Source organism: Actinomycetota bacterium, from assembly GCA_019347575.1.
Taxonomy (GTDB): Bacteria; Actinomycetota; Nitriliruptoria; order Nitriliruptorales; family Nitriliruptoraceae; genus JAHWKY01.
The window spans coordinates 1-56,999 of sequence record JAHWKY010000015.1 but is presented as its reverse complement, the minus strand read 5'-3'; the positions used below and the strand labels follow the sequence as shown (position 1 = coordinate 56,999).

At 71.0% G+C, this 56,999-nt stretch carries 58 protein-coding genes and 2 tRNA genes (1 of these 60 running past the window's edge); 31 read left to right on the top strand and 29 right to left on the bottom strand.

Translation table 11 applies throughout. From position 1 onward, the window contains the following. Positions 1-1,034 carry the 5' portion of a TIGR03767 family metallophosphoesterase gene (locus tag KY469_11925; protein ID MBW3663798.1) on the bottom strand. Its footprint begins 916 nt before the window's first position, so the window shows 1,034 of its 1,950 coding nt (coding positions 1-1,034); its start codon is at positions 1,032-1,034; its stop codon lies off the left edge, out of view. 147 nt (positions 1,035-1,181) lie between these two features. Between KY469_11925 and KY469_11920 the strand changes: the two genes are divergently transcribed. Then, a tRNA-Cys gene (locus KY469_11920) sits at positions 1,182-1,252 on the top strand. 76 nt (positions 1,253-1,328) lie between these two features. On the opposite strand, the gene KY469_11915 is transcribed toward KY469_11920, so the two are convergent. Together KY469_11915 and KY469_11910 are read right to left on the bottom strand one after the other, a co-directional pair. Then, complete coding sequence (locus KY469_11915) at positions 1,329-1,700, bottom strand: hypothetical protein (GenBank protein MBW3663797.1); 372 nt, start codon at positions 1,698-1,700, stop codon at positions 1,329-1,331. A 191-nt stretch (positions 1,701-1,891) separates the two neighbouring features. Continuing rightward, positions 1,892-3,013: a citrate synthase gene (locus KY469_11910; GenBank protein MBW3663796.1), complete on the bottom strand. Its 1,122-nt coding sequence runs from the start codon at positions 3,011-3,013 to the stop codon at positions 1,892-1,894. Between the two features lie 156 nt (positions 3,014-3,169). Between KY469_11910 and KY469_11905 the strand changes: the two genes are divergently transcribed. Together KY469_11905 and KY469_11900 are read left to right on the top strand one after the other, a co-directional pair. Then, positions 3,170-3,243, top strand: a tRNA-Val gene (locus tag KY469_11905). Positions 3,244-3,583: 340 nt separating this feature from the next. Next, positions 3,584-4,501 (top strand): M23 family metallopeptidase, encoded by a 918-nt coding sequence (locus KY469_11900; GenBank protein ID MBW3663795.1) that lies wholly within the window; start codon positions 3,584-3,586, stop codon positions 4,499-4,501. 7 nt (positions 4,502-4,508) lie between these two features. On the opposite strand, the gene KY469_11895 is transcribed toward KY469_11900, so the two are convergent. The 4 genes from KY469_11895 to KY469_11880 are packed head-to-tail and all read right to left on the bottom strand — an operon-like array spanning position 4,509 to position 7,238. Then, positions 4,509-4,904, bottom strand: a complete 396-nt coding sequence (locus KY469_11895; protein ID MBW3663794.1) for a hypothetical protein — start codon at positions 4,902-4,904, stop codon at positions 4,509-4,511. Positions 4,905-4,923: 19 nt separating this feature from the next. Next, a complete protein-coding gene (locus KY469_11890) occupies positions 4,924-5,964 on the bottom strand; it encodes a DUF916 domain-containing protein (GenBank protein ID MBW3663793.1) in 1,041 nt (346 codons plus the stop codon). Continuing rightward, positions 5,930-6,937, bottom strand: coding sequence for a hypothetical protein (locus KY469_11885; GenBank protein ID MBW3663792.1), 1,008 nt, complete (start codon positions 6,935-6,937; stop codon positions 5,930-5,932). Before KY469_11885 ends, KY469_11890 begins: the two co-directional genes overlap by 35 nt. Next, positions 6,930-7,238 carry a hypothetical protein gene (locus KY469_11880; GenBank protein MBW3663791.1) on the bottom strand — a complete coding sequence of 103 codons (309 nt, stop codon included), beginning with the start codon at positions 7,236-7,238 and terminating at the stop codon, positions 6,930-6,932. Before KY469_11880 ends, KY469_11885 begins: the two co-directional genes overlap by 8 nt. 199 nt (positions 7,239-7,437) lie before the next feature. Here KY469_11880 and KY469_11875 point away from each other — a divergent pair, with 199 nt between their 5' ends. Further along, positions 7,438-7,629, top strand: a complete 192-nt coding sequence (locus KY469_11875) for a hypothetical protein (GenBank protein ID MBW3663790.1) — start codon at positions 7,438-7,440, stop codon at positions 7,627-7,629. Here KY469_11875 and KY469_11870 read toward each other — a convergent pair. The 4 genes from KY469_11870 to KY469_11855 form a co-directional block, all read right to left on the bottom strand. Continuing rightward, a complete protein-coding gene (locus KY469_11870; protein MBW3663789.1) occupies positions 7,603-9,024 on the bottom strand; it encodes a hypothetical protein in 1,422 nt (473 codons plus the stop codon). The two genes, KY469_11875 and KY469_11870, sit on opposite strands and share 27 nt — an antisense overlap. Beyond that, the gene (locus KY469_11865; GenBank protein ID MBW3663788.1) at positions 9,021-10,577 is read right to left on the bottom strand and encodes an iron ABC transporter permease; all 1,557 of its coding nucleotides are present in this window, start codon (positions 10,575-10,577) and stop codon (positions 9,021-9,023) included. Before KY469_11865 ends, KY469_11870 begins: the two co-directional genes overlap by 4 nt. Before the next feature lie 70 nt (positions 10,578-10,647). Continuing rightward, a complete protein-coding gene (locus KY469_11860; protein MBW3663787.1) occupies positions 10,648-11,655 on the bottom strand; it encodes an iron ABC transporter substrate-binding protein in 1,008 nt (335 codons plus the stop codon). Position 11,656: 1 nt separating this feature from the next. After that, a complete protein-coding gene (locus KY469_11855; GenBank protein MBW3663786.1) occupies positions 11,657-12,562 on the bottom strand; it encodes an NAD(P)-dependent oxidoreductase in 906 nt (301 codons plus the stop codon). A 118-nt stretch (positions 12,563-12,680) separates the two neighbouring features. Between KY469_11855 and KY469_11850 the strand changes: the two genes are divergently transcribed. Further along, positions 12,681-14,363: a flippase-like domain-containing protein gene (locus KY469_11850; protein ID MBW3663785.1), complete on the top strand. Its 1,683-nt coding sequence runs from the start codon at positions 12,681-12,683 to the stop codon at positions 14,361-14,363. Here the strand turns inward: KY469_11850 and KY469_11845 are convergent. Then, entirely contained in the window at positions 14,345-15,721 is a 1,377-nt protein-coding gene (locus tag KY469_11845) for an FAD-dependent oxidoreductase (protein ID MBW3663784.1), read from the bottom strand. The two genes, KY469_11850 and KY469_11845, sit on opposite strands and share 19 nt — an antisense overlap. A gap of 14 nt (positions 15,722-15,735) precedes the next feature. Then, positions 15,736-16,845, bottom strand: coding sequence for an ABC transporter ATP-binding protein (locus KY469_11840; GenBank protein MBW3663783.1), 1,110 nt, complete (start codon positions 16,843-16,845; stop codon positions 15,736-15,738). Positions 16,846-16,927: 82 nt separating this feature from the next. On the opposite strand from KY469_11840, the gene KY469_11835 reads away from it, so the two are divergent. The 7 genes from KY469_11835 (at position 16,928) to KY469_11805 (ending at position 21,354) form a co-directional block, all read left to right on the top strand. Beyond that, positions 16,928-17,614: a metal-dependent transcriptional regulator gene (locus tag KY469_11835; protein MBW3663782.1), complete on the top strand. Its 687-nt coding sequence runs from the start codon at positions 16,928-16,930 to the stop codon at positions 17,612-17,614. Then, positions 17,611-18,156 carry a PGPGW domain-containing protein gene (locus KY469_11830; GenBank protein ID MBW3663781.1) on the top strand — a complete coding sequence of 182 codons (546 nt, stop codon included), beginning with the start codon at positions 17,611-17,613 and terminating at the stop codon, positions 18,154-18,156. Before KY469_11835 ends, KY469_11830 begins: the two co-directional genes overlap by 4 nt. A gap of 57 nt (positions 18,157-18,213) precedes the next feature. After that, on the top strand, positions 18,214-18,552 hold the full coding sequence (locus tag KY469_11825; GenBank protein ID MBW3663780.1) for a co-chaperone GroES: 339 nt from the start codon (positions 18,214-18,216) through the stop codon (positions 18,550-18,552). A gap of 46 nt (positions 18,553-18,598) precedes the next feature. Next, positions 18,599-18,841 (top strand): hypothetical protein, encoded by a 243-nt coding sequence (locus KY469_11820; GenBank protein ID MBW3663779.1) that lies wholly within the window; start codon positions 18,599-18,601, stop codon positions 18,839-18,841. Positions 18,842-18,844: 3 nt separating this feature from the next. Continuing rightward, positions 18,845-19,243 carry a type II toxin-antitoxin system VapC family toxin gene (locus KY469_11815; GenBank protein MBW3663778.1) on the top strand — a complete coding sequence of 133 codons (399 nt, stop codon included), beginning with the start codon at positions 18,845-18,847 and terminating at the stop codon, positions 19,241-19,243. A gap of 193 nt (positions 19,244-19,436) precedes the next feature. Further along, the gene (locus tag KY469_11810; protein ID MBW3663777.1) at positions 19,437-20,264 is read left to right on the top strand and encodes a 2-oxo acid dehydrogenase subunit E2; all 828 of its coding nucleotides are present in this window, start codon (positions 19,437-19,439) and stop codon (positions 20,262-20,264) included. Between the two features lie 37 nt (positions 20,265-20,301). After that, positions 20,302-21,354, top strand: coding sequence for an aminotransferase class I/II-fold pyridoxal phosphate-dependent enzyme (locus KY469_11805; protein ID MBW3663776.1), 1,053 nt, complete (start codon positions 20,302-20,304; stop codon positions 21,352-21,354). A 64-nt stretch (positions 21,355-21,418) separates the two neighbouring features. On the opposite strand, the gene KY469_11800 is transcribed toward KY469_11805, so the two are convergent. Continuing rightward, positions 21,419-22,408, bottom strand: coding sequence for an SDR family oxidoreductase (locus KY469_11800; GenBank protein ID MBW3663775.1), 990 nt, complete (start codon positions 22,406-22,408; stop codon positions 21,419-21,421). On the opposite strand from KY469_11800, the gene KY469_11795 reads away from it, so the two are divergent. Both KY469_11795 and KY469_11790 read left to right on the top strand, forming a co-directional pair. Continuing rightward, the gene (locus KY469_11795) at positions 22,371-23,120 is read left to right on the top strand and encodes an alpha/beta hydrolase (GenBank protein ID MBW3663774.1); all 750 of its coding nucleotides are present in this window, start codon (positions 22,371-22,373) and stop codon (positions 23,118-23,120) included. The genes KY469_11800 and KY469_11795 overlap by 38 nt on opposite strands. Positions 23,121-23,132: 12 nt before the next feature. Then, positions 23,133-24,137 (top strand): 2OG-Fe(II) oxygenase, encoded by a 1,005-nt coding sequence (locus KY469_11790; GenBank protein MBW3663773.1) that lies wholly within the window; start codon positions 23,133-23,135, stop codon positions 24,135-24,137. A gap of 13 nt (positions 24,138-24,150) precedes the next feature. Here KY469_11790 and KY469_11785 read toward each other — a convergent pair whose 3' ends face one another. Both KY469_11785 and KY469_11780 read right to left on the bottom strand, forming a co-directional pair. Beyond that, on the bottom strand, positions 24,151-25,056 hold the full coding sequence (locus tag KY469_11785) for a hydroxymethylglutaryl-CoA lyase (protein ID MBW3663772.1): 906 nt from the start codon (positions 25,054-25,056) through the stop codon (positions 24,151-24,153). After that, positions 25,053-27,041 (bottom strand): ATP-grasp domain-containing protein, encoded by a 1,989-nt coding sequence (locus KY469_11780; GenBank protein MBW3663771.1) that lies wholly within the window; start codon positions 27,039-27,041, stop codon positions 25,053-25,055. Before KY469_11780 ends, KY469_11785 begins: the two co-directional genes overlap by 4 nt. An 86-nt stretch (positions 27,042-27,127) precedes the next feature. On the opposite strand from KY469_11780, the gene KY469_11775 reads away from it, so the two are divergent. Then, complete coding sequence (locus tag KY469_11775; GenBank protein MBW3663770.1) at positions 27,128-28,030, top strand: mechanosensitive ion channel family protein; 903 nt, start codon at positions 27,128-27,130, stop codon at positions 28,028-28,030. A gap of 54 nt (positions 28,031-28,084) precedes the next feature. On the opposite strand, the gene KY469_11770 is transcribed toward KY469_11775, so the two are convergent. Next, positions 28,085-28,885 carry an enoyl-CoA hydratase/isomerase family protein gene (locus KY469_11770; GenBank protein MBW3663769.1) on the bottom strand — a complete coding sequence of 267 codons (801 nt, stop codon included), beginning with the start codon at positions 28,883-28,885 and terminating at the stop codon, positions 28,085-28,087. A gap of 96 nt (positions 28,886-28,981) precedes the next feature. On the opposite strand from KY469_11770, the gene KY469_11765 reads away from it, so the two are divergent. Beyond that, on the top strand, positions 28,982-29,281 hold the full coding sequence (locus tag KY469_11765) for a hypothetical protein (GenBank protein ID MBW3663768.1): 300 nt from the start codon (positions 28,982-28,984) through the stop codon (positions 29,279-29,281). 75 nt (positions 29,282-29,356) lie between these two features. Here KY469_11765 and KY469_11760 read toward each other — a convergent pair whose 3' ends face one another. Next, positions 29,357-29,782, bottom strand: coding sequence for a hypothetical protein (locus KY469_11760; protein MBW3663767.1), 426 nt, complete (start codon positions 29,780-29,782; stop codon positions 29,357-29,359). After that, the gene (locus tag KY469_11755) at positions 29,779-30,579 is read right to left on the bottom strand and encodes a hypothetical protein (GenBank protein MBW3663766.1); all 801 of its coding nucleotides are present in this window, start codon (positions 30,577-30,579) and stop codon (positions 29,779-29,781) included. The genes KY469_11760 and KY469_11755 overlap by 4 nt, the downstream gene beginning before the upstream one ends. Positions 30,580-30,665: 86 nt before the next feature. On the opposite strand from KY469_11755, the gene KY469_11750 reads away from it, so the two are divergent. Next, positions 30,666-32,030: a right-handed parallel beta-helix repeat-containing protein gene (locus KY469_11750; GenBank protein MBW3663765.1), complete on the top strand. Its 1,365-nt coding sequence runs from the start codon at positions 30,666-30,668 to the stop codon at positions 32,028-32,030. Between the two features lie 99 nt (positions 32,031-32,129). On the opposite strand, the gene KY469_11745 is transcribed toward KY469_11750, so the two are convergent. The 3 genes from KY469_11745 to KY469_11735 form a co-directional block, all read right to left on the bottom strand. Beyond that, on the bottom strand, positions 32,130-33,752 hold the full coding sequence (locus tag KY469_11745) for a methylcrotonoyl-CoA carboxylase (GenBank protein MBW3663764.1): 1,623 nt from the start codon (positions 33,750-33,752) through the stop codon (positions 32,130-32,132). Between the two features lie 35 nt (positions 33,753-33,787). Continuing rightward, positions 33,788-37,120, bottom strand: a complete 3,333-nt coding sequence (locus KY469_11740; GenBank protein ID MBW3663763.1) for a LuxR C-terminal-related transcriptional regulator — start codon at positions 37,118-37,120, stop codon at positions 33,788-33,790. 81 nt (positions 37,121-37,201) lie between these two features. Continuing rightward, positions 37,202-37,633 (bottom strand): cyclic nucleotide-binding domain-containing protein, encoded by a 432-nt coding sequence (locus tag KY469_11735; protein ID MBW3663762.1) that lies wholly within the window; start codon positions 37,631-37,633, stop codon positions 37,202-37,204. A 189-nt stretch (positions 37,634-37,822) separates the two neighbouring features. Here KY469_11735 and KY469_11730 point away from each other — a divergent pair, with 189 nt between their 5' ends. Then, the gene (locus tag KY469_11730) at positions 37,823-39,679 is read left to right on the top strand and encodes a right-handed parallel beta-helix repeat-containing protein (protein MBW3663761.1); all 1,857 of its coding nucleotides are present in this window, start codon (positions 37,823-37,825) and stop codon (positions 39,677-39,679) included. A 1-nt stretch (position 39,680) separates the two neighbouring features. Here the strand turns inward: KY469_11730 and KY469_11725 are convergent, their stop codons facing one another. The 4 genes from KY469_11725 to KY469_11710 all read right to left on the bottom strand — a co-directional run bounded on the left by KY469_11725 (position 39,681) and on the right by KY469_11710 (position 42,216). Next, positions 39,681-40,319: a hypothetical protein gene (locus tag KY469_11725; protein MBW3663760.1), complete on the bottom strand. Its 639-nt coding sequence runs from the start codon at positions 40,317-40,319 to the stop codon at positions 39,681-39,683. Beyond that, on the bottom strand, positions 40,319-40,777 hold the full coding sequence (locus tag KY469_11720) for a GatB/YqeY domain-containing protein (GenBank protein ID MBW3663759.1): 459 nt from the start codon (positions 40,775-40,777) through the stop codon (positions 40,319-40,321). The genes KY469_11725 and KY469_11720 overlap by 1 nt, the downstream gene beginning before the upstream one ends. A 99-nt stretch (positions 40,778-40,876) precedes the next feature. Further along, complete coding sequence (locus tag KY469_11715) at positions 40,877-41,473, bottom strand: hypothetical protein (protein MBW3663758.1); 597 nt, start codon at positions 41,471-41,473, stop codon at positions 40,877-40,879. Between the two features lie 353 nt (positions 41,474-41,826). Beyond that, a complete protein-coding gene (locus KY469_11710) occupies positions 41,827-42,216 on the bottom strand; it encodes a hypothetical protein (GenBank protein MBW3663757.1) in 390 nt (129 codons plus the stop codon). Between the two features lie 167 nt (positions 42,217-42,383). Here KY469_11710 and KY469_11705 point away from each other — a divergent pair, with 167 nt between their 5' ends. Beyond that, complete coding sequence (locus KY469_11705; GenBank protein ID MBW3663756.1) at positions 42,384-43,481, top strand: saccharopine dehydrogenase NADP-binding domain-containing protein; 1,098 nt, start codon at positions 42,384-42,386, stop codon at positions 43,479-43,481. Between the two features lie 90 nt (positions 43,482-43,571). On the opposite strand, the gene KY469_11700 is transcribed toward KY469_11705, so the two are convergent. Next, on the bottom strand, positions 43,572-44,411 hold the full coding sequence (locus KY469_11700; protein ID MBW3663755.1) for a hypothetical protein: 840 nt from the start codon (positions 44,409-44,411) through the stop codon (positions 43,572-43,574). A 77-nt stretch (positions 44,412-44,488) separates the two neighbouring features. Here KY469_11700 and KY469_11695 point away from each other — a divergent pair, with 77 nt between their 5' ends. The 3 genes from KY469_11695 to KY469_11685 all read left to right on the top strand — a co-directional run bounded on the left by KY469_11695 (position 44,489) and on the right by KY469_11685 (position 47,993). After that, positions 44,489-45,055: a hypothetical protein gene (locus KY469_11695; protein ID MBW3663754.1), complete on the top strand. Its 567-nt coding sequence runs from the start codon at positions 44,489-44,491 to the stop codon at positions 45,053-45,055. Positions 45,056-45,138: 83 nt separating this feature from the next. After that, positions 45,139-47,325, top strand: coding sequence for an AAA family ATPase (locus tag KY469_11690; protein ID MBW3663753.1), 2,187 nt, complete (start codon positions 45,139-45,141; stop codon positions 47,323-47,325). Beyond that, the gene (locus tag KY469_11685) at positions 47,322-47,993 is read left to right on the top strand and encodes a class I SAM-dependent methyltransferase (GenBank protein ID MBW3663752.1); all 672 of its coding nucleotides are present in this window, start codon (positions 47,322-47,324) and stop codon (positions 47,991-47,993) included. Before KY469_11690 ends, KY469_11685 begins: the two co-directional genes overlap by 4 nt. On the opposite strand, the gene KY469_11680 is transcribed toward KY469_11685, so the two are convergent. Further along, positions 47,994-48,818 carry an SDR family oxidoreductase gene (locus tag KY469_11680; protein MBW3663751.1) on the bottom strand — a complete coding sequence of 275 codons (825 nt, stop codon included), beginning with the start codon at positions 48,816-48,818 and terminating at the stop codon, positions 47,994-47,996. Positions 48,819-48,972: 154 nt separating this feature from the next. On the opposite strand from KY469_11680, the gene KY469_11675 reads away from it, so the two are divergent. Together KY469_11675 and KY469_11670 are read left to right on the top strand one after the other, a co-directional pair. Continuing rightward, complete coding sequence (locus KY469_11675; protein ID MBW3663750.1) at positions 48,973-49,437, top strand: hypothetical protein; 465 nt, start codon at positions 48,973-48,975, stop codon at positions 49,435-49,437. Positions 49,438-49,606: 169 nt separating this feature from the next. Next, the gene (locus KY469_11670) at positions 49,607-50,287 is read left to right on the top strand and encodes a dienelactone hydrolase family protein (GenBank protein ID MBW3663749.1); all 681 of its coding nucleotides are present in this window, start codon (positions 49,607-49,609) and stop codon (positions 50,285-50,287) included. A 138-nt stretch (positions 50,288-50,425) separates the two neighbouring features. Here KY469_11670 and KY469_11665 read toward each other — a convergent pair whose 3' ends face one another. Then, complete coding sequence (locus KY469_11665; GenBank protein MBW3663748.1) at positions 50,426-50,581, bottom strand: hypothetical protein; 156 nt, start codon at positions 50,579-50,581, stop codon at positions 50,426-50,428. 222 nt (positions 50,582-50,803) lie between these two features. Here KY469_11665 and KY469_11660 point away from each other — a divergent pair, with 222 nt between their 5' ends. The 7 genes from KY469_11660 to sufB all read left to right on the top strand — a co-directional run. After that, a complete protein-coding gene (locus tag KY469_11660) occupies positions 50,804-51,049 on the top strand; it encodes a hypothetical protein (GenBank protein ID MBW3663747.1) in 246 nt (81 codons plus the stop codon). Positions 51,050-51,136: 87 nt separating this feature from the next. Continuing rightward, positions 51,137-52,585 (top strand): circularly permuted type 2 ATP-grasp protein, encoded by a 1,449-nt coding sequence (locus KY469_11655; protein ID MBW3663746.1) that lies wholly within the window; start codon positions 51,137-51,139, stop codon positions 52,583-52,585. An 11-nt stretch (positions 52,586-52,596) separates the two neighbouring features. Then, entirely contained in the window at positions 52,597-53,559 is a 963-nt protein-coding gene (locus KY469_11650) for an alpha-E domain-containing protein (protein ID MBW3663745.1), read from the top strand. Positions 53,560-53,567: 8 nt separating this feature from the next. Continuing rightward, a complete protein-coding gene (locus tag KY469_11645; protein ID MBW3663744.1) occupies positions 53,568-54,449 on the top strand; it encodes a transglutaminase family protein in 882 nt (293 codons plus the stop codon). Between the two features lie 49 nt (positions 54,450-54,498). Beyond that, positions 54,499-54,864, top strand: coding sequence for a response regulator (locus KY469_11640; GenBank protein MBW3663743.1), 366 nt, complete (start codon positions 54,499-54,501; stop codon positions 54,862-54,864). A 360-nt stretch (positions 54,865-55,224) separates the two neighbouring features. Next, positions 55,225-55,959, top strand: a complete 735-nt coding sequence (locus KY469_11635; protein ID MBW3663742.1) for a helix-turn-helix domain-containing protein — start codon at positions 55,225-55,227, stop codon at positions 55,957-55,959. Between the two features lie 26 nt (positions 55,960-55,985). After that, the coding region (sufB, locus tag KY469_11630; GenBank protein MBW3663741.1) for a Fe-S cluster assembly protein SufB at positions 55,986-56,999 on the top strand (1,014 nt) is incomplete at its 3' end.

Below are 56,999 nucleotides of genomic sequence, written 5' to 3'. Positions count from 1 at the left end.
ATGAACGCCCGCTCGGAGTCCGCGGCGACGGGGCGGACGACACCCGAGGCCAGCGCGTGCGTCACGACGCCGGGATCCTGGTTCTGCAAGCCGCGCCAGAAGTCGCCCGGCGCCCCGCCCGGCGCCAGCACCTTGAGCGGCCCGATCGCGATCGACTCGAACAGCGGGTTGGGCTCGACGTTGCCCTGCACGAGCGCGTCGTGGTTGCCGTACGCCGTGTACCAGGGCATCGGCAGGCCGACCGCCTGGATCGGGTTGCGGATCGCGTCGATGGCGCCGGGGAAGTCGGGGAAGCCGTAGACGTCCTTGTACACGTCGCCCCGCGGGTCGTCGATCGGCTCGGGGTGGTAGTAGTGGGGGTCGTAGAACTCCGGCTCGGCGAAGGTCTGCACGGACTCGACGACGTCGGCCGAGCCGCTGTTGGGCGTGAACTCGCCACCATCGTGCAGGGTCATGTACCAGCGCAGTTCGTTGGTCTGGATGTTGTCGAGGTTGTCGCCGGTCGCGATGGCGAACGACACCTGGCGCCCCGTCACCGGACCCCGAACGACGTCACCCGCGCGGCGGATCAGTGCCTCGACGACGTGGGGGACGAACGCCTCCTGTGGTCGCTGGGCGGCGCTCACCGGGTTGAAGTCGGTGGGCTGATCCGCGGTCCGGTCGAAGAACTCCACGCGAGCCGGGCTCTGGCAGTCGACGAGCTGGTAGTCGGTGAGGTGCAGGAACGCGGCCAACGCGACGCGTCGGTCCTCACGCCCCGACCTCGCCTCGGCGAGCTCGGTCCGCACCTCGATCGGCCACCCGGGCCCGAAGGTCAGCGGGAAGTAGGGGCCGTCGCCGCCCACGGTGGTGATGGTGCGCTCGAGCGTCGTACCGGATGGGTCGAAGACCATCCCGCGTGTCTGCGCCCACGCCTCCCGCCCCGCACGCCCCGTCAGTGGCACGGCCCACGCGGCCGCGGACAACGTCGCCGCGCGGGCGATGAACTCGCGCCGGGTCAGCGGACGACGTGGACGTTTCCGAGGTGAGGTCACGGGGCGGTCTCCGACGCTTCGCGGTTGCCGCACCGTAACCGCCGACGCCGTGCTCGGCCGGTTGCGCGCTGACCGTCGACGTGTAGCGGGATGCGAGGTCGTGGAAGCGAGGCCCCATGCCCGACTCGCTACCCTCGCCCCGGCCTCGGCGGGGTAGCCAAGTGGTAAGGCAGGGGCCTGCAAAGCCCTTATCACGGGTTCGATTCCCGTCCCCGCCTCTCACCCGCGTCGGTACGTGCGACGCCCCGCCTGTCTCCAGGCGGGGCGTCGGGTCTGGCCGTCGCGACCGCGGGATCACCCGGTCGTGCTGGTGTCCTGAGGAGCGGTCGTGTCGCTGGTGTCGCTGGTGTCGCTGGTGTCGCTGGTGTCGGTGGTGTCGGTGGTGTCACCGGTGTCCTGGGTCGTGTCGCCCTCGATGACGGTGTCACCTTCGTCGCTGCCCGGTTCGATGATCGTGTCACCACCGTCATCGGGATCGACCTGCTCCTCGATGTTCACGTCGGTGTCCCCAGGAACGACGTCGGTGTCGCCGTCGCCGTTGAAGAACAACATCCAGCCGAGGAGCACGATCACGAGGAGCGCCACCAACACGGCGATGATCGCGCCCATGCCCGGACCGCCTCGGTCCACGTAGACCTCGCGTTCGGTGTGCTGGGGATGAGCCATGGTCGGGTCTCCTGTCTTCCGCCGGCCGGGTCGCGCTTCGACCCGAACTTCGTCAATGACGGTACGGCGAGCTAGGCGCCTGGTACGGGCGCACGTCCCGACGAAGGGCGGGGAACCACGGACCGTGACCGGACGAACGACCACCCCTACGCCCGGCGGTTGCCTCGCCGGCGAAGCGTGAGCGTCCCGCCTCAGCCGCGCTGGGGGAGCGGCATCCAGTTCTGCTGACGTTCGCCGATGTACTCGGAGGTGGGACGGATCAGGCGGTTGTTGCCCTGCTGCTCGAGCACGTGAGCGGTCCAGCCGGCAGCCCGGGAGGCGGCGAACAGCGGCGTGAACAGGTCCCGCGGGATCCCCATCGCCGTGTAGAGCGGCGCCGAGTAGAAATCGACGTTGATGTACAGACCCTTGCGATCGAACACGACCTCCTGGACCCGCTTGGCCTTGAGGAACAGCTCCTCTCTTCCTGCGGTCGTGGCGAGCTTCTCGGCCCAGTCCCGCAGGTGCGGTCCGCGGGGATCCTCGGTCTTGTAGACCCGGTGACCGAAGCCCATGATGCGCTCCTTGCGAGAGAGCTTGTCGTCGATGACCTGCTCGACCGCGTCGACCGAGTCGATCGAGTCGAGTAGCTCGGCGACCTTCTCGTTGGCGCCCCCGTGCAGGGGGCCGCGCAGGGTCCCGATGGCGGACACGATGGCGGAGTAGATGTCCGACAGCGTCGCCGCCGTGATCCGTGCCGCGAACGTGGAGGCGTTGAGGGTGTGCTCGGCGTGCAGGACCAGCGCGCAGTCCATGGCCGCCACGGCGTCCTCGTCGGGCTGTGTGCCGAGCAGGCCGTGGAGGAGGTTGCTCGCCACGCTCGCGCTGGGATCCGGCGTGATGGGCTCGTCGCCGCTGCGCATGCGGTGGAAGGCCCCGATGAGGCTCGGGATCTTGGCGATGATGCGGTAGGCGTGGTCGCGAGAGGATGCGAGGTCGTCGGCGTCGTAGGTCGGCACACCTTCGCCAGCTGGCAGCGCCGAGACCCCGGTCCGGAGTGCCTCCATCGGCACGGTATCGGGGGGCAGGATCCGCAGGACCTGCAGCACGTTGTCATCGAGTTCGGCGTTCTGGCCGAGGCGCTTGCGGGTCGCCTCGAGTTCCGCCTCGGTGGGCAGGGTGCCTTCGAGGAGGAGGTGGCAGATCTCCTCGAAGGTCGCGTGGCGGGCGAGGTCGTCGATGGCGTAGCCGCGGTAGACGAGCATGCCGCGCTGACCGTCGATCCACGACAGCGACGTCTGAGCTGCGACGACGCCTTCCAGACCACCGGCCATGACTCGCCTTCCGCGGGACGCGCCGCCGCGCGACGCCGATCCGGCGGCCGAGCGGCGGGACGGGAACCGATCGACGTTCCCACGCCATCGTACCCCTGCCGGTCCACGTGAACGGTTCGATGGCCCTCTCGTAGGTTGGGTACGCTCTGCGCCCCCGGGGTGTTAGCTCAGCTGGCTAGAGCGCTTGCTCGACACGCAAGAGGTCGGGGGTTCGACTCCCTCACACCCCACCGTCGCGCCACCGTCGCCCTCCCGCACCGTCCCGAAGTCGATGTGCCTGTGCGCTCGGTCATGACCGACAGAACCGGTGCACGGACCTGATCGGCGGGCGGTCTGGGGGTGCCAACGCAGCTGGTCCGTGCGGTCTTCGCGCACGTGGGAACCCCCTGACCGTTCGGCCGTTGGCCTCACGACCGCGCTCGGGGGGTGAACGCCGGGGGCGGGGGGACAACGCGCCAGCCGGGGGTTGGCGCTGCATCGCATCGCCGCGTACGTCCCAGCGGCGTCTCCAGCACACACGACCCGCTGACGCGGGCCGCCCTGCGGCGCGCCCGTTGGAGGACATCCCACATGCCGGACCCGACGCCGGACATACGCGCCTGGACCGACACCGCTGGTTCCTGGACCGCCCCGCCGGCACTGCGCCACCGCCGTCTGTCCCTCCGTATCGTGGGTGCCGGTCTGGGGATACTGGCGCTCGGGGCGTTCACGGCTCCGGCCCCGGAGGGACGCGTGCTCGCAGCCGCCGCCGAGGAGATCGCGGCGAGGCAGTGGTCCGGTGTCTCCTGGGGACCAGACCTGGAGCTGCACCGCGAGCGTGCCGCCGTGACACGACGGCTCGAGACCGCGCGACGCGGGGCGAAAGCCGGTCAGGCGGCGGCGAAGGGAGAGGCCGGCGAGGCGGGTTCGGCTGCCCAGTCCCGGAAGGCCGCCCCGCCGCCGGTGTTCGCGGTCGTCCACGGGCAGGAACTGCTGTTGCCCGCTCGGAAGGCGATCATCGTCGGTTTCCACGAGGCGTCGTACCCCGTGGCGTTCCCTATGGCTCCGGTCGGCAACCTGCTGGTCGACGACAACGTCGGCAAGTTCAACGTGGTCCCCGCTGTCGCGGTGCCGGCCGCTGCCCCCAACTACGTGATCATGTCCAGCCGAGGTCGGCCACACGCCGCGACCTCGGCGGTCGACATCGTCCCCGCCGACGGGGAGCCGGTCCTGTCCCCCGTCACGGGGACGGTGGTGCGGGCCGAGGCGTACGACCTGTACGGCAAGTACCCCGACAACCGCGTCGAGATCGTCCCCGACGGGCGCCCCGACCTGACCGTCACGATGCTGCACGTCTGGAAGCTGCGCGTGAAGCCGGGGGAGCGGGTGATCGCGGGCGAGTCGGCCATCGCGAAGGCCGCCACCAAGTTCCCGTTCAACTCACACGTCGACGTCTACGCGGGCGGGCACCCGCCTCACGTGCACATCGAGGCCAAGATCAACCGCTGACGCGGGCTCAGCCGCCGTAGCCCTCGTGGACCTCGTCGAGGGTGAGCTGGGTCGGTTGAGAGACGACCGGCGCGTCGCGTTCGACCTCCTCGCCGGTCAGGGCCGTCCACCACCAGCGCAGGCCGCGCGGCGGGTTGCGGTGCCCGAGGCGGTCGAACGGCACGTCGGTGCGGTCGAGGAACACCAGCTCGCTCACGGTCCGGTCGACGACGGCGCGGACGTCGTCGTCGCGGCCGTAATCCGCACGCAGGAGCGTCACGACGTCGGACTTGGTCTGGGCGCTGCGGTAGCGAGGGGAGGCCGGGTGCGTGTGGTGTGCCAGGCGTTGCCGCACGGCGTCCCACAGCAGCCGCTGCCGGGAGAACCAGTCCCAGGCGTACGCCGGTGGTCCGCTACGTGCCATGCGGTGAGGATAGGGCGCGTCACGTAGACGGGGCGGCCTCCGAGGTCTCCGTCAGCGGCTCCTGCTCCCGCCGCCGGACCTCCCGCACCAGCAGCCATCCGGTCAGCAGGATCAGCCCGAGTGGCAGCCACAGCGGCATGATCACCGTCCGGCCGGTGCGTTCCACGATCGTCCCGCCACGCCAGGTCGCGTCGGCGCTGACCTCGACGAGGGCGCCCGTCTCCGGCACGGTCACCCACGGGGTCTCGATGCTCGCCGCCTGGCCCGGTTCGAGGTCGAACGATCCGGCTGGCAGCTCCCAGGTGCTGCCCAACAGGGCCTCGACCGTGAACACGACCTCGACGCTGGTCGGGCGCGACGTCTCGTTGCGGACGGACGCCCGGATCGTGGCGTTGCGCGGCAGCAACTGCAACGGGGCGTGGAGTTCGAGCTCACTGATGCGAAGGCCGGGCTCGCTGCCCGGGTCACCCCGAGCATCGACGAGGATCGCAACCCGGAACGACACCTCGATGCCTGAGCCTTCGCCCTGGGCGACCTCCTCGGCGACGAGCGCCCCGAGGCCCCCAACCGTGGCGTCGGCCGGCCGAGCGATCTCGAACGGGATCTCGAGGCGCTGCTGACCTGGCAACGTCACCTCGCGGCTGTTCCCTCCGTCCATCGAGATCCATGCACCGACGCCCGTGGGTTCGGCGCCGAAGCTGGCGACGCCGGTGCGGCCCGTGTCGGGATCCTCGCGCGCGTCGGCCGCGAAGACCCGGAACGTGCGGGTCTCGTCGGTCTTGTTCGTGAGCGCGACCGCGTCCCGGACCGCGGTTCCGGGTGGGATCGCCGCGTCGAACGTGCGGCGGATCTCACCGTCGACCTCGAGCGGGGTCGGCTCGAACCGGAACGTGTCGGTCTCGCCTGCCCAGGCCGGGAGCGTGCCGACGAGGAACGCGACGAGGGCCCCGGTGATGAGGCCTCGTCGCGCGATCCGTCGCCGTCTTCCCCTCGTCGGATGACCTACGGGGCGTCCTCTGCTCGGCCTACTTGTCGATGAGCGTGAACTCCAGCCTGCCACCGTAGGTGCCCGCATCGAAGGAGGTGAGGTCACCGACCACCAGTTCCGCCACCGTGTTGTAGATGCCCGTTTGTCCCAGCAACGCGGCCACGTCGAGGGTCACGGTCATGGTGCTGCGGAGCTCCGCGACCACGGTGTCGAGTTCCGAACTGAGGAGCGGCAGCGTGCCGCCGGCGTCGAGGATCGCCTGCCGGATCGCTCCGTCGATCCCGGCCTGCGAGAAGATGTCCTCGGAGACGAGGTCGGCGGGGCTGAGGGTCAGGGCACCGTCGGCGATGAGGTCGAAGATGGTGGCCTCGAGCGCTGCGAAGTCGAACGTGTCGTTCGGGTCGCCCGTCTGCACGCCGACGGGGGTCGGGGTGGTGGCCCCGGCGCCGCACACCGGATGCGCCAGCGGCGCGGCGAAGGCGCCACCGGCACCGTTGGCCGCGTCGAGCGGCAGCGTGTTGAGGAGCTCGTCGAGCGCGACGTCGAGCTGCTGGCCGTCGAGCGTGCCGATCAGCGGGTCACCCACGGTGAGGCCGGTGAGCGAGGCGATCGTGCCGCTGACCGTCCCGGTCAGCGTGAACACCGGCTCAGCGAGCGCGCTGACGTCACCGAGGGCGAAGGCGTCCTCGGCCGGGAAGCCGACCGACAACGTCCCCGACGGGATGAAGTCTCCGGGCTCGGTCCCGCACACCGGGGTCGTCCCGTCGAGCGGGTACAGGTTGGACATCGACGCGTTGAGTTCGTAGCCGACGTTCTCGTAGAACAGGTCGGTCACGTTCGCCAGGAACGGCACCTCGCGGGCGGTACCCAGCTCCACGGAGGTGAACGCCCCGCCGCCCACGGACAAGATCGTCATGTCACGGGAGCCGGCGATGTTGACCACGGTCAGATCCGTGGAGGAGGTCTCCTGCGCGATCGCCCCGGACGCGATGGCGACGGTGGCAGCGGCGATGATGGAGGTGGTGAGGAGGTGGCGCTTACGCATGGGAAGCTCGCTTCAGGGAGTTGGTTGACTTGAGCACGGCGGTTCCGAGCGCGACCAGCGCCGTAGCGATCACGGTGAGGTCTCGCGCCGAAGCGCCGGTGCGGGGGAGGGGTTCATCGGGACTCGCGGACGGGGCGTCGGGCCCGGCTGGCCCCGAGTCGTGGGGAACGGTGACGAATACGTCCACAGTCTGCGCGTTCTGCGCGGCCGCAGGCGTGGCGAGGATCAGCCACGGCCCGAGCGCGATGCACAGCACACACACCAGCAGGTGTGTGCGGTGGCGGTGCAGGGCCTGGGTCACGCGTGGATCCTCCGTCCCACCTCTAGGTGGTTCTTCGGTAACTGTCGGCGACGCGAACGGGCGGCGGTATGGACCGAACGAGGGGTTTCACGGGGGTCCGGACGGCCTAGTCCAGACTTGCGGTCGCACGCTAGAGATAGGTTAGGCTTCCCTAACCTTGCCCCCTCGGCGGCGGGTACCGACCTGGAGGTCCCACGCGATGACACGACGACTCACCGGCGCGTTGCTGGCAGCTGGGATGATCCTGACCGCGGCGTGCGGCACCGACGACGGCGGCGGCGTCCGCGAGATCGACGGGGGCGGCAACGAGACCGGATCGCAGTCCGGCACCCACACGGGGTCGCAGTCAGGTACCCACACCGGCTCACCCACGGGGACCGGAACGAGCTGACCAGATGGGACCCCGACCACCGGCGGGCCGGCGCCAGGACCACGCGCCGACGGCGACGGCGAGCCCGATCCACGCCCCGTGCCTGACCCACGTGCCGACGCCCGGTCGGACGTAGTCGGGCAGCAGCGGCTGACGGACCTGGAAGATCGGGTCGCCGATAGCGGCGAAGTCCACGATCACGGTCACGTCGCCGTTGAGGGCAGAGACCAGGAACCACGCCCAGGTGACCGCCCCGAAGGCCCCGAGGGTCCACACGACCGAGCGCGCGACACGCGACCGGGCGGCCCACCACGCGATCGCCAGCACCAGCAGTGGGAGCACGACGACGACCTGACGCCCGGGGAACCACCACCCGTGCATCGTCAGCGCGACGAACGTGGCCACGAGCCAGCCGACGAGGGTCGGCGCCGCGATCACCGCCCAGCCCCGTGGCCGCGACCTCGCGAGCGCCGCCAGCGCCGGGACGACCGCCAGCCATGCCGGCTGCCACGCGGCCAGGCCGAAGTGGCGGTCCACCAGCAACCCGATGAGACGCTGGCTGCGTGCGGCGTAGCGAGGGCGGGTGCCGACGACGGTCAGCTCGCCGCCGGCCTCGCGGAAGAACTCGCCCGACGCGTAGACGGTCCATCCCCCGTACCAGGCGAGGTGGGCGACCGCGTACGTGAGTCCCACTAGCGCCAGCATTGCGGACCAGCCGATGAGGGCGCGCCGCGCACCGCGCCGGTGGAGCTGCCACGCCCCGATGGCGACGAGGACGGCTGCCACCGGGACGTACTTGACCGACAGCCACGGCAGCCCGATCGCCGCGAGGACGAGGGCAGCCTGGCCACCGCGGTGGAAGGGGCCGAGCAGCGCGGCAGCCGCAACGGTCACGGCTAGCGCGGCCGGCAGCTCGGGGTAGACCTGCGTGCCGTAGGCGGCGAGCGGGGCCGTGGCGACGAACAGCACCACGGTCGGCACCACCACCGACAACGGGAGGTGGAACCGTCGCACGCCGGTCCACACCAGCAGCGCCGCCAGCGCGCCCGCGACGAGCGCGAGCGCCAGCTTGGCGGCGAGCCATCCGCCGAGGCGGACGGGACCCGCGAGGAGCGCGGGCAGCAGCGGATCGTGGGGGACGACCATCGTCCCGTCGTCGCGCTCCGCGGCCTGGACCTTCAGGCGCTGCTCGTGGAACGGTCGGTAGCGCTCGTCGGCGACCTCGTCGCGGACATCGAGGGAGGCGTCCTCACCCAACGAGATGGCGGTGAGCAGGTAGTGGGGTTCGTCCCCGGAGGTGTGGTTGCCGTAGGTCGATCGTGCCCACGCCCCCGGCAGGACGGCGGCGACGGAAAGGACCGCGGCGAGCAGCGTTGCCACGGCCAGACGGCGCCGCGACGGCTCCTGACCGGTCACAGCGCCGCGGACCGCCGGATCACGAGGATCCAGGTCAGCACGCCGGACAGCGCGATCAGGATCAGCGACGCGATGCTCGCGTCGGCGACGAACGCGTCCTCCGCGGCGACCCAGATCCGGGTGGCGAGCGTCTCGAAGCCGGCCGGAGCCAGCAGCAGCGTCGCGGGCAGCTCCTTCATCGTCGAGAGCAGCACCAGACCCGCGCCCGCGAGCAGGCCGGGTGTCATGAGCGGCAGCTCGAGGGTCCAGAGCCGGCGCATGCGCCCCGCGCCGAGCGAGCGCGCGGCGTCCTCCAGGCGAGGCGGGATACCGGCGACCGCGACCTGCGCGGTGCGCAGGGCCTGCGCCCCGAAGTGCACCACGTAGGCGAACACCAGCAGCGACATGGTCTGGTACAGGCCGCGTAACGGCCCCGGTGTGCGGAGGGTCCAGAACGTCAGGGCGAGCGCGATCGCCAGACCCGGCAGGGCGAACCCGCCGACCACGACCGCGTTCGCGACCCCCCCCGTGCGGCTGGGGCGGCGGACCGTCAGGTACGCGACCGGCAGCACGATGATGACCGCTACCACCGCGCTGACCACGCTGACGACGGCGGTGTTGACCGCCGGAGCGACGAGCTGCCCCACGTCCGCAGCGACCGCGCTCGCCCGCCCCGATCCACGCACGAGCCCACGCACCGACCAGAAGGTGAGCACCGCCACGGGAGCCAGCAGCGCCAGCCCGACCGTCGCAGCGACGACCGCGGTCGCGACCGCACGCCACCTCCCGAGCTCCAACCGCAGTCCTCGGACGGCACGCGGCCCCGCCGAGACGGTCGGCCCCTTCGTGATCCCGCGCTCCGAGGCCGCGATCAGGATGGCCAGAAGGCCCAGCTGGAGGCTCAGCGTCAGCGACGTGGCGGAGTCGAAGACGCGGGTCTCGAAGATCGCCCGCGTGAGCGTGTCGTAGCGCAGGAGCTGCACCGCGCCGAAGTCGCTGATGGTGTAGAGGAACACGAGCAGCGAGCCGGCGAGGACGGCGCCGCGGATCTGTGGCAGGACGATGCTCGTGAAGACTTCCAACGGGCGCCGTCCCAGCAACCGGGCGGACTCCTCGAGCGACGGCGAGAGTTGGTCGAGCCGGGCCGCCACGGGGAGGTAGACGTAGGGGAAGGTGAGCAGCGTGAGAACGAACGAGGCGGCTGCGTAGCCCCGGAACTCGGGTAGGCGCGCCACGCCGAGCGGCGCGAGGGCACCCTCGATCAGGCCACCAGGGGCGAACGCCGCCAGTAGCGAGAAGGCTCCGATGAACGACGGGATCACGAGGGGGAGAGCGAGCAGCACGCGCCACAGACGTGCGCCCCGGACGTCCGTGCGGACGACGAGCCACGCCGACAGCGTGCCGATGACGGCTGCGGCGATGGTGACGGTGATCCCGAGCAACAGGCTCCGCGCCAGAGGTCCGAGGGTCGCGGGCGAGGTCGCGAGCCGGACGAAGTCACCGCCCCGCGAGAGGTTGCGGATGACGAGGAAGCCCAGTGGCGCGGCGAACAGCAGGGCCACTCCGCTGGTCACGGTGGTCAGCCAGGCCGCTGGCCGCCCGGCGCGGCGCGGGGGGGTCGGTGCCTCCGTCAGGAGGGTGGGGTCAACCGGAGAGGCCACTCTGCGCGATCAGGTCGGTGGTCGTCGCCAGGTCGGACAGCGCATCGACGTCCACGTCCGGTACCTCGAGCGATCCCAGCGGGGGCAGCTCCTGCGACGGTTCCACCCCGGCAGCGAGGGGGTACTCGAAGGTCTCGTCGGAGAAGTATCGCTGCGCCTCCTCGGAGAGCAGGAACGACGCGAAGCGGTCACCTCGCTCGCCGTCGTCGGAGCTGGCGAGGATGCTCACGCTGGAGGTGATGAGCAGAGCGCCGATGTCACCATCGGGGAGCACGTGGTTGCGGCTCGGCAGGTCGGGGTCCTCCTCGAGGAAGCGGAAGTTGTAGTAGTGGTTGACCAGGCCGAGCTCGGCCTCGCCCCGACTGACGGCGTCGACGATGGCGTTGTTGTTCGGGTAGACGCGGGCTCCGTTCGCGGCCATGCCCTCCAGCCACTTCAGCGTGCGGTCGTCGCCGTACTCCAGCCTCATGGCGGTGACGAAGTCCTGGAACGAAGCGTTCTGCGGGGCGACCGCGATGCGTCCCTCGTACGGTGGCTCGGTCAGCTCGAACACCGAGGAGGGCAGCTCGTCGGGGTCGACGAGGTCCTGGTTGTACACGACCACCCGTTGCCGCCCCGTCACGCCGACCCAGGTCCCATCGCCAGCGCGGAAGCGCTCGTCCACGCGTCCGAGAAGGTCCTCGTCGAGCGGGGCGAGCAGGTCACGGCCGGCGAGGAACCCGACCGCCCCCGGGCTCTGTGACAGGAACACGTCTGCGGGGGAGTCGGCACCCTCTTCCGCGATCAGCAGGGCGAGCTCACCGGAGTCTCCGTAGCGCACCGCGATGGGGATCCCCGTCTCCTCGGCGAACTGGTCGAGCAGTGGTCCGACCAGCGAGCGACCGCGCCCGGAGTAGATCACCAGCTCGTCGGCACCTCCGCCGCAGCCGCTGGCGGTCACGGCGACGAGCAGGACGATCAGCGACGCGATCGTGCGACGGGCATGGCGCATCTCACACCGCCTCCTTGAGTGGCTGGACGGACTCGACCTGACGGCGGACGATGTCAGCGAGGTCGGTGACCGGGACGAAGCCGAGGAGCCGTCGGCACCGGGTCGTGTCGGCGAGGGTCGCAGGAGGTTCCTCCCCGTCGGCGGCGACCACCCTCACCCGTGGCTCCTGGCCGAGCGCGGATGCGATGCTGGTGACGATGTCGCCGAGTCGGTGTGCGACCCCGGTCCCGATGTTCAGCGTGCCGGTCACGCCCTGGTCCACCATTTCGATCAGCGCTCGGACGACGTCGCGCACGTCGGTCACATCACGACTCCGTCGGGGGCTACCGATGACGGTCACGGGCTGTCCCCGTCGTACCGCCTCGATCCACCGCGCGATCGCCATGTCGGGGCGCTGACCCTCACCCGCCACGGTGAACGGTCGTGCGACGGCGACGCGGCCGCCCTTCGCAGCGCGTTCGACGCAGAGCCTCTCCAGTGCGACCTTCGACGCGGCGTAGCCACCTCGGGGGGCGACGGGGTCGTCCTCGCGGGAGGGTCGCGGGACCGAGGTCCCCCTGGCGCCGCCGTAGACCGACGACGAGGAGGCGACGACGACGGGCGTGGCCAGCGGCGTCGCAGCGAGGACACGGGCGCCTGCGAGCACGTTGTCACGGATGCGGTGCCGCTCGATGTGCGGGGCGTTGTCGCGGACACCGGGGCGGCCGGCGAGGTGGATGACCGCATCGCACGTCGCCAGCGCCGCGATGCTCGCGGCCGACGGGACCGCGAGGTCGTCGACCAGGGCCCGGCCGGGCCCGGCACCCCCGCGCCGGTCGATCGCGGTCACCTCATCGCCCCGTCCCACCAACGCCGCGACGACGTGGTGCCCGATGAACCCAGCCGCGCCGGTTACGACGACGTGCATCCGTCCCCTCGCTGGCTTCCGGTAGGCGCCGCTCCCTGGCTAGGGTGCGGCCAACGAGTTAGGGCAGCCTAACCGAACCAACGTGGTGAACCGAAGCGGCGCCGGTACGGGCAGTTCCGTGGGGTGGCACAAGGAGACGGAGGACGGCGTGTCGGACGGGTGGCGTCGGTGGCGCGGGGGGCTGGTGGTGGCCTTCGCCGCGCTCGCCGCCTGGTGGGTGCTCAGGACGGTCGATGGCGCGACGCTGAGGGAAGCGGGGCGCGCGATCGTGGCCGCACCCCTGGCGACGGCTGCCGTGCTGGGCGTCTACGGCATCGCGTTCCTGCTCCGTGCCCTCGCGTGGTGCCGGGTCGTCCCGGGGTTGCCGCTGGGTCACGCCACCGCGGCGATCCACGTCACTCTCGGAGGCAACCACGTCCTGCCGCTGCGTCTGGGCGAGCCGCTGCGCGCGGCCAGCGTCGTCCGTCGCGTCGGCGTACCCACCGCCACGGCCACGGCCTCGACGGTCACGCTACGGGCAGCGGACGTCGCGGCCCTCGGCCTGCTCGCGGCGGTCGCGGGACCCCGGCTCGTGGGCGGAGCCGTGGGGCGGTGGGGCTGGCTCGCCGGGGGACTGGCCATCGTCGCGTTCGCGGTAGCGGCGGCAGGCATCGTCTGGCTGCGGCGGCTGTCCCGGGATGCCCAGATCCGCCTGCCGGGAGCCGGGGTCGCACTGCTCACGGTCGGTGCCTGGGTCCTGGAAGCGGTGGTGGTGTGGCACGCCGCGGCGCTCGTGAACGTCCACCTGAGCCCCGTCGAGGCGGTCGGGGTCACAGCGGTCACCGTGGCCGCCCAGCTCCTGGCCGTCGCGCCGGGGGGGTTCGGCACGTACGAAGCCGCGGGGACCGCGGCCCTCACGGCGCTCGGTGTGGACGCCCCGACCGCTCTCGCCATCGCGCTGGTCGCCCACGCGCTCAAGACCGGCTACTCGCTGGTCACCGGGGCGGTCGCCCTCGTGCTGCCCGCGCCGGGGATGCTGGGGCGACTCCGCCTCCCTCGACAGCTCCGGGCACGGTCGACGGCGCCCCCATCCGCCGATACCGCACCGGTGGTGCTCTTCCTCCCGGCTCACGACGAGGAAGCCACGGTCGCGAACGTCATCGCCCGCGCCCCGGCGGAGGTGTGCGGACGACCCGTGCGCGTCCTCGTCATCGACGACGGATCGACCGATGCCACCGCCGCGCGAGCGGCTGCCGCCGGTGCGGAGGTGGTCTCCCTGGGAACCAACCGGGGCCTCGGTGCCGCCGTGCGCGTCGGCCTCGCCGAAGCTGTCCAGCGAAGCGCCGCCGCCATCGCCTTCTGCGATGCCGACGGCGAGTACGCACCGGAGGAACTCGAACGACTGGCCTCACCCGTCCTCGAGGGGACCGCCGACTACGTCGTCGGCTCGCGCTTCATGGGCCGCATCGATCGGATGCGTCCCCATCGCCGCCTGGGCAACCGCCTCCTGAGCCTGGTACTGAGCTTCGTCGCACGTCGGCGCATCACCGACGGACAGAGCGGCTACCGGCTGCTTTCGGCCGAAGCGGCCCGCGCCACGGTCGTCGCACACGACTACAACTACGCGCAGGTGCTGACCCTCGAGCTGCTCCTCAAGGGGTTCCGCTACCGCGAGGTACCGATCAGCTACGGCTTCCGGAGCGTCGGTCGGTCCTTCGTGCGCCCGGTCCGCTACCTGCGCCACGTCGTGCCTGCCGTGTGGCGCGTGCTGAACGATCCGGCCGTACTCGCGGGTCGAGGGGCTCAGTCCTCGACGATGTGATCGCGGAAGCGCGCGCGAGCTCGTTCCCACACGCCGTGATCCACCCGCCCGTCGAGCAGCAGCGCATCCGCGGCCGCCCACGCCATCGCCAGGGCGTGGTGGGCGTTGTCGTGGGCGAACAGACCCTGACGCCCGAAGGTCAGGATCCTCGGTTGACGCTCCAGCCACGCATCGAGGGGCTCGAACGCGTCCTCCCAGCCGACCTCGTAGATGGGGTAGGCCGACGGGAGACGCACGGTCGTGATCGCCGATGGGTCCGGTCGTGCAAGCCCGGCGCGCGTAAGCGCGTCGATGACGACCGCGGCGAGGTCGTCGTCCGAGGAGGTCCAGAGGTCGTCGCCAGCGTCGCAGGGGATCTCGGCGCACAGGACGGTCCGGTCGCTGGGGTCGCCGTGACCTCGAGCATCGCGGTAGTTCATCGGCTCGGAGATGCGCGTGACCGGTGTCCACTCCTCGGGGAGGTAGTGCGCGTCGAAGGGCGTGTACTGAGCCATCGGGAGCGTGAGGTAGACGAGCACCATCGCGCGTGAGCGGAGCCGCGCCGCAGCGGCGAGGACGACGGGGGGCGGGGCCGGACGGAGCATGCCGGCGAGTGCTGGCATGGGGATGGTCGACCACACGGCGTTGCCCTGGACATCGCCGTCCGTCGTGCTGACGGTGACGCCGTCGCCGTCGATCTCGACCGCTTCGGCCGAGGTGCCCAGACGGATCTCGGCGCCGTCGGCTGCCGCCGCCTCCGCGAGGGCCTCCCAGAGCTGGCCGTAGCCTCGGCGTGGGTACAGGAACGTGCGCCGCTCGGGGTCGCGTCCGGCGACGACGCGGCGGATCAGCTTGCCTGGTGTGTCGGCGCTGACGCGCCGACGGGCCTGCTCGCCGCTCAGTCGATCGGGCTCCACACCCCACAGCTTCCTCGCGTACGGGAAGTAGAAGCGTTCGCACATCGTCGGGCCAAGACTGGCTCGCAGTCGCTCACTGAACGTGTCCGATCGAGCCGACCGTGCCCACGCCGTGCCCGCCTCCAAGGCCGTGCGCACGGCGAAGCCCGGAGGGAGGTTGCGCAGGGCATCACCCGGTGTGAGGGGGAACGCCAGCCAGCGCTCGGCCAGCCGGATGCGCCCGCGTCGAGGCCGGCGTTGGAGGTCCTCGCCGAGCAGTCCGCGCAGCGTGTCGAGGATCGCGGGTTCGATGCTCGCGTGCAGACGGTGGCTGCCGTGGTCCACCCGCACCCCATCGACCTCGAAGCTCCCGGCGGCCCCTCCGACCCGGTCGGCTCGTTCGAGGACGGTCACGTCGTGGCCGCTGCGGGCTGCGCGGTAGGCCGCACCGACGCCGGCCGGGCCAGCACCGAGGATGATCAGGTGGGCGTTCGAGGTCAGGAGCGGTCGCCGTGCACGTCGACGAGCTCCGTCGCGTGGTGGATGGTCTGGGTTCGCTGGCCGTCGGCGAAGGCGACGACGGCGCCGTCGAGCTCGACGCGCACGCGTTCGCCAGGTCGCAGGGTCGGCTCCGGTCCGAGACGCGAGCGGACCGACGTGCCGTCGTTCAGCAGGACCCGCACCAGCTGATCGTGGCCGAAGTAGGTCACCTCCTGGACCTCGCACGGACCGCCGTCGTCGGGTGTGAGGCGCAGCGATTCGGGGCGGATCACCACGTCGACGATCGTGGCCGTGACCGGTTCGAGCGTCGGGAGCCGCCCCAGCGGCGTCTCGACGGTGTGCCGGTCCACGCGACGGCCCGGTAGGAGGTCGGCGTCTCCGACGAACGAGGCCACGAACCGATCGGCGGGTCGGGTGTAGAGGGTGTGGGGGGCGGCGACCTGGTGGACCCGCCCGCTGGACATCACGGCGACCTCGTCCGCCAGCGACAGCGCTTCCTCCTGGTCGTGGGTGACCACGATCGCGGTGGCGCCGGCCCGGCGGAGGATCTCGCGGACGTCGGAGCGGACCGCCGAGCGCAGACCGGCGTCGAGGTTGGAGAACGGCTCGTCGAGAAGGATGACCTCCGGGTCGGGCGCGAGCGCCCGTGCCAGGGCGGTCCGCTGCTGCTGCCCGCCCGACAGCTCGCCAGGGCGACGATGACCCAGATCGCTCAACCCCACCAGGGCCAGGACCTCGGCGATGCGCCGCGCCCGGTCGGGACGCGAACGCAGGCCGTAGGCGACGTTCTCGGCGACCGTCAGGTGGGGGAACAGCGCGTAGTCCTGGAACACCATCCCGACCCGACGCCGCTCCGGCGGGACGCACTGGCCCGGCGAGGCGACCAGGGAGCCGTGGAGGAAGACCCGACCGGCCTGAGGCGTGACGAATCCGGCGATGGCGCGCAACGTCGTGGTCTTCCCGCACCCTGAGGGGCCGAGGAGCGCGGTCACCTTCCCGGGCGCCACCACCAGGTCGAGGCCATCGACCGCCACCGTGTCCCCGAACGCGATACGCAGATCGTCGCAGGCGACCGCAGCCGGTGCGGTCGTCTCGACGGTGGGCATACCATCCTCCCGTACGGCGTTCTCGATGGCGACAGCAGAGGTAAGGCTACCCTTATCTGACGGCCGTCGCGGATGCGCGACGATGGAGGGAGGTGCGGCCGTGGCCGATCTCCACGACACGACCGAGCAGTACCTGCTCACCGTCCTCGAGCTCGAGGAGGAGTCGATCCCGCCGCTGCGGGCACGGCTCGTGGAGCGGCTCGGGCTGGCCGCCCCGACCGTGTCCGAGACGGTGGCACGTCTCGAGGACGACGGCTACGTCCACGTCGCGGACGATCGCGTCATCGAGCTGACCAAGCCGGGGCGCGATCTCGCGGTCAGTGTCGCGCGCAAGCACCGTCTCGCCGAACGTCTGCTCCACGACGTCATCGGCCTGCCGTGGGAGCAGATCCACCAGGAAGCGTGCAAGTGGGAGCACGTCATCTCCGACGACGTCGAGCGACGCCTCGTCGAGCTGCTCGGCGATCCGGGTGTCTGTCCCCACGGCAACGCGATCCCCGGCTCGTCCAACCCGCCTGAGCGCGAGGACGAGATCACTCTCGTCGAGGCCGGAAGCGGCAACGTGCGCGTCACCCGGATCTCCGAGGAGCTGCAGACCGACGTCGATCTGATGCGCCGGCTCGCGAACGCCGGACTCAAGCCGGGCGGCATCGGTAAGGTGACGACAGCCGACGACAAGGGGGTGCGGGTCGTGGGGACGGCGGGCCCCGGTGGCGAGGTCGAGCTGTCCTCGGACGTGGCCCGGTTGGTGTTTGTGGTGCCGAGCTGAGCGCCGAGCGCTCCGAGTCCGAGCCAGTCCGAGACCGCCTCACGCCGCGGTCGCCCCCGCAGCGTTCGAAGCAGCGGTCCCAGCGCGTCGACCGCCTGACCCAGGGGCCCAGGCTGATCGGCCGCAGCCTGCGTCGCGTCGGACTGACCGTCGTCGGCCTGGTCGTCGTCGGGGTCGGCGTGCTGCTGATCCCGCTGCCAGGACCAGGATGGGCGATCGTCTTCGGTGGGCTGGGCATCCTGTCCTCGCAGTGGCCCTGGCTGCGCAAGCCCATCCGCGCGGCCCAACGGCTCGCCCTGGACACCCCACCTCTGCTGTTGGGCCTGGCCGTCATCGGTGGCGGCTTCCTCGTGCTCAACTTCCCCGTCGAACTCCCGCAGCAGCGCAACGTCGCGGTCACGACCATCGTCTTCGGGGCGCTCATCATCCCCTTCCAACTCCCCTCGCTACGGCGCTTCGCCCGCCGGGTCCTCCAGCGCGCTCGAGCTCGGACGTCACCCAGACCGGACGGCGACCGCATGTACGGCGACGACGAGCGCTGACCTGCGGACCCCCCGGGTACCCTGCCGGCCCACCGTTCCCGGAGCAGCCTCCCACCGATGTCCGCGTCCGAGCACGTCCCCGAACTGCGCAGGTCGGTCGCCGTGACGGGCGACCGCATCCTCATCGAACTGCCCGACGACGCCGAGCGGCGCTCCAAGGGCGGGATCCTGATCCCGGCCACGGCGCAGTCGGTCGAGCGCAAGGGCATCTGGGGGGCCGTGCTGGGCGTCGGCCCCCACGTGCGCCACGTCCAGGTCCACGACGAGGTGCTGTACCTGCCCGAGGACGCCATCGAGGTCGACATCCAGGGCGACGCCTACCTCATCGTGAGGGAGCGCGACGTGCACGCCGTCGGCTCGACCCGGCGTGACGGCGCCACCGGCCTCTACCTGTGAGCGGGTGCATGCGTCCCAGCGCTTCCAGCGCTAAGCTGCATGCACGATGGCGACGATCCAGATCCGCGACGTTCCCGACGAGGTCCACCGCATCCACAAGGCACGTGCCGCCGCAGCCGGGATGAGCCTGCAAGAACACCTCCGTGCTGAGCTCATCGACAGCGCACGCCACAAGACGCCGGCTGAGGTGGCCGCGGAGGTCGAGGCCGAACTCGCCAGCGGGGGGGCGACGGGCTACTCCGCGACGCCGGCCACGGTGTTCATCCGCGCGGAACGGGACGCGGGCTGAAACGTGGCGGTGCTCGACGCGTCGGTGCTCGCCGAGGCGCTGACGAACGGCGCCGAAGTCGGTCACCGGGCCCGTCGTCGCCTGCGAGCCGACACGACCTGGGATGCACCACACATCTTGCCGGCCGAGGTCCTGTCCGCCATCCGCGGACTCGCCGTCGGCGGCGAGATCGATCCCCTCGTCGCCGAGCGCGCACGCGCTCGACTGCGGGTCACCCGGCTGCGCCTCCACGCCGCTTCTCCGTTCCTCGACCGGATCTGGGAACTCCGCACCAACGTCACCGTGTACGACGCGTGGTACGTCGCACTGGCTGAGCGACTCGACGTCGTCTTGGTGACCGCCGACGCTCGACTCGCTGAGGCAGCAGGCCCTCGCTGTGCCACCGAACTGGTGACGGCCTGAGCCGACCGGCGACGCGGGTCGCCGTGGTGTCCGCCCCCGTTACGCTGTCGGGACGGGGAGGAGCGGACGGGTTGGGGGCGAAGGACTCGCTCCCCACGGAGCGGGCGAGACCGCGCTCTCGCCCGTGGGTTGAGCACGAACGCGTGGATCGACGGCGCGGATGCGCCGTCGCCAAGGTTCGAGGAGCGGACAGGTGGCCATATCGACGACCCGTCGCAAGCTCGCGATCGCGAGCTGGCGCGCGCCCCGCGAGGGCAACATCTACGGCAAGCTCACGCTCGATGCCGGACCGGTGCTCGACTACGTCGCCGAGGTTCGCGAGCGCACCGGCGAGAAGGTCACGCTGACCCACGTCGTCGGCAAGACCCTCGCCCGCGCGCTTGCCGCCGAGCCGTCGCTTAACGGCCGCATCGTCATGGGCCGCTACGAACCCCACGACCGTGTGGACGTCACGTTCCTCGTGACGATGGAGGACGGGTCCGACCTCGCCCGGGCGAAGGTGGAACACACCGACCGCAAGCCGGTCGAGGACATCGCTCGCGAGCTGCGCGAGAAGGCCGGGCGGCTGCGGGGCGGGGGTGACGACGACTGGGAGAAGAGCAAGAAGCTCGTGCGGCTGCTGCCGACCTTCCTGCTCCGACCGGTGCTGTGGCTGACGGGGTGGCTGACGGGATCGCTCGGGGTCGAGGTGAAGGCGCTCGGGCTGGAGCGCTTCCCGTTCGGATCCGCGATCGTCACGAACGTGGGGGTGTTCGGACTCGACGAGGCCTTCGTCCCGCCCACGCCGTTCGCGCGCGTGCCGATCTACGTCCTCATCGGTGCCGTGGACGAGCGACCTCAGGTGGTCGACGGGCGCATCGTCGCTCGGCCCACGATCACCCTCACGGCGACCATCGACCACCGCTTCATCGACGGGTTCCAGGCGGGGACGCTGGCGCGCGAGTTCCGCGCCATCTTCGAGGACCCCAGGCTGCTGGACACCGGGGCGGCTGCCCCTGAGCCCGCGCTCGAGGCCGTCTGATCGTCCGGCACCGCCCCGATCCCGAGAAGGAGCTCCCATGACCGACATCGCTGCCGACGCTGCCGTCGGACCGCCCCGAGGCATGCAGGTCCGCCTGTCATCCAACGAGTCGGCGTGGGGTCCTTCGCCCCGCGTGATCGAGGCCCTACGCGCTGCCGCGGAGGAGGTGCACCTCTACCCCGACGACCAGTCGACCGCGCTGCGAACTGCGCTGGCGAAGCACGAGGGCGTCGACGTGGACGAGGTTGTCGTCGGCAACGGCAGTGCCAACCTGCTCATGGACCTCATCGCCGTGGAGCACCGCCGGACGGGTGGGGGTGTGGTGGCCTACGACCGGGGCTTCATCGTCTACCGACTGGGTGCCCAGGTCTGCGGAGCGACCTACACCGAGGCACCGTCGGGGGATGCGTTCGCGCGTGACGCGCAGACGCTGCTCGACACCGTCGGCGACGACACCGCGGTCGTGTGCATCGACAACCCCGGCAACCCCACCGGGCGGCACCTGACCGGCGAGGAGCTCGCGGTGGTCATCGACGGCGTGCCAGACCACGTGACCGTCGTCGTGGATGAGGCCTACCACCACTTCGCCGAGGGCCGAGCGGGCTACCGGACCGTGGCCGACCTCGACGTCGATCACCCCAGACTGCTCGTGCTCCGGACGTTCTCGAAGGCGTTCGCGCTGGCGGGACTCCGGATCGGTTACCTCACCGGGCCCGCCGATCTGCTCACCACGTTCGACGCGGCCCGCACCCGCTTCAACGTCAACGCGGGGGCGCAGGCTGCGGTGAGCGCTGCGCTCGAGGATACGGCGCATCTCGCGGCGGCGATCGAGGGCACGCTGACCGGGCGTGAGCGGCTGCTCAACGGCCTGAGGGAGCTGGGCGTCGACGTCGCCCCGAGCCTGGGCAACTTCGTGCTCGTCCCCCTCGGTCGTCCCGCCGGCCCTGTCGTCGAGGCCTACGCCGAGCGCGGCATCGGCGTGCGTCCCCTCGCCCCGTACCGCCTCGACGAGCACATCCGCGTCACCGTCGGGACCCGCGACGAGGTCGAGGCCTTCCTCGACGCCTCGGCCGATGTACTCGCCACCTGACCCACGTTGGTTGAACCCCTTGAACCGGCCCGCCCGGTTCAACGGTTGAATTTCAAGCTTCTGTCTAGAGGAGGCGCTCGAGTTCGCGGTCGACGAGCCGGTCCGTGAGCGACTCGGGGAGGACCGGCAGGAGGCGCGCCAGCACGCGGTCGCGGAGGGGCAGCGCGTAGCGGGCACGGGGTCGTGACGAGGTGGCTGCCGCGACGATCACGTCAGCGACCTGCTCGGGTGGGATGCCGTCGACGGCGCCCCGCCGCGCCCCGGCCGCGATGGTCGCGGCGCGAGCGCGGTACCGGTCCGGCAGCGCCGCTACCTCCTCGTCGGACGGGGTCGACTTCTCCCAGATGGGCGTGGCGACCTGGCCGGGCTCGACCAGCACCACGGCGACACCGTGGGGACGCATCTCGCGGCGCAGCGAGTCGGTGTAGCCCTCGAGGGCGTGCTTGGAGGCCGCGTACGCGGACAGGAACGGCACGCCGACCCGCCCGGAGATGCTCGACACCATGACGACCCGTCCGCGCGCAGCGATCAGGGCGGGCAGGAACGCCTGCGTCACGCGGTGGACGCCGACGACGTTCACATCGAGCTGGTGAGCGAGATCGGCGGGCGCGAGCGTCTCGACGGGAGCGGCGACCGCGATACCGGCGTTGTTGACGAGGAGGTCGAGGGGGCCCTCCCCGGTGATGACCTCGCGTGCTCGCGCGACGTCGCTGTCCGAGGTGACGTCGAGGCGCACGGGGCGGTGGCCACGCCGGGTCGCGGCCGCTTCGTCCTCCGGCGTGCGCACTCCCGCGCGGACGACGTAGCCGGCCCGCCGGAGGGCGGCGGCTGTTGCGGCGCCGATGCCCGTGCTCGCACCGGTGACGAGCGCGGTCGGCACGGTGTCTCCTCGGGTCGGGACGCCGACGTTAGCGTTGTGCCTGGGACGGAGGTGGTGCGTGACGTCGCTCGAGGTGGACCGCGGCGACGTCACGCTCGTGGTGTACGACGACGGGCCGAGTGCCCTGCCGCCCGCCGTGGTCGCACACGGCGTCGGCTCCTCACCACGCTTCATCCGCGAGGCCTTCGCGGCCCCGCTCGCGGCGCTGGGGTACCGACTCGTCGCCTACGACCTGCGAGGCCACGGGGCGAGCACACCGCTTCCCGACCCGGGCGACCACGCCTTCGACGCGCACGTCGCCGACCTGGCCGCCGTCGCGGACGAGGTCGGGGCGCGCGTTGTCGGTGGCGTGTCGCTGGGCGGTCACGCGGCGGCCGCTGTCGCGGCGGAGCGGTCCGACCTCGAGGGCCTCATCGTGTGCCTGCCTGCGTGGACCGGCACGGCTACGCGTGGCGACGGCCCGCACGCGGTCATCGCCTCCGAGGTACGACGGGGCGGGGTCGAGCCCGTCCTCGACCGCCTGGCGGGTGACGGGTCGGTGCCGCAGTGGCTGGCGGAGCTGCTCGGCCGAGATTGGCGTACCCACCCCGCCGCCAGCCTCGCCGCGGCACTGACCGCTCTCGACGGAGGCGAGGCGCCCACCGGGGCGACGTTGGCACGCGTCACCGTCCCCACCGGCATCGTCGGGTGGCCCGACGATCCCGGTCATCCCCTCGAGGTCGCCACCGCGTGGGCCGCCGCGATGCCCGGCGCGAAGCTGGTGACCACCACCCTCGACGCGGTGGGCGAAGGTCGTACCGCGCTCGGAGCCGCCGCCGTACGTGCACTGCTGAGCGCTCGCCGGTCGGCCGAACCCGGCGTGACGGTACGGTCAGAGCCGACGTGACGAGGAGCGCGCGTGGCGCAGCGACCGATCGCGAAGGGCGAGCGTGCCCCGGACTTCGCGTTGCCGCGGGGCGCCGCGACCGTTCGGTACTACAGCACGGTGGGCGGGACGCCTGCCGTGCTCCTCCTCGCTGGCGACCGCGATGCCGACACCACCCGGTCGTTGCTCGGAGCCCTGCGCGACGGCGTACCGGGGGCGGCGACGGTCGACGTGGTGGCGCTCGACGGTGCGTGCGCCGAGGAGCTCGACGGCTACCACGACGTGGAGGGCCGAGTGCACGACGCGTACGGCGTGTCGGTCGACGGCGCGCCGATCGTGATCGCACTCGACCCGAGCGTGCGTGTCGCGGTCGTGGAGCAGGCCACCGACCTCGCTCGGGCGGTCGGACGGATCGCCTTCGCGGTGGCCAGGCTCGTTCACGAACCGTCCGAGCGGACCATCGTCCGGCAGGCACCGGTGCTGTTCGTGCCCAACGCGCTCAGCGAGGAGTTGCGGAGCGAGGTCATCGCGGCGTGGTCAGCGGGCGCTACGGCAACCGGCGTCGAGGCGACCGTGGGACACGGACGGGGCGAGGTCCACGACGAACAGCGCAAGCGGCGACGCGACCACACCGTCGCGGACGACGAGCTGTTGCGGACGCTCACCACCCACATCGGACGTCGTGTGATGCCCGAGCTCAGTCGCGCCTTCGCCTACCGGGCGACCCGCTTCGAGGGGTTCAAGATCGGCTGCTACGAGGAGACCGAACGCGGCTTCTTCGAGCCCCACCGGGACAACCTCAGCGCGGCCACGGCGCACCGTCGGTTCGCCCTGAGCCTGAACCTGAACGACGACTACGACGGTGGCGAGCTGCGCTTCCCGGAGTACGGTCCCGACCGCTACCGCCCCGCCGCCGGCGAGGCGCTGCTCTTCTCCGGTGCGCTGCTGCACGAGGTGCGGCCCGTGATCCGCGGCCGCAGGTTCGTGCTGCTGTCGTTCCTCTACGGCGACGAGGTGCGCCGGCGTGACACCGGCTGATGCCCGGAACGGGTCACGGCCGCTTCGACAGGATGGCCTGGACCGCGCGCGACTCGGGTGCCCGGCCGAGCTGCTCGCTCATCCATGCGCTCACGTCCACGAGCGCGTCGAGGTCCACGCCGGTCTCGACGCCGCTGCGGTGGAGGGCGTACACGAGGTCCTCGGTGGCGAGGTTGCCCTTGGCGCCCGGTGCGTAGGGGCACCCGCCGAGGCCCCCTGCGGACGTGTCGGCGATCGACACCCCGGCATCGAAGGCGGCGAGCGTGTTCGCTAGGCCCTGGCCGAAGGTGTCGTGGAAGTGCACCGCGATGCGGTCGAGGTCGGCGACCTCGGCCACCGCCCCGATGAGCCCGTGCGCCTCGGCCGCTGTCCCGACACCGATCGTGTCGCCGAGGCTCACCTCATCGCACCCGAGCTCCAACAGCGCCTCGGTGACGCGGACGACGTCGGCGACGGGAACCTCGCCCTGGTACGGGCAGCCGAGCACGGTCGAGACGTACCCGCGGACGCGCACGCCCTCGTCGGCGGCGCGGTCGAGCACCGGGCGGAACATCTCGAGGCTCTCGTCGATCGTGCGGTTGATGTTCTTCCTCGTGAACGCCTCGCTTGCCGCGGTGAACACCGCCACCTCGTCAGCCCCGGCTGCGAGCGCGCGGTCCAGGCCCTGCTCGTTTGGCACCAGGACCGGGTAGCGCACGCCGGGTCGGCGGTCGATCGCCGCCATCACGTCGGCAGCGTCCGCGAGCTGAGGCACCCACTTGGGAGACACGAACGACGTCGCTTCGACCACGGCCAGGCCGGTCTGCGCCAGCCCGTCGATGAACGCCACCTTCGTTGCGGTCGCCACGATCTGCGACTCGTTCTGCAGGCCATCGCGTGGGCCGACCTCGACGATGGTCACCCGGTCCGGAAGGTTCACGTCTCCTCCTCAGGGTCGGGTTCGAACTCGAGCAGGACGGTCGTGCCGTCGACGGGATCGCCGACGGCGACGTGGATCGCGGTGACGGTCCCGGCCACGGGCGCCTTGATCGGGTGCTCCATCTTCATCGCCTCGACGACCATCATCGTCGCTCCGGCCGGGACGTGGTCCCCCGCATCGATCTCGACCGCGGCGACCGCCCCGGGCATCGGGGCGGTGAAGGCCGCCCCGGCTGCCGCCCGCCCGGGGTCCGCGTGCCTCGTCAGCGGCTCGACCTCGAGCCGCCGTGTCAGCCCCAACCCGTGCAGCCACACCTGCTGCCGACGTGTGACGACGGCCAGGTGCGCGGACTCACCGTCCACGACGAGGTCCAGATCCCGCCCGCCGTCCGCAGCGACGACGTCGTGGAGGACGCGCACCTCGTGGCGATCATCGTCGATCGTGACGTCGAAGCGTTGCAGACCGCCCACGACGTGCAACTCGTGACGCTCGCCCCGGTCACGCAGCCAGACGTGCCACCCGCCCAGTCCCGATGCTCGCCACGGGCCCACGGTCTCCCACGGATCGGTCGCCTGGGTTCGCTCCTGCATCGCGCACCGGGCGGCGGCGGCCAGCATCGCGACAGGGGTCGGGGCGGGCGACCAGTCGGCGAGGTGGTCGTCGATGAACGAGGTCGTCAGCTCGCCACGACCGAACGCGGGATGCGCGACCGCGTCGGCGAGGAACTCGAGGTTCGTGGTGACACCGAGGACCGTGGTGGAGCGCAGCTGGCTGAGCAGGCGCGCCACGGCAGCCTCGCGTGAATCGGCGTGGACCACGAGCTTCGCCAGCATGGGGTCGTAGAAGCGTGTGACCGCCCCGCCCGTCTCGACCCCCGCGTCGACCCGGATATCCGGGCCGTCCGGCCAACGCGCGATGAGGACGTCACCGGTCTGGGGCAGGAACCCGGCCGCGGCATCCTCCGCGTACACGCGGGCCTCGATGGCGTGCCCGCGCTGCTCCAGTTCGTCCTGCGCGAACGGCAGCGGCTCGCCGGCGGCCACGCGCAGCTGCAGCTCCACGAGGTCGAGCCCGGTGACCAGCTCGGTGACCGGGTGCTCGACCTGCAGCCGGGTGTTCATCTCGAGGAAGTAGAAGGAGGCGTCGGGTGCGAGCAGGAACTCCACGGTCCCGGCGCCGACGTAGCCCACGGCTTCCGCCGCCGTGACCGCCGCCTGTCCCATGCGCTGACGCAGGTCGGGGTCGACGGCGGGGGAGGGGGTCTCCTCGAGGACCTTCTGGTGGCGTCGCTGGACCGAGCACTCACGCTCGAAGACGTGCACGACGGTCCCGTGTGTGTCACCGAGGACCTGCACCTCGACGTGACGAGGGTCGTCGACGAGTCGCTCGACGATGAGGCGATCGTCTCCGAACGCTCCCTGCGCCTCGCGACGGGCGGCGGTGACCGCCGCGTCGAGCTCGGCGGCGTCACGGACGGCGCGCATGCCCTTGCCGCCACCGCCGGCCACGGCCTTGATGAGGACGGGTAGGCCGATCTCGGTGGTGGCTGCTCGCAGCGCCTCGTCGTCGAGGACCTCACCGTGGACCCCCGGGACCACCGGGACCCCCGCGGCTTCGAGGTGGCGCTTCGCGGCTGCCTTGTCGCCCATCAGGCGGACCGCCTCCGCGGGCGGGCCCACGAACACGATGCCCTTGGCGTCGCACGCCTCGGCGAGCGCGGGGTTCTCGGACAGGAACCCGTAGCCGGGGTGGATCGCGTCAGCTCCGGACCGGATCGCGGCGTCGATGATGGCGTCGACATCGAGGTAGCTGTCGGTCGCCGGAGCCGCGCCGATGTGCACGGCTGTGTCGGCCTCGGCGACGTGCGGGGCGTCCTGGTCGGCATCGCTGAAGACGGCCACCGTGCGGATGCCGAGGCGACGACACGTGCGCATGACCCGTCGCGCGATCTCGCCGCGGTTGGCGACCAGCACGGTCGAGAACAACGTCACCTCCGGCTCCGAACGGGGCAGCGCGACGCTACCCGAACGGCCAGTCCGGTAGGTCCGGAGCGGGCGCTCGGACTGCCATGGTGGCACCGGCGACAGCGTGGAGGCGGGAGCTGAACGAGGAACCGGGGGCGTGGGAGCAGATCGTCCAGTCGTTCGAGAACATGGCCGATGCGGTGTTCCGTACCGCGCCCCGCTTCGCCCTGGCGCTGCTCGTCTTCGCGCTCTTCGTCATCGTCGGCCGCATCGTCCGCCGCGTGCTGCGTCCGCGGCTCGAGCGGGTGCGGACGCTGAGCTTCGGGCGGGTGTTCTCCACCCTCGCGTACGTCGGGATCGTCGTGCTCGGTCTCGTCGTGTCGCTGCCCATCGCCCTGCCCAGCGTCAGCATCGGCGCGATGCTGGGAGGACTCGGCCTCATGGGGGTCGCGGCCGGCTTCGCCTTCCAGGACATCCTCAGCAACATGCTGTCGGGGATCCTGCTGATCTTCCGCCAGCCGTTCGTGGCTGGTGACCAGATCGAGGTGACGGGGATCGCCGGCACCGTGCAGGAGATCACCATCCGCGAGACGCGCATCCACACCTTCGACGGGCGCATCGTCTACGTGCCCAACAAGGACGTGTACACCAACGCGATCGAGGTCCAGACCGGCCAGGAGCACGTCATGACCAGCCTACTCGTCGGCGTGGACTACGACAGCGATCTCGCGCTGGCCCGCGGGACCGCGCTGGAGGCGCTGGCTGCGACTGAAGGTGTCCGCAAGGTGCCCGCCCCGCAGGCGTTCTACACCGACTTCACGGCGTCCGCGATCGAGCTCGACCTGCGCTACTGGACCGGATCGCGGGAGGCGGAGATCCGACGGGTCAGGGACCGGGTCGTCGAGACCGTCAAGGCCGCCTTCGACGCGGCCGGTATCGACATCCCGTTCGACATCGTGACGCTCGACGCCTCCGAGGCGCTCGAACGCGTCGTTCGGCGGGGCGGCTGACCGCGCCCCATCGCGAAGATCGAACCGTTGAACCCGTCCAGCAGGTTCAGCGGTTCAACCTTCCGGGATCCAGGGAGCGGGGCGCTTGTCGAAGAAGGCCTGGATGCCCGCCTGGCCCTCCTCCGTGACGCGGAGCCGCGATATGACGTCGACGGTGACGTCGGCGCTGGCGTCGAGGGTCGGGGCGGCCGCGACCCTCGGGATCAGCGCCTTGATCTCGCGCTGCGCCGCCGGGCCGGCGGCCAGGACCAGACCCACGATGCGGCCGGTCACCTCGTCCAGTTCGTCGGGGTCGCACACCTCGTGGACCAGTCCGAGGTCGTAGGCGCGGTCGGCGTCGAAGACCTCGCCGGTCAGGAAGTAGCGCCGAGCGTTGCTGACCCCGATCTTGGGCTGCACGTACGTCGAGATGACGGCCGGGGCGAGGCCCAGCTTCGCCTCCGTGAACCCCAGCTTCGCGCCCCGCACGGCGACGGCGATGTCGGCGCACGCGATGAGTCCCATCGCCCCGCCGAGGGCGTGCCCGTTCACGCGCGCGACGACAGGGGCGGGGAAGCGCGTGATGGCGCGGAACAGCGCGTCGAGTCGGCGCGAGTCGGCGACGTTCTCGTCGTAGCTGTAGCCGGCCATCGCGCGCATCCAGGTCAGGTCGGCCCCCGCGGAGAAGGCCGATCCCGCCCCGGTGAGGACGACGCAGCGCACCGTGTCGTCGGAGGCCAGGTCGTCGAACGTGTCAGCGATCGCGCCCATGAGTTCGGCCCCGAACGCGTTGCGCACGTCGGGGCGGTTGAGCGTGACGGTCACCACGCCCCGCTCGTCGCGGTGCCGCAGGAGGATGTCGGTCTCGACGCTCACGGCTCGCTCCGGGGTAGACGGTGGTCGGTGTTCGGATGTGGATGTGGCGAGGCTCACGCGGCAAGCTGCGTACCCGCCTCCAGCGAAGGACGACCGGTGCACTACCTCGTGACGCTCGAGCACCCGCCGTCCCTGTGCGCCCTCGGCTCACCCGAGCGCAAGGCGGCGATGCTCGCCTTCCTCACCGACGCGGACGGTAGCGCTGCGGCCTGGGGCGTCACGATCGACGACGCGTGGGTGGACACGGTCGGTCACCAGCAGTTCTACGCCGTGAGCGCCGACAGTGCGGGGGCCATCGAGTCGTGGCTGATCGACAGCGGCATCGCCCTGACCAACACGATCCACATCCGCCCCGTGCGGACCCGCACGGAAGCAGCCGAGCTGTTCGGGGCCTGACCGAGGCCGGACCGGGGGGGCGAGCCCGATGACCAACCGGATGGCGAGCCCGAGGGGGCTCTCGGGGGCTGGCGGCTACGACACGGTCACGAGGTTGCGCATCCCGCGCTCGGCGTGGCCGATGACCCCGCAGAAGAACCGGTAGGTGCCGGGAGCGAGCTCGACCTCGACGATCGCGGTCCAGTTGCGGCCGATCGTGATGCCCGCGCTGCGGTCGGGGATGATCGAGGGGTCGCGCGCCTGCTCGGGCTTGCGCAGCACCTCCATCTCGATGCCCTCGCCACCACACGTCGCTGCGGTCTCCGCTGGGCAGATCGTGAGGTTGTGGTGCGCGGCGCCCACGTTCGTGAGCTCGATGACGTGCGAACCCGCGTCCAGTTGGCTCTCGACCCCGATCACGTACTCGGCCAGGGTGATGGTCGTGTCCGGCTCGGGCGTCGACGAGCAGGCGCTGCTCGTGAGGATCGCGACCATCGAGCAGACGGTGAGGGCGACCCTCACGGGAGCTGTCGGACGTACACGAGCGCACCGGTGGTCGCCGCCAGCAGGATGGTCGCGAGCAGCTCGAGGCCACCGTTCGAACCGTCGTCCTCCTCAGAGGCGGCCCCAGGGCCAGGGCTCGGCGTCGGGGATGCGGTGGCCGCCGTCGCGACCGGTGCTGGGGTCACCTCGGTGGACGGCACGGTCGGCGTGGTCGCCTCCGTGCCCTCGACGGTCCCGGTCCCGGCGGGTGTCGTCGGCGGCTGCGTGGCCCCCGGTTGCTGGCGGTCCGTGGGGCTGGGCGCTTGCGGCTCGGGTTCGGGCTCGGGCGGGGGCGGGGGCGGGGGCGGGGAAGGTGCGGGATCGCCAGGCTCGCCGTCGCCGGCCACGACCGTGCCGTACATGTAGGGATGCACCGAGCACTGGTACTGGAACGTGCCGTCCTGCGGGAAGCTCACGTCGACCGACTCACCAGCGTCGAGCGTGAACGATGACCACGGGCAGGTGCCCTTGGTCCGGCCGCGCGGTGATGCCGAGCTCTGAGCCTCGTTGAGGCAGCGGCTGGGGTGCGGCTGCGCCCCGCAGACCCCGTGGTTCGACGGGTTGCTCCACGTCACGGTGCCGCCGCGGTCCACGTGGACCTCGGCGGGTTCGTAGCCGTAGGGGCTCGAGCTGTTGCAGTCGGTCGGGGCGCCGGCGTGGCTAATCTGCACCGACGCCGAGGCCTGGGCTGCGGCAGCGCCGACCCCGAAGGCGAGCAGCCCCGCTGTGGTGAGGGCGAGCAGGCCGACGGGTCCAGCCGGGGCGCGTCGTCGCATGCTCGTGCAACCTCCAGGCCAGGACCGGCGTCGACCGGGCTGTTGGCGCGGTTACGATAACCCGACCCGGTTGGAAGAACCGCAACGTGACCGTGCACGTCCGCTCCGTCCCTCGACTCGTCCTCGGCCTTGCTGCGCTCGCGCTCGCGGCGGTCGTGCTCGCTCCTCGAGCCGAGGCGCAGGAGCGCACCCTCCGCGTGCCGCAGGAGTTCGCCACCATCCAGGCGGCGGTGGACGCGTCGACGGCGGGTGACGTCGTGCTCGTGGATGTCGGCGAGTACCACGAGGAGGTCTTCGTCGGCCCCGAACAGGCGGGCATCACCATCCGCGGCGTCGACCGCAACCGCACCGTCCTCGACGGGCGCAACGAGCTGAGCACGGCCATCGAGGTCAACGGCGCCGACGGCGTCACCATCGAGAACATGACCGCGCACGATTACGACGGCAACGGCTTCTACTGGCAGTCGGTCGACGGCTTCCTCGGGCGCTACCTCACCGCGTACCGGATCGGCATCTACGCCATCTTCTCGTTCGACTCCGCCAACGGCGTGTTCGAGGACAGCTACGCGTCCGGTTCGGCCGACGCCGCCTACTACGTGGGGCAGTGCAACCCCTGCAACATCGCCCTGCGCCGCCTCGTCGCCGAGTACTCCGCGCTGGGCTACAGCGGCACCAACGCCGGCGGCAACCTCGTGCTCGAGGACTCGTTGTGGCAGAACAACGGCACCGGGATCCTGCCGAACTCGCTCACGAGCGAGGAGGATCCACCACAGCGACAGGCGGTCATCCGCAACAACGTCGTCAAGGACAACAGCAACGCGGACTCGCCTGCGCACAACCTCGCTGGTTCGCTGATCGGCGTCGGCATCGGCATCGCCGGTGGCAACGAGAACGTCGTGGAGGGCAACACCGTCACGGGTCATGACAAGTACGGGATCGCGATCTTCCCGTTGCCGGAACCCGATCCGATCTGGCACCCGAAGAACAACACGGTGCGCGACAACACGGTCGAGGACAGCGGCTTGGCTGACCTCACCATCACCGCGGCGTCCGGTGAGGGCAACTGCTTCGAGGGCAACACGTTCGCGACGAGCGACCCGCCCGGGATCGAGGAGGACGGGGCGTGGGGCTGCGGTGGTACCGGCTTGAAGGACGTGCCGTTCCCACCGGGCAACGGCTCGCCGACGTCGGCTTCCGCGCTCGCGTCGGACCTGGCGCAGAACGAGGCCGACCTCCGTCAGCGTCCGAGCTACGAGACCATGCCCGACGCGCCGCAGCAGCAGAACATGCCGGCGGCAGCCGACGGTGACGGTGCCACCGAGGCGGCCCCATCGACGCCGCCGACGCCCCAGCCGGCGTCGTCGTCCCTGCCCACGACCGGCGGCGGCCTGGCCGCCCTCGTGGCCGGCTTGTTCCTGCTGGGTTCGGCGGTCGGGTTCCGCCACCGCTGACCCGCGCGATCCTTCCGCGGCGGACGTACGAGGCCGGGACGACGTGACGGGTTCCTGGAGCGCCGGCGGTTGCCCGGGCGGGCGTCGCCGAGGAAGGTGTCACATCCGGAAGACCCCGTAGGGGATGTTGCCGCGCCCCGCCGCTTCGTAGGGGGCGTTCATGGCCGCGCTGATCGCGAGCCCGAGCATCGTCCGTGTGTCAGCGGGATCGATGACTCCATCATCCCACAGTCTCGCCGTGGCGTAGTAGGGGTGACCCTGGTGCTCGTACTGGTCACGGATCGGGGCCTTGAACGCCTCCTCGTCCTCGGCGGACCAGTCCTCGCCCTTGGCGTCGAGGTTGTCACGCTTGACGGTCGCCAGGACGTTGGCGGCTTGCTCGCCTCCCATGACGGAGATGCGGGCGTTGGGCCAGGTCCACAGGAACCGCGGCTCGTAGGCGCGGCCGCACATCGCGTAGTTGCCCGCTCCGAACGACCCGCCGATGATCACGGTGAACTTCGGCACGGACGAGCACGCCACCGCGGTGACCATCTTGGCGCCGTCCTTGGCGATGCCGCCGGCCTCGTACTCGCGCCCCACCATGAACCCGGTGATGTTCTGCAGGAACAGCAACGGGATGCCGCGCTGGTTGCACAGCTCGATGAAGTGCGCGCCCTTGAGCGCCGACTCGCTGAAGAGGATCCCGTTGTTGGCCACGATCCCGATGGGGTAGCCGTGGATGCGCGCGAAGCCGGTCACCAGCGTGTCGCCGTACAGGGGCTTGAACTCGTGGAAGCGCGACGCGTCGACGATCCGCGCGATCACCTCGCGGACGTCGTAGGGGGTCTTGAGGTCGCGCGGGACGACGCCGTACAGCTCGGCCGGGTCGTAGGCGGGGTCCTCGCTCGGGGCGAGCTCGACCGGCACGTCCTTGCCCCGGTTGAGGTTCGCCACCGCATCGCGCGCCAGCTGGAGGGCGTGCCGGTCGTCGAGTGCGAGGTGGTCGACGACGCCGGAGGTGCGGGCGTGGAGGTCACCGCCCCCCAGCTCCTCGGCGGTGACCACCTCTCCGGTCGCGGCCTTCACCAGCGGTGGGCCTCCCAGGAAGATCGTGCCCTGTTCCTTGACGATGATCGACTCGTCGCTCATCGCCGGCACGTACGCCCCGCCAGCGGTGCAGGACCCCATCACCACCGCGATCTGGGGCACGCCCCGGCCCGACAGCGTCGCCTGGTTGTAGAAGATCCGGCCGAAGTGGAGCCGGTCGGGGAAGACGTCGTCCTGCTCTGGCAGGAACGCCCCGCCCGAGTCGACGAGGTAGATGCACGGCAGCTCGTTGGCGCGCGCGACGTCCTGCGCGCGCAGGTGCTTCTTGACGGTCATGGGGTAGTAGGTGCCGCCCTTGACCGTGGCGTCGTTGGCGACGATCACGCACTCGACGCCGGAGACGCGCCCGACGCCGGTGATGATGCCCGCCGCGGGGGCGTCGCCGTCGTACATGCCGTGTGCCGCCAGCGGTGACAGCTCGAGGAACGGCGTCCCGGGATCGAGCAGCGCCTCGACGCGGTCGCGGGGGAGGAGCTTGCCGCGCTCCAGGTGCCGCTCACGTGACCGCTCCGGCCCGCCGAGAGCCGTGGCGGCGAGCTGCTCGCGCAGGTCCCCGGCCAACGCCCCGTTGTACTCGGCGTTGGCCGCGAACTCGGACGAGCCCGCGTCGACCTTGCTGGCGATGACGTCCATGGGGCCCCGGCGACGGAGGTTGTCAGCGTAGGTCGTCAGGGGTCACGTCGGACGGCCAGCGCCGCGAGCTCGGCGCGACTGGACAGGTCGAGCTTGGTGTAGACGTGCGACAGGTGGGTCTTGACCGTGTTGACGCTCACGAACAGCCGCTCGGCGATTTCGGTGTTGCGCAGGCCCTCCGTCACGCAGCGGACCACGTCGCGCTCGGCCGGGGTGAGGCTGTCCCACCCGACCGCGGGCCTGCCGCGCTCGCCCCGGCCCCGGCGCGCGTAGGCCACGGCATCCTCCCACGGCAGCGCCCTGCCTTCGGACCGGAGCCGATCGAACTCCTCGGGGCCCAGAGCTTCCCGGGTCGCGGAGACGACGGCCGGATGTCGGTCGGCCTCGAGCGGGAAGCGTGCGATGCCACGTTCCTCGTACTGCCGCTCGGCGGCTCCGAGCAGCCGCGCCGCCTTGTCGGGGTCGCCGGTGGTCGTCGCCATCCCGGCGATGGCCTCCAGCGCGGCGGCGCTGCCCAGCGGGTCGCCCCAGGTCGCGAGGACGTCGAGGGCCTCGTGCGCCCTCAGCCAGGCGGTCTCGATGTCCTCGTCGAGGCCAGCGAGGTAGGCGAGACCGAGCAGCGCGCGTCCGTGTGCCCACCTGAAGGAAGGGTCACGGGTCACCTCGTGAGCAACCTCGAGGTGCCGCTGGGCCGCTGACGTATCGCCTGTCCGCAGAGCCGCGACACCGGCCAAGTACCCCACGATGCCTTCCTCCAGGCCACCCATGCGGCTGCCGATGGCGGCAAGTGCTTCGTCGGCCAGGGTGCGCGCCGTCGCCGGATCGGCGACGCGGTGCTCGACGTAGGCGAGCGTGCGCAGCGCGTGGAGCTGGAACGCGTGAAGCCCCGCCCGTTGCGCGATCCGGTTCGCCTCGTCCGTGTGGCGCCGGGCTGCGGTCTCGTCCCCCGCCATGGCGTGCAACGCACCGTGAACGGACCGTGCCAGGGACGCGAACGCATGGAAGTGGAGTGGCTGGGCGAGCTCGAACGCGATGCTCGCGTGGTGACGGCCGAAGTCCACGTCGGCGCCCCACCAGCCGACCACCGCCAGGAACGTCCTGATCGGGATCTCGAGGGCGGGGAGGTTGCTCGCCGTGGCCACGTCGAGCGCATCCTCCAGCGTCGCTCGTCCACCGCTGATCGAGCGTCCGTTGAGCTCGATCACGCCCGCATACATCCCCCAGCGAGCCAGCATCTCGGGGTTGCCGAGGGCGGTCGCGAGCTCGTGGGACAGATCGAGGTCGGCCCAGATCTGCTCGTCGTTCCGCCGTCCCGAGAACGCCCCGGTCCAGGCGCGGTAGAGGTGCGAGCGGGTGCGCGTGTCCAGGTCGTCGTGCTGGTCGGCGAGGTCGACGGCCTCGGACGCGAACTCGTATGACGCGGGGTAGTCACCGCCCATCAGCGTGAGGATCGCAGCCGTCGTGAGCCCCCGCGCACGGTCGACCGTCTCCAGCACCGGCGACGCCGTGGCGTCCCTCAGGCGGCGCTGCATCTCGGCGTACAGGCCACGGATGATCCAGAACCCGAAGATCGGCTCGGCGATCTTCACCACGTCCAGGGGATCGCCGGACGCCACCGCCCACTCCATCGCCGCACGGAGGTTGTCGACCTCGGCGGCGAGCCGGGCGTGCCAGGTGTCGAAGTCGAGGACGAGGCCGAGCCTGCCCTGCTCGGCCAGGCCGACGCAGAACGCCAGATGGCGGTCGCGCACGCGTGCGGGATCATCGAGATCGGCGAGCCGCTGGCGTGCGAAGACGCGGATCGTCTCGAGCAGCCGGTACCTGGCGTCCCCGGTGGACTCGTCGACCTGCACCAGGGATCGGTCGACCAGGACCGACAGCAGGTCGAGCACCTGGTAGGAGTTGATGCCCTCGTCGGTGCACACCTGCTCGGCCCCGTCGAGCCCGAACGTGCCGGCGAACGCCGACAGTCGTGCCAGCACCAGCCGTTCCTGGTCCGACAGCAGCCCGTAGCTCCACTCGACCGACGCCTCGAGGGTGCGTTGACGGGGCACGGCGGTCCGCGGTCCGCCGGTCAGCAGACGGAAGCGGTCGGTGAGGCCGTCCGCGATCTGCTCGGGCGAGAGCATGCGCACGCGCGAGGCGGCCAACTCGATGGCGAGCGGGATCCCGTCGAGTCGGCGGCATACCTGCGCCACCGCAGGGGTGTTGACCTCGGTGAGCCGGAAGTTCGGCCGGACGCTGCGGGCACGGTCGACGAACAGCTGCGCGGCTTCGGTCTGGCCGACCGCGCCGATGGACGACGCGTCGTCGGCTGGGAGCGACAGGGACGGGACGCGGAACGCGGTCTCGCCGTCGATGCCGAGGGGCTCGCGGCTCGTGGCCAGCACGTCCACGCCCGGGCACGCATGGACCACGGCATCGACCAGCTTGGCCGCCACCTCGATCACGTGCTCGCAGTTGTCGACGATGACCAGGGTGTGCCGTTCCCGCAAGCTCCGCTGCAACGTCTCGATGAGGGACTCGCCGGGCTGCCCCTGCACGCCCGCCGCGGAGGCGACGGCTGCCGGGACGAGGTCCGGGTCCGCCAGCGAAGCCAGATCCGCCCACCACGTGCCATCGGGGTAGCGGTCACCGAGGCCACGTGCGGCCTCGAGCGAGAGCCGGGTCTTGCCGCTGCCGCCGGCACCGGTGAGGGTCAGCACGCGTGTGCCCTCGAGCAACCGTGTGACCTCGGCGAGCTCGCCCGAGCGTCCCACGAAGCTCGTGACCTGCACCGGCAGGTTGTCGGTCGGAACGTCGTGGGTGTCGAAGGCCGGGAAGTCGTCGCGCAGGGCCGGGTGTGTCAGTTGGTACACGTCTTCGGGTTGCGTCATGCCCCGCAGCTCGTGCGACCCCAGGTACCGCAGCCCCGCACCGTCGGGCAGCCTGTTCGCCACGAGGCTCTGCGTCGTCCGGGACAGCAACGTCTGTCCACCGTGCGCCAGGCTCCGCACGCGCGCGCACCGGTTGATCGCGGCGCCGACGTACCGATGCTCGTCCCGAAGCTCGACCTCGCCGGTGTGCAGCGCGATCCGGAAGCGGAGATCGACGCCTCCGGGCCACAGCTCGTGCTCGAACGCCTGCTGGAGGTCCAGGGCACACGCGAGGGCGTCCGACGCGCGCGTGAACGCGAGGACGAAGCTGTCACCCTCGCCCTGCTCCTCGGGGCGGAGGCCGTCGTGCTGCTCAAGGTGGTCGGTGATCAGGGCGTCGACGCGTGCCATGGCCTTCGCCATCGCCTCCGGGTCGCGTTCCCACGCCCGCACCGACCCCTCGAGGTCGCCGAGGAGCAGCGTGACCGTCCCTGACGGAAGCGTGTCTCTCACGATCCCCTCACCCTGGCTGATCGCATACCAGCACACGCGGTGCCCCGGCGGTAGTCGACAACGCCGAGCCCAGAGCCCGGATCAGGTTCGATCGAGTGCGTGGTTGGCGGCCCTGACGCGCCCCGCCAGCACGGCGAGCAGACGACGGGCGATGGCTGGGACCTCGTCGACCAGGCGATCGAACTCCCTAGTACTGAGCACCAACAGCGCCACGTCGGTCTCGGCTACCGCGGTCGCGGACCGTGGCCGCTGGTCGATCAACGCGAACTCCCCAACGATCTCACCGGCGCCCAGTCGGGTGAGCAGGACCCCGTCGTGTTCGAGGCGGACCGTCCCCGACTGGATGATGAAGGCCTCCGCGCCGTAGGCATCCTCCTCGATCAGGATCGTTCCCGCCGGACGTTCCACCTCCGAGACGAGGCGGCCGATTCGCCGCACATCACCGTCGTGCAGGTTTGCGAACAGGCGGACCGTACGGAGTCGTTCGATCTTCGGATCGACAGCCTGGAACATGGGATCTCCTTACCTCAGGGCCGTGCTCTCACCATGGCGCACGTGGCAGCCGAGGACGTCACCCGTTCGGGTGAGTTGCTCCTCGACCGCCATGCGGTCGCACCTGCCGCGACTCGACGGCGAGAGGGCCCGAGCGCCGCCCTCGACCGCCGCGGCTAGCCTGCGTTGACCACTTCCGAGTAGGCCGCGATGTCATCCACCACGCGTCGATCCGTGACGGTCCTCGCCCTGGCGGCGAGCCTGGTCCTCAGCGCTTCCGCGGCGTTGGCCCACGAGGAACGCGAGAGCCAGTTCCCGCCCGGCGATGGCACCGTCCCCGAGCTGCGCGAGCACGACGAGTTCACACCTCACGTCGTGGTCTGCAAGCCCGGCAGCGCCGCGGCCGTCGCAGCGATGACGGACGCGGACGTGAAGGGGTTCAACCAGCACCTGCTCGACGACCACGGCTGCGACTTCGAGCACATCCAGGCCGCCGTCTACCACGTCCGTGACAACGGTCAGCCAGGGACCAACATCTACGTCCTGCCGGGCACGTACCGCGAGGAGCCTTCGCACGCTCCTGCCTGCACCGAGGACTACGACGGCGGCATCGTGGAGTACGACCTCATCGTGACGTGTGGCGAGGTCATCAACCTGGTCACGATCGCGGGCGACGACCCGGAGGATGCGGACCTCGCGTGCGACAACAACCTCTGTGACCTGCAGATCATGGGCACGGGGGAGCGACCCGAGGACACGGTACTGCGAGGCGGTTTCCAAGCGGACGGTGACTGGATCAAGCACAACGGGCTGAAGGCGGACCGCGCCGACGGCTTCGTGCTGAGCAACATGACGTTCGAGCTGTTCCGAGAGAACGCGGTCTACGTCCACGAGACCGACGGGTACCTGCTCGACCGGGTCGTCACCCGCTACAACGACCTCTACGGGATCCTGACGTTCACGTCCGACCACGGGGTGATGCAGAACTGCGAGGCGCACCACAACGGCGACTCCGGTCTGTACCCCGGATCGGCGGCGGATGTGAACAGCGACAGCGATCAGACCGGGCCGCTCGATCGCTGGTCGATCGAGATCCGCAACTGCAAGAGCCACCACAACGCCCTCGGCCACTCGGGCACGGCCGGCAACTCGATCTACATCCACGACAGCGAGTTCTACGCCAACCAGACCGGCATCGTCGTAGACAGCTTCGTCGGCGGGCACCCGGGGATGCCCCAGGACCACCTGTGGGTGCGCAACAACCGCATCTACGCCAACAACTCCAACTACGTGAAGGAGTTCGTCCACAGCGGCATCTGCGACCGGCCCCCGGCCGAACGCGGCTACGAGCAGGGCACGGTGTGCCCGGTCTTCCCCGTGCCCGCCGGCACCGGGGTGATGATCGCCGGTGGGAACCACGACCTCGTCGAGGACAACCTGATCTACGACAACTGGCGCACCGGCGTGATGCTGTTCTTCGTGCCCGCGATCCTGCGCGCCAGCCCCGAGGACCCCGGATCGATCCTCGAGAGCGCCAACCAGTTCGACACGTCCAACCACAACTGGTTCCGCGACAACCATCTCGCCGAGCACCCGGAAGGGTGGAAGCAGCCCAACGGGACCGACTTCTGGTGGGACGACGAGGGACTGGGCAACTGCTGGCAGGGCAACACCTCCGCCGCCGGTGACGTCACCAGCAACTCCGAGATCGGCCTGCCCGACTGCGACAGCGGCGGGTCGATGCTCCCGACGGGCACCGCGATCAAGAGCGCTGGTCTTGCGCCGTGTGCCCCCTACGACCGCGAGGACAACCCCGACCCGCCCGGTTGCGACTGGTTCGACGATCCGGTCCAGCCAGCCGGGCGCGAGGGCCCCGGGACGCAACCGGCGCCCGATCCGGACGAGGACGACGATCCCGCGCCACCGCCCGTGGACGCGGCGCCGGCTGGTCCCAGCCTGCCGACCACGGGCAGCGGCGTCGCGTTGATCGTGGGCGGGATCGCGCTGCTGGGCGCTGCCGTGCGCCTCGGCCGGAGGAACCGCTACGGGATGGTCGCGGCCGCCTGACTCACGATCCTGCGTCGGTGCGGCGATCGTCCTCGCGGTCGAGCGTGCGGTCGGGACAGCCGACGATCATCGGTGACTTGACGACGATGTCGCGATCGAACTCCACCCGCTGGTTGCCGGGCACACCGAGCATGCGGTAGCCGATGTCGATGCTGGCGTGTGGCTCGAGGTTGCGCTCGTGGAAGTACTCGCAGTTGTCGAAGGTCCCACGCACGACGATCACGCGCTCCTCGCCGGAACCGAGCGCGAACGGGGTGAAGGCGGTGCCGTGCTCCAGTTCGCCGCCGTCCAACGGGGCGCCGGGTGGGAGCACGAAGACCCCGTACGGCGACAGCAGCGTGCGCTCGCCCACGCCCGCATCGACCGACGTGACCGTGATGCCGACCGGGCCGTCGTTGCGCACGACGAACGCGTAGGCCACCTCGCCGCCGTGCTCGTACGGCAGACCGATACCGCCCCGGCCGGCGATGTCGGGGATCTCGCCCTGGAGCACCGAGTTCGCGACCGCGACCGGTGAGATGGCGTCCAGGGGAGTGGCGGACCTGAGCACGAGGACGGTGCCGGCGAGTAGCAGCAGCGTCCCGACGACCGTCAGGAGCCACGGTCCGGGCGAGCGCCCGTGCGTCCCGCCCGCATCCATCAGCCGGTCAGCTTGTCCTTGACGAGCGCCGAGATGCGTGCGCCCTCGGCGCGGTTGCCGACCTGCGCCATGACCGTCTTCATGACCTGGCCCATCTCCTTCGGGGAGGTCGCTGCGACCTCGGCGATGGCGCCGTCGACGATGCGCTTCAGCTCCTCGTCCGACAGCGGTTCGGGCAGGTAGGTCGCGTAGATCTCGGCCTCAGCTTCCTCACCGGCGGCCTGCTCCTCGCGGCCGGCGCCCCGGAACGCCTCCGCGGCCTCGCGACGCTTCTTGACCTCGCTGGCCAGGATCGCCTCGACGGAGTCGTCCTCGAGCTGGCCCTGTGGTCCCTTGCCCTGCTCGATCGCGGCGTTCTTCATCGCCGCGATGACCATCCGCAGGGCAGACACCCGACGGCTGTTGCGTGCCTTCATCGCCTCCGTGAGGTCGCTCTGGATGCGCTGCTGCAGGCTCATGACTGCTCCGTGTGTCGACTGGCGATGCTACGTGCCTCCAACGGCCAACGCCGCCCCACGAGGGGGCGGCGTTTGGCGTGGTAGCTAGCACGGTGGGTGTCAGCTGGCGAGGTCCTCGGCGGCCTCCTCGGTCGCCTCGACGATCGTCTCGGCGGACTTGCGCGTCGAGGTCGCCGCGGCCTTCAGCTGCGAGCGGGCGTTGTCGGCCTGCTTCTTGCCGGCGTCGAGAGCCGCATCAGCGGTCTTCTTGACCGACGTGAGAGCCGCCTTCACCTGGCTGCGCGTGTTGGAGGTCTGGTCGAGGACCTTCTTGACCTGCTCCTGCTCCCGCAGCTGGTCGGCGGTCTTCTTGCCTTCCTTGGCCTTCTTGTCGAACGCCTTCTCCCACTTCGTGGCGCGCTTGTCCAGCTCCTTGCTGAGCTTGCCGCGACGGGCGTCGAACTCCTGCTCGAACTTGGTCCGGAGCTCCTTGACCTTCTCGGGAGCCTGCTGACGCAGCTCCTTGGCCTTGTTCGGGGCGTCCTTGACGAGCGTCGGAAGGTTCTTGGCGAAGTCGATCGCGTCGCCGGCCAGACCGGCCGCGACGTACGCGGCGTCCTTGACGACGGTCGTGGCCTCACGCTCGTGCAGGTGCTTGAACGTGGACCGCTTAGTGGTGGACTTGCTCGTGGTCTTGTTCTTGGTGGTGGTTGCCATCGTGTTGCCTCCTCGGGGGTCGGATCCGCGGGCACGGAACGGTCGGGAGGGGAGACGGAGCGGGAGCCGGGTGAGGCTACGGGAGCCTTACGGGTCTCCGTCCCCCCGCCGGACCGCTCCGACGGGTCGTTCCGCGGGTTCATCAACAGGTGTACCCACTGCCGCTAACTATTGCAAGCACCAGGCCCTGTACGGCCGTCGATCGCGCGCTCTACGCACGGCACGTGCTCGCAATGGTGAGCGGTGCAACTGGGCCGCATCATGGCACTCCACCTGCTAGAGATGCAAATCGGACGCTCATGCGTGCTGGAGCAAGCAGGCGCAGCGCTGCTAACTACCAGCGAGCGGAAGGTTCAGCGCTCGTTCGCTGCGGCGTGGATCGCCAGGACGTCGGCGAAGACCACCTGGACCGGCCCGTGGGCGAGGGAGAAGGTCCGTTCCGCCACGTTGCGTAGCTCACGCCACCACGAAGGGTGAGCGCGTATCAGCGCACCTGGGACCAGCAGGTCCACGAACCCGCCGCCGATCGGTCCGCGCGTGAGCACCCCGGCGATGCGGAGGCCGTGCGCCACCAGATCATCGGCGGGAGCTGCGGCGAGAGCCGCGTCCCCGCAGCTGACGGTGATCGTGGAGCCACCGGGGACGGGGGGGATGCGCTTGACCCAGTCGGTGCCGAGCGCCGAGACGCGCACGAGCTTGGCGTCCTCGGGGAGCTGCGCGCGCTCCAGGGCCACGACGTCCACCGCTCCTCGTCCCCTCGCGTCCTCCCGGTGCTCCCCACCGGGGGATGGGATGATGCCGTCCCTCCCCGCGCGAGTCACGCATGCTCGACGGCTCCGGCGGGCGCCGGCCGCGATGGGTCGGGATCGCTCCTACGCTCGACCCCACACCCCGACCCGCAGGAGGCGACGTGGCGACCATCGGCGTGCTCGGAGCCAGCGGCTACACGGGGCGCCTCGTCGTCCGAGCGCTGGCAGCGCGTGGCATCGCCTTCGTCGCCGCTGGCCGCGATCGCGGCCGGGTCGAGGAGGCCGTGGCGGGGATCGCACCGGCGCCCCAGGTACGGGTCATCGACGTCCACGACCGCCCCGTCCTCGACGATCTGTGCGACGAGCTCGACGTGCTGATCACCACGGTGGGACCGTTCCAGGAGCTCGGTCGACCGGTGCTCGAAGCGGCGGTCACTCGGGGCTGCCACTACGTCGACTCCACCGGGGAGCAGGGCTTCATCCGATGGGCCTACGGGCTCGACGCCCGCGCGCGCGAGCGAGGCGTGTGTGCGTTGCCGGCCTGCGGCTACGACTACGTCCCCGGCGACCTCCTGGCGTCCATCGCGGCCGACGCTGTCGAGGTGCCCCGCGAGGTGCACGTCGCGTACGCGGTCAAGGGCGTCGGCAGTCTGCTCACCGTGGCGTCCAAGGGGACGCGGCGGACGCTCGCCTCCATGCTCGGCGAGGACGGCGTGGCGTACGTCGACGGCGAGCTCCGCCGCGAGCGGATGGCGAGCACACGGCGACTGGCGTGGTTCCCCAAGCCCGTCGGTCCGGCGCACGCGGCCAGCTTCCCCGGTGGTGAACCGTTGATGGTGCCTCGCCACCACCCCGGGGTGAGCACGGTCCGGACCTACCTGCAGCTGCCGTCCATGCTCGCCGAGGGTGCTCAGTTCCTTGCGACGGTGACGAGGTGGGACCCGGCGGCCGCCGGGCTCCGCAAGCTCATCACGCTCGGCCCCGAAGGTCCCTCGCGTGAGCGCGGGAGCGCCGTCCGTTGGGCCTGCGTCGCGGAGGTCGAAGCCGCGGACGGAACCCTCTCGCGGGCGTGGGCCAACGCGACCGACGTCTACGGGCTCACCGCGGAGTTCCTGGTCTCGGCAGCGGTCGCCCTCGGTGACGGCGGTGCGCTGACCACCGGCGTGGTCAGCCCCGCGCAGGCGCTCGACCCGGCAGCCTGGCTCGACCAGCTCGCCGACGGCACCGACCTCCGCTGGTCGGTCAAGCGCCCCGCCTGACCCCGCGCCCCGCCCCGCTTCAGGCTGTGCTACCGCTTCGCTGCTTGAGCACTCAGCTCAGGCTGTGCTACCGCTTCGCTACTTGAGCACTCAGAGGCTGGTGACGACCAGGCTCGCGTAGACCAGCGTGACGACGAGCGTGTTGAACGTCGCGTGCCACGTGGCCGCCTGCAGCACCGCATCCGCCTGGCGCCGCTCCGGGGTCCGGTCGACGAGGTAGCCGTCGCGGGGATCGATGCCCAGCGCGGTCAGCTGACCGCGTCGCGCCTCGTCGGCCGCACGACGGGCCCGCTTCGTGGGTCGGAACGAGGACAGCACGATCCAGGGCACGCCGATGCCGTCGGATCGGCGGAAGGCGCGTCGGTAGATCCGCCCGTACACGAAGCCCGCGACCGCGATGGCGAGCGAAGCGGCCAGCGGCACGAGCATGATGAGGTGGGCGAGGCCGAACACCAGGGCCGCGAGGGCCTCGCCTCCGAGGCTGGTGCGTTCCAGTCCGGCGCGGAAGACCTCCTCTTCGATGAAGGCGAGCCACGGCAGGAGCGCCGCGAGCGGGAGCAGGAACGCGCTGGACAGCCCGATGAGCACCCAGTCCGGTCCCGTGGCGGGAGCTGGACCGGCGCGCTGGGCCACTTCCTCGAGCGGGACGAAGACGGCGTTGCCGGTGAACCCCACGACGTCGCCGAGCCCGACCCGGAGCGGCGGCACCCACTCGAGGAGGGCCAGCCCGAGGGACGACACGACCGCCAGCAGCGCCACGGCCCCGAAGATCTGGGTCACCCCGATCCGTCGCCAGACGGTCAGCGTGAGTTCGCGGTGGTGCCAGGCCCCGACCCCGGCGCGGCCGAGCATGGCCACGACCCACGCGGCGACGAGGAAGCGGAGCAGATCGCTGGACACGGTCCGGAGGCTACCTCCGGACAGGGACACCCTTCCCTCCTGCGGGAGCCCGGCGGTACGGTCAGAAGGCGATCCCTCGACCAGCACCAGCAACGACGGAGGTCACCGTGACCGTGATGGAGAAGACGCGACAGCTCCGCGCACGCGCTGAGGCCAGCGGCGACACGGCCCGCGACGCCGCCGAGGCCACCAGGGACACGGTGACGGACGCGACCGGCGCAGCGGCCGAGCGGGTCCGCGATGCCGCCGGAACGACGGCAGCGGCGGTGCGTGACGTGGCGGCCACGACCGCGGAGACGGCCCGGGAGCTCGCGGAGGAGGTCCCGGGGCTGTTGGCCCGCATCGTGGCGGCCCTGACCGCGTTCGTGCAGGTGCTCGGCAGCCGCAGCCGCGAGGTGACCGGCGAACTGGAGGAGCGCGGACGCGCTCTGGCAGCGTCCGTGGAACCGCCGCGTGGGATCCGCCGCCGCCGACGGGTACGCACCGCGGCGTGGGCCGGAGGCGGCTTCGCGCTCGGCTTCGCCGCAGGCTGGCTCGTCCGCCAGCGCGCGGAGCAGCGCGACGTGACCGACGAGGAGCTCTGGACCCCTCCGAGCGAAGGGGAGCCGGGGCCCGAACCGGTACCCCGCGCACCTGACCTCATCGATGCGCGTAGCGGCAACGGCCACACCTGAGGTCACCCGCCCCGATCTCACCACCCACAACGCTGCCGTACCGGCGCGGCGGCGACGTCCCGGCTGTGTGGCAGGCTCCCGCTGTGGAGCGCCTGTTCGAGTCCGAGGAGCTCACCGGCGAGGTCGTCGGTGTGCGCTTCCGCAACCGCGACACCGGCTACGGGGTGGTCGAGCTGCAACTTGACGACGGCACCGGTGCAGCCTGTGTCGGTCCGCTGTCCGACCTCGTCCAGGGCCAGCACGTCCGCCTCGTGGGTCGATGGGTGGACCACCCGCGGCACGGCGAGACGTTCGACGCGCTCTTCTACGAGCAGGTCGCGCCGACGACCGCGGAGGGACTGCGCACCTTCCTGCAGTCCGACCGCTTCGAGGACGTCTCGGCCCGTGCCATCCAGCGTGTCCTCACCGTGTTCGGAGCCGGAGCCGGCCGCGTCATCGAGCACGAGCCCGACCGGCTCGTCTCCGAGGCCGGACTCGAGCGCGAGGAGGCTGACGCACTCCACGAACGCTGGCGAGCCGGACTCGCCTTCGCACAACTCGTGCAGCTGCTCGAACCGGCGCGGGTTCCCCACACGGTCACACGCGCCGCCCACGCGCACTTCGGAGCCACCGCTGCGGAGATCCTGCGCGCGAACCCCTACGGGCTACTCGAGGTCGAACGTGCCCGGTTCGCCCACGCCGACGCACTCGGCCAACACCTGGGCGTCGACCCTCTCGACGGGCAGCGCCTGGCCGCGGGTGCCCGAGCGGCGATGGCGGCGGCGCGCCGACGTGACGGCCACCAGTACCTCACGCGTTCACAGTGCACGCAGGAAGCCGCCACCCTGCTGAAGGTGGACGTCGTGGCCGCGGTGCGGGGGGTGGAGATCGCCGAGGCCGAGGGCGCGCTCGTCCGCGAGCGGGTCACCGCGCCAGACGGCGTCGTGGATGCCCTGTACACGCCCCGCGGCCTCGCTGCGGAGCGGGACCTCGCCGAGGACATCGCGCGACTGTCCGTCGCGCACTCGCGGTTGCGTCCGTTCGCCCCCACGGTCGAGCCCTCCGACGACCTCACGGCGGGACAAGCTCAGGCCGTCCAGCTCGTCTTCGACCACCCAGTCACGGTGCTGACGGGAGGGCCGGGCACGGGCAAGACCCGCACGATCGCCGAGGTCGTCGACGCCGCGGAAGCCGTCGGGCTGTCCGTGGCGGTGTGCGCCCCGACCGGGCGCGCCGCGAAGCGGATCGAGGAGCTCGTCGGCCATCCCGCCTCGACCGTCCATCGGCTGCTCGAGGCCCGTCCGGTGGCGGGCGGCACCGGGTTCGCCTTCCGCTACGGGCGGGGCGAGCGGCTCCCGTTCGACCTCATCGTCTGTGACGAGGTGTCGATGGCGGACACCTCGCTCGCGGCGCACCTCACCGCCGCGATCGAGGACGGCGCCCACCTGCTGTTCGTCGGGGACCCGGACCAGCTCCCTCCCGTCGGGCCAGGCGACGTGCTCCGCGATCTCCTCCGCAGCGGCATCGTGCCGCACGTCACCCTGACCGAGATCCACCGGCAGGCGGCGGAGAGCCGCATCGTCGCGCTGGCGAACGCGATCAACAACGGACAGGTCTGGGATCTCAGCGGCAGCGACGGCGACCTGTTCCACGCCGAGAGCCCACGTCGCGGCATCGTCGCCCGGGTGGTCGAGGCGATCGCGAACCGCGCGCCCGACTTCTTCGGTGTCGACGTCGAGCAGGTGCAGGTCGTCGCTCCCATCTACCGTGGGGACGCCGGGGTCGACGCGTTGAACGAAGCCCTGAAGGCGGCGCTCAACCCCGCTGCGGGGCGGCCGGACGTGGGCGGCTTCCACGAGCACGACCGCGTGATGCAGACGCGGAACGATCCCGAGCTCGACGTCAGCAACGGCGATGTGGGTCGCGTGGTGGACGTCGACGCGGGCAAGCGCGAGCTGCGGGTGCTGTTCCCGCGGGGCGAGGTGACCTACGACACCATCGCGGTCCGCGATCTGGTGCCGGCGTGGGCCGTGACGGTGCACAAGTCGCAGGGTGGCGAGTGGCCGGTCGTCGTGTTCGTCGTCGACAGCTCGCACCGCGCGATGCTGTGGCGCAACCTGGCCTACACCGCGGTGACCCGGGCCCAGCGCGCGCTGATCACGGTGGGTCAGGCAGCCGCGCTGCAGGTGGCTGCCCACCACGACGTACCCCTCAACCGACAGACGTTGCTCGCCCAACGCCTCGCCGACCTGGCAGGCTCCGCAGCGACGACCACGGAGGTGAGCGCGTGAGCGCAGGCCCGGCGGACTGGTGGGCAGAGGCTGCGGCGGCGTCGCCCGACGGACGCGTGCTCTACCTCGGCGCCGGCGAGGGGGCGCATGCCGGCCTGCTGGCGCCACATGCCGGAGAGCTCATCGCGGTCGACGAGGACCGTCGACGCATCGCGCGCTTCAAAGGTCGTGCACGCACCGAGGGGTGGACCAACATCCGCTTCGTCACCTCACCCCCCCACGCCGTGGAGCTGCGCGAGGAGTTCGGCTTGATCGTGGTGCCCGCATCGCTCATCAACGGCGTCGAGGATCCTGCGGTGCGGGGCGGCATCGTCAAGCGCGCCGCGGCCCACTGCCGCGAGGATGGCCGCGTCCTGCTGCGGCTGCTGAACCCGCACTGGCTCGCCTCGGGCATGCCGGTGTCCGAGAACGAGACCGACGTGCGACTCGAGCACCTCGAGGGTGACGCCTGGGAGCAACGGCACCGGGCTCGCCTCAGCCGCCCCAACGCCGAGGGCGACGAGCAGACCGAGATCGTCGAGGTGACCGCGCTCTACCCCCGCGAGCTGCGCGCCCTCGCGTACCAGTCGGGGCTCGACGTGGTGGCGACCTGGGGGGACGAGCCGGGGGAGTCGATGCTGGGCGTCGGTGGGGCGGCGTGGCACCTGCTCTGCGAACCGGCCAGGTGATCAGCGCGGCGTGGCGTCGACGCCGCGTCCCCAGGCCTCTCCGAAGCGGCCGAGCATCGCGAACAGCCCCCCGCCGTCGTTGTGCACGATGTGGCCGTTGAGCCAGCGCGCCTCGTCGAGGCAGAGCAGCGCCACCGCCTCCGCGGCGTCCTCTGGTGTCGCGGCGGTGCGCAGCGGGTGCGTCTCGACCTCGGCGCGGTGCAGCTCGGCGTGGAGCGGCCCGGCCATCAGCTTGATCGAGTCGGTGTCGATGTAGCCGGGGAGCACGCCGACGGTCGTCACCCCGGTCGGCCCGAGCTCGCAGGCCAGGTACTTGACCAGCGTCTCCATGCCGGCCTTCGCCGCGGCGAGCAGCCCGTGGCCAGGGATGTAGGCGACCGTGTCAGCCCCGGACACCGCCACGATCCGGCCGCTCCGCGGCTGCAGCAGCGGGAAGGCCAGCTGCACCATGAGGATGAAGTGACGCACCGAGATCGCGAAGGTCTTGTCGATCTGGTGCATCTTCAGCTCCATCAGGGGCTTGAACGCCGTCTGGGCGGCGTTCGCGATCAGCACGTCGAGCTGCCCCTCCCGCTCGGTCACGCGCGCGAACAGGTCGCGGACGCTGTCTTCCTCGAGCAGGTCGAGTGGCTCGGCTCGCGCGCCGACCGTCTCTCGGTCGCAGGCTGCGACGACCTCGGCTGCGGCTCGCTGCTCCTTGCGGTAGGTGACGATCACCCGGGCGCCCCACCCCGCGAGCCTGCGCGCGGTCGCGGCACCGAGGCCGCGGGAGCCCCCGGTCACGAGGGCGGTGCGCCCCTCCAGCGGTCGGTACGCCTCGGCCATCGCCACCTCCTCAGGGCGAAGCCTATGAGGGTGATGTGCCACGGCCGGGCACCCGCCTCCCGAGACCGGCGGCACCCCGCCCCTCGCACGGGTGGCTTCAGGCCGGTCGTCCTGGGGTCGATGTAGCATGCCAGGGCTGGCGAGGAGGTCGGCGATGCCGCAGCGCCGCGAGGGTCACGCGCTCGCCCCGCGGCGCCCCGCGCGCTTCCGTCCCGCCACGTTCCCCGTCCCGACCGGTCCGCAGCTCGTCGCCGCGCTCGCCCGCGAGCACGCCCGGGCGCCCTTCACGCCCCGCGACGTGCGCGACGCCGCTCGGCGCGTCGCCCACGTCGCGTCCCGTCTCGAGCTCGAGGCGACCGTCATCCGTGGTGGCCTCGACGTCGGTGGCGCCGAGCTCGACCACGTCTGGGTCGCGATCAACCACCGCGTCGTCGACGTCGTGTTCCCCCTCCACAGCGACACCTTCGTGGCCGAGCTGCGCGCCTACATCGCCGGCGATCTCGAGGACGACGACCTCGATCGGCTGGCCCACGCGTACGCGATGGACTGGCGCGTGATCGGTGACTTCCCCGACCGGCTGCGCTACTTCGGCCTGCCCGTCTGGTCCGACCGCTCCTGATATCCGCGACGCCGCATCCGGCCCTTTGGCGACGCCGCTCCGCGTCGTCGATCCACGCCCCGCTGCGCCCCCGCGGCCGAGAGCGCGGTCTCGGCCGCTCGCGAGGTAGGAGGACCCGCACGGAGACTCCACTAGCCTCGCGTCGTCACCGCATGAGAGGGACACACCCTTGGGAGAGACAGTCACCTTCGCGACGGACAACGGCGATGTGGAGGGCTACCTCGCGGTCCCCGAGACGGGATCGGGTCCCGGCCTCATCGTGATCCAGGAGTGGTGGGGTCTCGTGCCGCACATCCGCGATCTCGCTGACCGCTTCGCCGCGGCGGGGTTCGTGGCGCTCGCCCCGGACCTGTTCCACGGGGACACTACGACCGAGCCGGACGAGGCCGGCCGGATGATGCAGGAGCTCGAGGTCACCGTCGCGGCGCGGGACCTGCGCGGCGCGATCGACTTCCTGCTCGCCCGCGACGAGGTCACCGGCGCGAAGGTCGGCGTCACCGGCTTCTGCATGGGCGGGGCGCTCGCGTTGGTCACCGCGAACACCGCCCCGGCCAGCATCGGGGCGTCGGTGCCCTTCTACGGGGTGTTCTGGTACGGCGAACCCGACCTCAGCAACGTCAGCTGCCCCGTCCTGATGCACATCGGCACGGCCGACGACTTCATCCCGGTGTCGAAGGTCGAGGAGCTCGCCGGGCTGATCCGCGCCAACGACGTCCCGGTCGAGGTCGAGACCTACGAGGGCGCCGGCCACGCGTTCATGAACGACACGCGCCCCGAGGCGCACCACCCGGAGGCGGCCGCCCAGGCGTGGCAGCGCACCGTCGACTTCCTGCGCGAGCACCTGGGCTGAACCTCAGCGTGTGCATCGGGACCCGGTAGCCGGGTCGATCTGCACCCGCTCGCCCCGCGTCAACCTCAGCGTGTGCATCGGGACCCGGTAGCCGGGTCGATCTGCACCCGCTCGCCCCGCTCGGGGGCGGCCTGGCCTTCAAGGGCGGGGATCGGCCGATGCGGAGGTGATCGTCGGCTCCCAGGTCGGCAGCACGAGCAGCAGGGTGCGGGGCGACACGCCCCGCTGGAGCAGCCGTCGGACCACGTCCGACCGGTGCGCCACAGGGGAGCGCTCGGCGGTGTTGTCGCTCATGTCCACCTCGTCCATGTCCACGCTGCCGTTGCCTCCGCGGTGGGCGCGCCGCGAGCGCGGGTCTCCGGGGGCCCCCGTCGCTGTTGGTTTCGGCTCACGCAGCGCGTTCCTTGACGTTCGGTTCGTGACTCTCCGCGTTGGCCGGTCGCGGTGCGTCACCTGGCGGTCGGTCGCTCGTTGGATGGGATGCACCGCCCACGCGAGACGATCCGGAGGACCGACGTGGAGCACCGCCACCCCCGCCTGACCTCGGTGATGGGAGTCGCCCGCGCCCTCGTGTCCACCGTGGGCGCCGAAGATGCGGTGAACGTCCTCGTGCTCGAGTTCGGCTGGGACGTGACCTTCCAGGCCCTCGCGCTGCTGCGGGGCGAGGACGCCGAGGCGGCGTTCGGCATCGCCTGGCAGCGTCTGCTCACCGAGCCCTTCGACCACGAGCTGCGGGGCATGCCGGGGCGCCCCGACGCGTGACGACCGCTGCGGCGGGGTGCCCTCGCGGCGCCCCGTCCGCAGTCCAACCCCGCTCTCCCCCGTGCGAACGCCACTACTCTCGCTGGTATGACGTTCTTCGACGGCTACGACGGAGCCGGCTTCTTCGACGAGATGTTCGATGACGGCAGCCAGGTGCGCGGCCACTACCGCGACCTCGCATCGCGCATCCGGGAGCTGAACCCCGACGAACTGGCGCAGCGCGAACGTCTCCGCGACACGATCTTCCGCACGCAGGGCATCACGTTCACGGTGTACGGCGACGACGAGGGCGTTGAGCGCACCTTCCCGATGGACCTGTGTCCGCGGATAATCCCGGCCGACGAGTGGGAACTGCTCGAGCGTGGACTGATCCAGCGCGTCACGGCGCTCAACCGCTTCCTCGAGGATCTGTACGCGGGGGAGCGGGCGGCGGTGCGGGACGGCGTCGTGCCGCGCTGGCTGATCGGGTCGTCAGACGGGTTCTGTCGGGAGGCGTTCGGCATCCAGGTGCCGCACGGGGCGCGCTGTGTCGTCGCGGGTATCGATCTCGTGCGTGACGGCGACGGCACGTACCGGGTGCTGGAGGACAACCTCCGCAACCCCAGCGGCATCTCCTACGTCCTCGAGAACCGCGCCGCCATGACCCGGGTGCTGCCGGTCGTGTTCCGCCGGTACCGCATCCGACCGGTCGACCACTACGGGATGCTGCTGTTCCGGGCGCTGCGCTCGATCGCCCCGCCCGCCGCTGGCGAGGACCCCACGGTGGTGGTACTGACCCCAGGGGTGCACAACTCGGCCTACTTCGAGCACGTGTTCCTGGCCCGCCAGATGGGCGTCGAGCTGGTGGAGGGCCCGGACCTCGTGGTGGACGAACACGTCGTGTACATGCGCACGACGCGGGGACTGCAGCGGGTCGACGTGATCTACCGGCGCATCGATGATGACTTCCTCGACCCCGTGGTGCTCCGCCCCGACTCGGCCCTCGGTGTCCCGGGCCTGCTGTCGGCGATGCGTTCGGGCAACGTGACCATCGCGAACGCGCTCGGCAACGGCGTCGCGGACGACAAGGCGGTGTACCCGTTCGTACCCGACCTGGTGCGCTACTACCTCGACGAGGAGCCGATCCTGCCCAACGTCGAGACCTACCTGCTCTGGGACGACGATCAGCGGGCGGAGGTCCTGGCTCGACTGCCGGAGCTCGTCGTGAAACCGGTGGGCGAGTCCGGTGGGTACGGGATGCTGATCGGCCCGGAGGCCAGCGACGACGAGATCGCCACGTTCCGTCAGCGCGTCGAGGACGACCCCCGCGGCTACATCGCCCAGGAGGTCGTGAGCCTCTCGCGCCACCCGACGCTGGTCGGGGACCGGTTCGCGGGGCGACACGTGGATCTGCGCCCCTTCGTGATCTCGGGCGAGACGACCGAGGCGATCCCGGGTGGGCTCACCCGGGTGGCCCTCCGGGAGGGCTCGCTCGTGGTCAACTCCTCCCAAGGGGGCGGTTCGAAGGACACGTGGGTCCTCGAGCCCGGACTCTGAGGAGCTGACGAGTGCTGGCACGACTGGCGGAGAACCTGTTCTGGTCGGGGCGCTACGTGGAGCGCGCCGAGGACACCGCACGGATGGTCGATGTCACCTACCACGGCCTGCTCGAGTCGCCTCCCTCCGAGGTGGCCGCCGCGTGGGCCCAGCTGCTCGACGTGCTCCACCTCCGGGCGGCCTACCGCGACCACTACGGCGAGGTCGAGGCGACCGATGTGATCCGGTTCCTCGTCCTCGACGACACCAACCCGGGCTCGATGCTCGCCGCCATCGGCCGTGCACGGGAGAACGGCCGGAGCGTCCGCGAGCTGGTCTCGTTGGAGCTGTGGGAGGCGGTGAACGGCCTCTACCTCGACCTGCGCGCACGCGACCTCGAGGTCGAGATCAGCGAGCGCCCCTACGAGCTGTTCTCGTTCGTCAAGCGCCGCTGCCAGATGATCGTGGGCGTCGCGACCGAGACGATGCCGCGCGACGACGGCTGGCGTTTCCTGACCCTGGGTCGGATGCTCGAACGTGCCGAGATGACCTGCCGGCTGCTCAACGTGCGCTTCCAGCAGCTGGCGTCGGCGGCCCCGATGGAGTTCCACCACTGGGTCGCCGTGTTGAAGTCCGCGAGCGGTGTCGAGGCGTTCCGCAAGGGGTACCGCGCCTCGATGCAGCCGGCTGACGTCGTCGAGTTCCTGCTCCTGTCGCCCGATTTCCCCCGGTCGGTGCTGTTCGCCGTGCAGGCAGCCGAGCACCAACTGGTGCGGCTGAGCGACGAGGGAGGCGTCGGGACGCGGGCCCGCCGGCTGGTCGGCCGGCTGCGCGCTTCGCTGGAGTACACCAGCGTCGACGAGCTCATGGGCGAAGGCCTGCACGGGTTCCTCGACGAGGTACAGGCAGGCACGTCGACGTTGGCCGATGCGGTGGCCTCCGAGTACTTCCAGCACCGACAGGCTGGCGGCTTCCACATCGTCGCGACGAGCTGAGGGCGACCGTGCGCTTCGACATCCGCTACCGCACCGTCTTCGACTACGCCGGCGAGGTCGTCGAGTCGCAGAACGAGCTACGTGCGTGTCCGACATCGGACGAACGCCAACAGGTCCTGCACTACGACGTCACGACGTCACCGTCCTCGCGGACCTTCTCCTACGTCGACTACTGGGGCACGCGCGTCGACGCGTTCGGGATCCGCCTGCCTCACCGTCACCTCGAGGTGGTCGCCACCGCGACCGTCGAGACGTCGCGGGGACGGCCAGTGGCCGCGTCGCCGAGGTTCGCCGAACTCACCGAGGCGGACTTCCGCGACGAGCACCTGGAGTACCTCGAGCCCTCCCCGCATGTCGAGTGGAACGACGTGGTGGCGACGGAGGCACGGGAACGCGCCGAGGTCGCCGGTGACGACGTCGTGGGGGCGGCGCTGGCGCTGCACCGCGCGGTCGGGACCAGCTTCGAGTACCGCGCCGGCGCCACCTACGTCGGCGTGCCGGTGGCCGAGGTGCTGGCCGCTCGCGTGGGCGTGTGCCAGGACTTCGCTCACGTCGTCATCGGCATGGCCAGGAGCCTGGGCATCCCCGCACGCTACGTATCGGGCTACCTGTTCGCCGTCAGCGAGCGCAACGGCACCGACCCCGACGTCGACGAGGTCGACGTCAAGACGCACGCCTGGGTCGAGGTCGCCATCCCCGGCTTCGGCTGGTGGGGCCTGGACCCCACGAACCGACAGGAGGTCGGTCTGCGGCACGTGAAGATCGGCCACGGCCGCGACTACGACGACGTCGCCCCGATGCGGGGGTTGTACACCGGGCCGACCGACCACGATCTGCACGTGTCGGTCCACATACGACGGAGTGCACAGCAGCAACAACAGCAGCAGTGAGAGCAGCGCATCTAGAGTGCTCACACCTGGGAAGACACGGAGGCACGGGTTGGCCCGCATCCTCGTCTGTGACGACGAGCCCGGCATCCGGTCCCTGCTGGGCATGCTGCTGGGCTTCGATCACGACGTGACCGAGGTCGGTGATGGCCAAGCGGCCCTCGACGAGTTGCGGGGTGGGCAGCCCTACGACCTCGTGGTCCTCGACGTGATGATGCCCCGGCTCGACGGCTTGTCGACCCTCAAGGAGATCCGCGGCGACCCGGACCTGTCGGCGCTCAAGGTGATCATGCTCTCCGCTCGCTCCACCAGCGACGACCGCGCCGCGGGTATCGCGGCCGGTGCCGACGCGTACGTCGGCAAGCCGTTCGAGCCCGAGGACCTCCAGACGGTCCTCGACGACATCCTCGGCACCTGAAACCGGCATGGCGGAGGCCCCGGGCGAACCCGGGGCCTCCCGTCACGGCGTACCGCTGGTGTCTCGTCTCGTCGGCCTGGCGGGCCGCAACGGGCCGGTTCGGCCGGGGGAGACGGGGCTCCCGGGCGGCGAACGCGCGAGCGCGCGCCATCCTCCTTCGGGTGCCTCCGCGGGGCTCACGCACCCCGGACGGCGTGACGTCACCGACCTTACGCCGGGGTGGGGGAGCGGTCCACCGTCCGCGCGGAACCGGGGTTTGCGGTGCGCCCCGCGCACTCGTACTATCGCAACCACGAGGTTCAGGAAGTACGGAACGCGCTCCCAGCGCTCCAGAACCGCACCGAGAGGCCGTCTCTGACGATGTCCATTACACGCGATCAAGCCGCCCGCGACGAAGCGGTCTCCCTCGTCTCGCTGCTCGGTGAGGCGCGGGCGACCATCGTCGAGCTGCTGCGTGGCCACGGCAACCGCACCGCGCCCGAACTGGCTGAGGACCTCGCGATCAGCGACGTGGCCGTCCGCAAGCACCTCGCGGTGCTCGAGTCCGACGGCTTCGTCGCCTCCGAGACGGTCAAGCAGCCGGTCGGCCGTCCCGTCGCCACCTACCACCTGACCGAGCGCGCCCGAGCGCTGTACCCGCACCGCTACGCGAGCATGGCCAGCGAGCTGCTGGACTACCTCGTCGAGCGGCACGGGCGGGGCGAGCTGCGCGCGTACCTCAACTGGCGCATGCAGCGGGAGGCGTCCGACTACGACGAGTTGATCGACGCCGAGGCCGACATCGAGCGGCGCCTCCAGGACCTCGCTGACGCGCTCAGCGTCGACGGTTACTTCGCCAGCGTCGAGGCCGACGGCGACAGCTTCCGGTTGACCCAGGAGCACTGCGCGATCTACGACGTGGCCGAGTACCACCCCGAGATGTGCGCCTACGAGGCCGCGATGTTCAAGCGCGTCCTGGGCGACGACGTGACCTTGAGCCGGCGCGAGACGCTGGCCTCCGGGGCGCACGCATGCGTGTGCACCGTCACGCCGAAGGACGTCCCCACCGACGCGAACCAGCTTCCGATCATCCGATCCGATGGAGGGTCCCAGTGACCGACCAGATCATCACTCCGGGCACCATGACGCCCGCCGAGGACCAGCAGCGACGCGTTGCGGCGGACCTCGACGAGTACAAGTTCGGGTGGCACGACCCCGACAACTACGTCTTCGAGCCCAAGCGCGGGCTCTCACGCGAGGTCGTCGAGGAGATCAGCTTCCTCAAGAGCGAGCCCGAGTGGATGCGCAAGCTGCGTCTGCGCGCCTACGAGGCGTTCGAGCGCCGCCCGATGCCGAACTGGGGCAGCGACCTGTCGGGGATCCACTTCGACGACATCTACTACTTCGTCCGCGCCACCGAGAAGCAGGCCGCGACCTGGGACGAACTGCCCGCCGACATCAAGAACACCTACGACAAGCTCGGCATCCCCGAAGCCGAGAAGCAGCGTCTCATCGCCGGCGTAGCGGCTCAGTACGAGAGCGAGGTCGTGTACCACAAGATCCGCGAGGACCTCGAGGAGAAGGGCGTGCTGTTCCTCGACACGGACACGGCACTCCGTGAGCACGAGGACCTGTTCCGCGAGCACTTCACCAAGGTCATCCCGGCCAATGACAACAAGTTCGCCGCGTTGAACACGGCGGTGTGGTCCGGCGGCTCGTTCATCTGGGTGCCCGAGGGCGTCAAGGTGGACATCCCGCTCCAGGCCTACTTCCGCATCAACAAGGAGAACATGGGCCAGTTCGAGCGGACCCTGATCATCGCCGAGCCAGGTAGCTACATCCACTACGTCGAGGGATGCACCGCGCCCATCTACAGCTCGGACTCGCTGCACTCCGCGGTGGTCGAGATCATCGCCAAGCCCGGGTCGCGGGTGCGGTACACGACCATCCAGAACTGGTCGACCAACGTCTACAACCTGGTCACCAAGCGCGCCGCGGCCTACGAGGACGCGACGATGGAGTGGATCGACGGCAACATCGGCTCCAAGGTCACGATGAAGTACCCGTCGGTGTGGCTGATGGGGCGGGGCGCCAAGGGTGAGGTGCTGTCGGTGGCGTACGCCAAGGACGGTCAGCACCAGGACGCCGGCGCCAAG

Bases quoted from the DNA above. Each gene is read 5' to 3' on its own strand.
- KY469_11805 (MBW3663776.1), top strand. From the start codon at position 20,302: ATGACCGACATCGCTGCCGACGCTGCCGTCGGACCGCCCCGAGGCATG.
- KY469_11735 (MBW3663762.1), bottom strand. From the start codon at position 37,633: ATGTTCCAGGCTGTCGATCCGAAGATCGAACGACTCCGTACGGTCCGC.
- KY469_11635 (MBW3663742.1), top strand. From the start codon at position 55,225: ATGTCCATTACACGCGATCAAGCCGCCCGCGACGAAGCGGTCTCCCTC.
- KY469_11715 (MBW3663758.1), bottom strand. From the start codon at position 41,473: ATGGCAACCACCACCAAGAACAAGACCACGAGCAAGTCCACCACTAAG.
- KY469_11825 (MBW3663780.1), top strand. From the start codon at position 18,214: ATGTCCGCGTCCGAGCACGTCCCCGAACTGCGCAGGTCGGTCGCCGTG.
- KY469_11885 (MBW3663792.1), bottom strand. From the start codon at position 6,937: ATGCGTAAGCGCCACCTCCTCACCACCTCCATCATCGCCGCTGCCACC.
- KY469_11655 (MBW3663746.1), top strand. From the start codon at position 51,137: ATGACGTTCTTCGACGGCTACGACGGAGCCGGCTTCTTCGACGAGATG.
- KY469_11840 (MBW3663783.1), bottom strand. From the start codon at position 16,845: ATGCCCACCGTCGAGACGACCGCACCGGCTGCGGTCGCCTGCGACGAT.
- KY469_11875 (MBW3663790.1), top strand. From the start codon at position 7,438: ATGACACGACGACTCACCGGCGCGTTGCTGGCAGCTGGGATGATCCTG.
- KY469_11725 (MBW3663760.1), bottom strand. From the start codon at position 40,319: ATGGATGCGGGCGGGACGCACGGGCGCTCGCCCGGACCGTGGCTCCTG.
- KY469_11680 (MBW3663751.1), bottom strand. From the start codon at position 48,818: ATGGCCGAGGCGTACCGACCGCTGGAGGGGCGCACCGCCCTCGTGACC.
- KY469_11835 (MBW3663782.1), top strand. From the start codon at position 16,928: ATGGAGGGAGGTGCGGCCGTGGCCGATCTCCACGACACGACCGAGCAG.
- KY469_11755 (MBW3663766.1), bottom strand. From the start codon at position 30,579: ATGCGACGACGCGCCCCGGCTGGACCCGTCGGCCTGCTCGCCCTCACC.
- KY469_11820 (MBW3663779.1), top strand. From the start codon at position 18,599: ATGGCGACGATCCAGATCCGCGACGTTCCCGACGAGGTCCACCGCATC.
- KY469_11675 (MBW3663750.1), top strand. From the start codon at position 48,973: ATGCCGCAGCGCCGCGAGGGTCACGCGCTCGCCCCGCGGCGCCCCGCG.
- KY469_11895 (MBW3663794.1), bottom strand. From the start codon at position 4,904: ATGGCACGTAGCGGACCACCGGCGTACGCCTGGGACTGGTTCTCCCGG.
- KY469_11665 (MBW3663748.1), bottom strand. From the start codon at position 50,581: ATGAGCGACAACACCGCCGAGCGCTCCCCTGTGGCGCACCGGTCGGAC.
- KY469_11730 (MBW3663761.1), top strand. From the start codon at position 37,823: ATGTCATCCACCACGCGTCGATCCGTGACGGTCCTCGCCCTGGCGGCG.
- KY469_11720 (MBW3663759.1), bottom strand. From the start codon at position 40,777: ATGAGCCTGCAGCAGCGCATCCAGAGCGACCTCACGGAGGCGATGAAG.
- KY469_11855 (MBW3663786.1), bottom strand. From the start codon at position 12,562: ATGCACGTCGTCGTAACCGGCGCGGCTGGGTTCATCGGGCACCACGTC.
- KY469_11800 (MBW3663775.1), bottom strand. From the start codon at position 22,408: ATGAAGCGTGGTGAGGAGCCGACGCCGTGTGCGACCACGGCGGGCGGC.
- KY469_11900 (MBW3663795.1), top strand. From the start codon at position 3,584: ATGCCGGACCCGACGCCGGACATACGCGCCTGGACCGACACCGCTGGT.
- KY469_11910 (MBW3663796.1), bottom strand. From the start codon at position 3,013: ATGGCCGGTGGTCTGGAAGGCGTCGTCGCAGCTCAGACGTCGCTGTCG.
- KY469_11915 (MBW3663797.1), bottom strand. From the start codon at position 1,700: ATGGCTCATCCCCAGCACACCGAACGCGAGGTCTACGTGGACCGAGGC.
- KY469_11860 (MBW3663787.1), bottom strand. From the start codon at position 11,655: ATGCGCCATGCCCGTCGCACGATCGCGTCGCTGATCGTCCTGCTCGTC.
- KY469_11745 (MBW3663764.1), bottom strand. From the start codon at position 33,752: ATGGACGTCATCGCCAGCAAGGTCGACGCGGGCTCGTCCGAGTTCGCG.